The organism is Kitasatospora sp. NPDC043949 (assembly GCF_056435365.1).
Map to the genome: position 1 here is coordinate 155,921 of NZ_JBWKEQ010000003.1, position 55,753 is coordinate 211,673.

A 55,753-nucleotide genomic window follows, 5' to 3' on the forward strand; every position below is an offset into this window, starting at 1 on the left:
GCCCCGCGCCGGCTGCGCAGCCCCGACATGGGCGCGGCGCCCACGTTGACGGCGCGTGAGATCCAGGTGCTGGAGGGCATGAGCCACGGCCGCAGCAACGCCGAGATCGGCCGCGAGCTGTTCCTGTCCGAGGACACCGTCAAGACCCACGCCCGACGGCTGTTCAAGAAGCTCGGGGCCTCCGACCGCGCGCACGCGGTGGCGCTGGGTTTCCGCTGGGGCCTGGTCCGCTGACCGCCGGTGGCGCCGCCGGCTGCGGCGCGCCGCCGGCGGTTCCCGGGACGGACGCCGTCCGGGCGTGTGACGTTACGGTCCCGAGGTTGCACCATGGAGGAGTGGAGCACCTCGGGGACCAGCGGACAGGCACTGCGGCGAACCACACGGCCGCGGGACATGCGGCGGACGGCGCGAAGGACGGGACCACCGACGGCGGCGGGGCGGGAGGCGGCACGGTGCAGGAGGGGCCGGTGGTGCGCGGCGGCACGCCGTACGGCGCCGCAGCGCATAACGTTCCGGTGCACAACTCCGGACGCGGTGCCGCGTTTTCCCGCTCGACCAGGCACCATGGACCGATGCGTGACGACGTCGCCGGTGCGGCCGGCCAGGCGGACCCGGTGGAGGCCGAGCCCTCCGGCCCGGGTGGCGATCCGTCGTACGCCGACCCCGGCGGCCCCGGCGCGGTGCCCGGCCCCGGTCGACCGCCGGTGCTCGGCGCGGGCGGCTCCCCGCTGGTGGGCGAGCTCGTCGCGGCCGCCGTCCGCGGTGAGGGCCCGGCCATCGACGCCCTGCTCGCCTACGTCCATCCGCTGGCGCTGCGCTACTGCCGCGGCCGGCTGGTCCGGCTGCCCGGCGGCGCCCGGCACCACGTGGACGACGTCGCGCAGGAGGTCTGCGTCGCGGTGCTGTGCGCGCTGCCCCGGTACAAGGACCAGGGGCGGCCGTTCGAGGCCTTCGTCTACGGCATCGCCGCGCACAAGATCGCCGATCTGCAGCGGGCCGCGATGCGCGGGCCCGGCTCGACGGTCGTTCCGCAGGACGACCTGCCGGAGGTGCCGGACGAGGCGCTCGGCCCGGAGGAGCAGGCGCTGCTGAGCAGCGACGCGGCCTGGGCCAAGGAACTGCTCTCCAACCTGCCGGCCCGTCAGCGCGAACTGGTGCTGCTGCGGGTGGCCGCCGGGCTGTCGGCGGAGGAGACCGGCGAGGTGCTGGGGATGTCCCCGGGCGCCGTCCGGGTGGCGCAGCACCGGGCGCTCAGCCGGCTGCGGGCGCTGGCGGAGGAGTCCTCCTGAAGCCCTGACCGGCCGGAATGAGCCACGGGGGGCCGGTGTTGTCAAGGGCACACGAGGACACATTCGCGGTGCCAGTACCATGGGGTATCGGCGCCTGGGCGGGTTGCCAAAGTTTCGCGGGTGCGCGCGGGGTTCCCCTGGAGGTTCCTCCAAAACCACCCGGCTTCGGCGGTCTGCTGCGAGTGAGCGATGAACGCGCCCCACCCTCAGGGCGTGAGCGGAATAGGCCGGCCACGGAAGGTACCCCCCAAATGTCTTACAACGCCGCAGGCGTACCCGAGAAGTTCGCCATGCTCGGGCTCACGTTCGATGACGTCCTGCTGCTGCCCGGGGCCTCCGCGGTGCTGCCGAACCAGGTCGACACCTCCTCGCGGGTCTCCCGGAACGTGCGCGTCAACATCCCGCTGCTCTCCGCCGCGATGGACAAGGTCACCGAGGCGCGGATGGCGATCTCGATGGCCCGCCAGGGCGGCGTCGGCGTGCTGCACCGCAACCTGTCGGTCGAGGACCAGGCCAACCAGGTCGACCTGGTGAAGCGCTCCGAGTCCGGCATGGTCACCGACCCGATCACGGTCGGCCCGAACACCACGCTGGCCGAGGCCGACGCGCTGTGCGCCAAGTTCCGCATCTCCGGCGTGCCGATCGCGGACGAGGCCGGCAAGCTGCTCGGCATCGTCACCAACCGTGACATGGCCTTCGAGTCGGACCGCAGCCGCCAGGTCCGCGAGATCATGACCCCGATGCCGCTGATCACCGGCAAGGTCGGCATCTCCGGGGTGGACGCGATGGCGCTGCTGCGCCGCCACAAGATCGAGAAGCTGCCGCTGGTCGACGACGAGGGCCGGATCAAGGGCCTGATCACCGTCAAGGACTTCGTCAAGGCCGAGCAGTACCCGAACGCCGCCAAGGACGCCGAGGGCCGTCTGCTGGTCGGTGCCGCCGTCGGTGCCAGCGCCGAGGCGTTCGACCGGGCCCAGGCCCTGGTCGAGGCCGGTGCGGACTTCCTGGTCGTGGACACCTCGCACGGCCACAGCCACAACGCGCTGGCCTGGATCGGCAAGATCAAGTCGGCCGTCGGGATCGACGTGGTCGGCGGCAACGTGGCCACCCGTGACGGCGCCCAGGCGCTGATCGACGCCGGCGTGGACGGCGTCAAGGTCGGCGTCGGCCCCGGCTCCATCTGCACCACCCGCGTGGTCGCCGGCATCGGCGTCCCGCAGATCACCGCCATCTACGAGGCCGCGGTGGCCTGTCAGGCGGCCGGCGTGCCGGTCATCGGCGACGGCGGTCTCCAGTACTCCGGCGACATCGGCAAGGCGCTGGCCGCCGGCGCCGACACCGTGATGCTGGGCTCGCTGCTGGCCGGCTGCGAGGAGTCCCCGGGTGAGCTGATGTTCATCAACGGCAAGCAGTTCAAGTCCTACCGCGGCATGGGCTCGCTGGGCGCGATGCAGTCCCGCGGCCAGGGGCGCTCGTACTCCAAGGACCGCTACTTCCAGGCCGAGGTGGCCTCGGACGACAAGCTCGTCCCCGAGGGCATCGAGGGCCAGGTGCCCTACCGCGGCCCGCTGTCGGCCGTGCTGCACCAGCTGGTCGGCGGCCTGCGCCAGACCATGGGCTACGTCGGCGCCGCCACCATCGCCGAGATGGAGAGCAAGGGCCGCTTCGTCCGGATCACCTCGGCGGGCCTCAAGGAGAGCCACCCGCACGACATCCAGATGACCGTCGAGGCGCCGAACTACTCCAACCGCTGAGTCCGCGGACATCGAGGGCCCGTCGCCGCACCCCGGCGCCGGGCCCTTCGGCGCGCCCGGGAGCGGGGGCGGGCCGCCGGGGTGGGCCCCGCGCCCCGGAGGCGAGCGCGCGAGGCAACCGGGGTGCGGGATACTGGGGGCGGCCGGGGTGACCCGGCGGGCATGAGCAACAAACCAGAAGGGCTCGAAGTGACTGAGATCGAGATCGGGCGAGGCAAGCGCGGCCGACGGGCGTACTCCTTCGACGACATCGCCGTCGTCCCCAGCCGCCGTACCCGGGACCCGAAGGAGGTCTCGATCGCCTGGCAGATCGACGCCTACCGCTTCGAGCTGCCGTTCCTGGCCGCCCCGATGGACAGCGTGGTCTCGCCGCAGCAGGCCATCGCCATCGGCCGCCTCGGCGGCCTCGGCGTGCTGAACCTGGAAGGCCTCTGGACCCGCTACGAGGACCCGCAGCCGCTGCTCGACGAGATCGCCACGATCACCGACGAGGCCGCCGCGACCCGCCGCCTCCAGGAGATCTACGCCGCGCCGATCCGCGCCGAGCTGATCAAGCAGCGGATCCAGGAGGTCCGCGACTCCGGTGTGGTCACCGCCGCCGCGCTCTCGCCGCAGCGCACCGCCGAGTTCTCCAAGGCCGTCGTGGACGCCGGCGTCGACGTCTTCGTCATCCGCGGCACCACCGTCTCGGCCGAGCACGTGTCCAGCGGCGCGGAGCCGCTCAACCTCAAGCAGTTCATCTACGAGCTGGACGTCCCGGTGATCGTCGGCGGCTGCGCCACGTACACCGCGGCCCTGCACCTGATGCGCACCGGCGCGGCCGGCGTGCTGGTCGGCTTCGGCGGCGGCGCCGCCCACACCACCCGGGGCGTCCTCGGCATCCAGGTGCCGATGGCCACCGCCGTCGCCGACGTGGCCGCCGCCCGCCGGGACTACATGGACGAGTCCGGCGGCCGCTACGTGCACGTGATCGCGGACGGCGGCGTCGGCTACAGCGGCGACATCCCGAAGGCCGTCGCCTGCGGCGCCGACGCGGTGATGATCGGTGCCGCGCTGGCCCGCGCCACCGACGCGCCCGGCAAGGGCTTCCACTGGGGCATGGAGGCCGTCCACGAGGAGCTGCCGCGCGGCAAGCGGGTGGACCTCGGCACGGTCGGCACCACCGAGGAGATCCTGACCGGTCCCTCGCACACCCCCGACGGCACCATGAACCTGTTCGGCGCGCTGCGCCGCGCGATGGCCACCACCGGCTACACCGAGCTCAAGGAGTTCCAGCGGGTCGAGGTGACCGTCAACCCGGCGCTCAACCACCGCTGAGACGCGTCGTGGTGAAGGCCCCCGTCGGTTCGGCCGGCGGGGGCCTCGGGCTGTCCGGATCGGAGTCAGCCGCGGTTGGCGGTGCGGCGGGTGAGGAGGAAGCCGCCGACCAGGGCGATGCCGTAGAAGGCGAGGTCGAGCGCGCGCAGCTCGGCGCGCCAGTGCGCCAGGGCGTCGTGCGGCAGGCCGCGCGGGCCGGGGCCGGCCGCGTGCACCCGGCGGAGCTGGCCGGTCAGCTGGCCGAGCAGCAGCGCGCAGGCCGCGAGCAGCGCGCCGAGCAGCGGCAGCACCCGGCTGCGGCCGCCGAGTCGGCCGAGCGGTAAGGCGACCAGGGCGGCGAGGGCGATGGCCAGCCAGCCGAGGCTGTCCGCGGCCCGGGCCGGCGCGCAGCCGTAGGCCAGGCCGCCGAGCAGCATGGCGAGGAGGGCGAGGGCGACCGCCAGGGCGGTGCGGCGGTGCGGGCCCGTCCGGTGGGAGCGGACGGCGGGGAGGTATCCGGCCACCGGGACACCGGGCATACCGGGCGCGACGTAGCCCTCGGGGGAATCCAGGGTGGGTGTGACCGAGTAGTGCTGGGCGGTGCGCGGCCGGCCCGACTGGCCGTCAGCGCCCGGTGCGGGTGCGGTCATGGGCGTCGGATCCCCCCGGAAAGACGATGAGCTGCCGAACGGTAGCAGCGCCCCGGCCAGATCTTGGCGAGTTTTCGATCACAGATCGGGCACGGAGCGCCGAGCCCGATCCGGCACGCCCCGGATCGGGTGCGGGGGCCGGGTGGTCCCGGCCCCCGGGGACAGGGGATGATGGAGACTTGGGCGTTCGGGCCTGAGGCCGGGCCGACACGCCGTCACCACGACCGCCAGCAGCACATGGGGGAACGTTCCGAATGACCCAGGCGCAGGGTTCCACCGGCCGCCTCCTGGCCGGCCGCTACCGGCTGAACGGCGTGCTCGGGCGCGGCGGCATGGGCACCGTCTGGCGCGCCGAGGACGAGATGCTGGGGCGGACCGTCGCGGTCAAGGAACTGCGGATGAACGCCAGCGTCGAGGAGGAGGAGAAGCACCGGCTGATCGTCCGGACGCTGCGCGAGGCCAAGGCCACCGCCCGGATCCGGCACAACTCGGCGGTCACCGTCTTCGACGTGGTCGACGAGGACGACCGGCCGTGGATCGTCATGGAGCTGGTCGAGTCCCGCTCGCTGGCCGACGTCATCCGGGAGGACGGGCCGCTGGCCCCCGCCCGGGCCGCCGAGATCGCGCTCGACGTGCTCGGCGTGCTGAGCGCCGCGCACGCGCTGGGCATCCTGCACCGGGACGTCAAGCCGTCCAACGTGCTGATCGGCGACGACGGCCGGGTCGTGCTCACCGACTTCGGCATCGCCAGCGTGGAGGGCGACGCCTCGGTCACCTCCACCGGCATGCTGGTCGGCGCGCCCTCGTACATATCCCCGGAACGGGCCCGCGGGCAGAAGCCCGGGCCGCCGGCCGACCTGTGGTCGCTGGGCGGCACGCTGTACGCGATGGTCGAGGGCCGGCCGCCGTACGACCGGGGCTCGGCGCTGGCCACCCTGACGGCGGTGATGACGGAGGAGCTGACCGCTCCGGTGAACGCCGGGGCGCTGCAGCCGGTGATCGAGGGGCTGCTCGCCAAGGACCCGGCCGAGCGGCTGGACGCCTCGCAGACCCGGTCGATGCTGAAGCGGGTCGTCGCGGAGGCCACCTCGAAGGCCGAGTCGACCACCGTGCACGCGCTGCCGGTCGAGCGGCCGACCGCCGCGGTGGAGCCGGAGGAGGCCCCGGCGGAGGCCGAGGAGGGCCGCAAGCGGTCCATCGGCGGGCTGCTGGGGACGGTCCGGGTGGGCAGCCGGGCCAAGGACGAGGAGCCCGCCGCCGCGGCGGAGCCCGTCGTGGAGCCGGCGCCCGAGCCCGCTTCGCCGTCCTCGGAGGTGGCGTCGGGCTCGGCGTCGGGTCCGGCTCCGGGGGCCGAGCCGATCCGGCCGGTGACCAGCGAGTGGACCCTGGGCGCCACGCAGGCGGCCGGTGCCGACCCGCGCAACGGACGGCGGCGGCTGGCCGTCGTCACCGTGGTGCTGGTTTTGCTGCTGATCGCCGGGGTGGTCGCGGTGCTCCAGGCCGTCGGGAACGGGGACGACTCGTCGGCGAACGGTGCGGGCGCCACCTCGTCGGTCTCGACCGGCCCCGAGACCGGGCCGAGCGGGACCCCGGCCGCGTCCGTTCCGCCCGCGGAGCCGGAGCCGGGCACCGACAAGCCCGCCCCGGAGAAGCCGGCCACCGACACGCCGGCCCCCGACAAACCGGCCGACACGCCCGGCCCCTCCGCGGCGAACCCGCCGGCCGCCGGCTCGCCCGCCACCACCCCCGCGCAGAGCCCGACCCCTCCGGGGACCGCCGTGCCGGCCGGTTACCACGAGTACAAGGACCCGACCGGCTTCTCGGTCGTCCTGCCGGACTGGCTCCAGCCGGCCGGTTCGGAGGGCGTCCGCCGGATCTTCAAGGGCAACGGCAGTACCCTGACCATCGAGTGGACCACCAGCCCCGGTCCCAGCGCCGTCGCCGACTGGCAGGAGTCCGAGCCGGGCCTGCGTTCGAAGGTCACCAACTACCAGCGGGTCAACCTGGCCGCGATCAACTACCGGCAGTGGAGCAACGCGGCCGACTGGGAGTGGATCAGCGGCACGCCGCGCACGCACTCGCTCAACCGGGGCTTCGTCACCGGGAACCCGGCCAAGTACGGCTACGCGATCTACTGGATCACCCCGGACGCGGACTGGGGTGCCCCGGCCAACTCCCAGGCCCGGGACACGGCCTTCGCCAGCTTCCAGCCCGCGCCGTAGGCCATGGCCCCGGCCGGGCAGGGCCTAGCCGATCAGGCGGGCCTTGGCCCGGGTGAACTCCTCGTCGGTGAGCGCGCCGGAGGCGTGCAGGGCGGCCAACCGCTCCAGCTGGCCGAGGAGTTGGTCGCCCGCACTGAGGTCGGCGGGGGCGGTGTCGGCCGCCGGGCGGGCGGCCGACGCGGCTTTGCGGGCGAGCCGGGCGGCCTCCCGGAGCTGCTCGGCGAAGACGTCGGCCTTGGCCACGTCCTCGAACCGGTGCGAGCCGGTCAGCGCGACGACGGTGAGCACGTCGCCGTTGAGCTTGGTCCTGGCCACGGCCGCGTCCGTGACCGCCGTAAGCGGAACCGGGACCGGCGGTTTACCGTCCTTGAGAAAGAGCAGTCGGTGGGTCGTGAGGACGAGCACGCCCTTGCGGAAGTGGTCGGGATGGCGCCCGGCCGTCGAGGCGACCGGATTCTCGCCGTCGATGACGGCCGCCTCCACGGTGCGCACGGCCTCGGCCTGATGGGCTTGGCTGTTGTTTCCCGCCACCTTGAAGGCGGTGTCGATCAGATCGGTCCAGTCCATGGGACCGAGCGTAAAGGAGCCGCTCAGTAGGCTGCTCGGTGAGCGAGAGGAACTGGCATGCGAGGCGGCCCGGGGCAATTGCTGGCGGGACGGTACCGGCTGACGGACCGTCCCGAACTCCTGCGGGCCCTGGCGGTGGACGACCGCACCGGGGAGTCCGTGCTGCTGCGCGCCCTGGAGCTGCCCGCGCTGCTGACCACCGGTCAGGACCTGGACGGCGAGGTGCCCGCGCACGCCGACCGGCTGGTCCGCCGGGTGGCGGCGGTCGGCTCGTCCGCGCCGACCGGGCACCCCCGGCTGCTGCGCGGGCTCGGTGCCTTCGTCGAGGGCGAACTGCTGTGGACGGTGGAGGAGCGGCCGGGCGCCATGACGCTGGCGGACCTGGTGGCGGCCGGACCGGTGCCGCCCTACCGGGCGGCCGAGCTGGCGGCGGACCTGGCCGGTGCGCTGCGGGCGCTGCACGAGGACGGACTCGTCCACGGGAACCTGACCCCCGAGTCCGTGCTGGTCTGCGAGGACGGCGCGGCGATGCTCGGCGGGCTGCTGTCCGGGGTGGCGCAGGAGGCGCTGGCCGAGGACCTCGGCGGCCCGGGGGGGCGCCGCCGGTACGACGTGCGGGCCACCCTGGTCGGCCCGGTGGCGGAGCGCTGGCCGCTGGACGGCGGCCCGGCGGGCGACTGCTGGGCGCTCGGGGTGCTGGTGCAGCGGCTGGTCACCGGCCGCTCGCCGTTCCCGGACGGCGGCGTGCCGGAGCTGGTGTCGGCGGTCCGGGACGGGCGGCGGGAGCCCGCCGCGGCCTGCGGGCCGCTGGCGCCGCTGGTCGAGCGGCTGCTGCAGCCCGACCCCTCGCTGCGGCCGACCGCCGAGGAGGCCCGCTGGGAGCTGGCGGCGCTGCTCGCGGGCGCGCCGGAGCCGGTCGACGAGGAGTGGGCGGCGCGGGCGCTGGTGCTGAGACCGGAGGCCCCGCTGGTGCGGCGTCGGCGCGGGCGGGGTGGTGGACGGGGGCGGCCGGAGGTCGTCGTGGGTACGAACGTCGGGGTGGGCGCCGGGGCGGGCGCCGGGCGGCCGGACGAGGTGCGGCCGCCGCGGATACCTCCGGCGCTGCTCGGCCCGCTGCTGGTCGGGGGCGTGTTCCTGCTGCTGGTGCTGGGAGTGACCGCGGTGGTGCTGTTCGCAGGCTGACGGCCCCGGAGTGTCCCGGGCCGTCGGTCCGACGGGTGAGCGTGATTACCGGGGCTGGCAAGGTGCGCCTAATGTGTGCGTGGGATTTGTTCGAACAGTGGTCTGCACCAGGCCCTCCGTCGCTGTGACGGCAGACGGATGTGAGGGGGAGTGGTCGCCGATGGGCGTGCAGGACCGGCCGGAGACGGCCGAGACGGAGCGGCTGCTGGCCGGGCGGTACGAGCTGGGCGACCGGCTCGGCCGCGGCGGGATGGGGACCGTCTGGCGGGCCTGGGACCGGATGCTGAACCGCGAGGTCGCGGTCAAGGAACTGACCGTCAACCACCTGCCTGAGGACGAGCTGCAGATCCTGCACGCCCGGATGAAGCGGGAGGCCAGCGCGGCCGCCCGGATCAAGCACCCCGGCGTGATCACGGTGCACGACGTGCTGGAGCAGGACGGCCGGCCGTGGATCGTCATGGAGCTGGTGGACGGCCGCTCGCTGGCCGACGTGATCAGCCAGGACGGCACCCTGCAGCCGCGCGCCGTCGCCGAGGTCGGCAGCCAGGTGCTCGCCGCACTGCACCGCGGCCACCAGCTCGGCGTCCTGCACCGCGACGTGAAGCCGGCCAACGTGCTGCTGGAGCGCGGTACCGGGCGGGTGGTGCTGCTGGACTTCGGCATCGCGACGTACGAGGGCTCGGCCGAGTTGACCCGGCCGGGCGATCTGGTCGGCTCGCCGGACTACCTGGCGCCGGAGCTCGCCCAGGGCGAGCGGCCCGGGCCGGCCTCCGACCTGTGGGGCCTCGGGGCGACGCTGTACGCCGCGGTGGAGGGCCAGTCGCCGTTCCGCCGGACCTCGCCGATCACCACACTGGCCGCCGTGGTGGGTGAGCCGCTGCCGGAGCCGCTCCGGGCCGGGCCGCTGGGCCCGGTGCTGGCCGCGCTGATGGCCAAGGACCCGGCCGAGCGGCCGAACGCGGACGAGGCCGCCCGGATGCTGGCCGAGGTGAAGGCCGGGCACACGATCGGCCTGAAGTCGGTCGCGCCGCTGCGCGCGCCCACCCAGTCGGTGCCCGTGGTGGACCGCAGCGAGCGCCCGGCGGCGGCGGAGGACCACGCGGAGGAGGCCGCGCCGGGGACGACGGTGGAGGAGGCCGAGGAGCCGACCGGGGTGCGCTCGGGGGCCGTTCCGGACACCACCGGGGGCGCGGCCGACGGGGCGGCGGCGCTCACCGCAGCGGTCGCGCCGGTGGCGCACCCCGTCACGCCCGCGCGCGGGCCGGCCAAGCGCCGCAGCACCCTGAAGATCGTCGTGATCGCGGTGGCCGTCGGCCTGCTGGCGGCCGGCGCGACCTTCCTCGCCACCCGGAACACCACCACCGGGCACGTCGCCGCCTCCACGGCCGACGAGCCCGTCCCGACCGCCTCCGTCAACCCGGACCCCACCAGTGGCGCCAGCCCGGGGCCGGCGGCGCCCAACGGCTACCACTGGGTCGACGACCCGGCCGGCTTCCGCTTCCCGCTGCCCTCGGTCAGCCCGGCCTGGCAGCGCAGTGCCACACCCGACAACCAGGTCTACTACAGCCCCGACAACAAGGTGCACTACCTGCAGTTCGCGGTCACCGTCGGCCAGTCGGTCAAGCCGCTGGACCACCTGCGGCAGATGGAGGCCACCGTCTCCAAGAACCTGAAGGAGTACAAGCAGCACAAGATGACCGGCGTCGCGGTGAACGGCCACGAGGCGGCCGTCTGGGAGTTCAGCTACCTCGCCAAGGAGGGCGGCCGGCGCCGGGCGGTCGAGGCCGAGTTCATCGACGACGACGGCACCAGCTACGCGATCTACTCGTCCAGCCCGGACCGGGGCAACGAGTGGAACGAGGCGGAGCAGCGCTTCAACGCGGTGCTGCACTACTTCGCGCCGACCCGCTGACCGGGGGGAGCCCGCTCCACCCGGCCGCGGCAGATTCTTGTTACCGACGGGTACCGGACCGGCCGCCGAGCGCCTAGGCTGCGCCGTATGTCGGACCTCACAGCAGGCGCAGCGGCCACCGAACACCCCGCGACCGGGAACCCGCCCGCCCCCGGCGGGGGCCGGACCGTCGCGGCGGCCGTCCCGCCGTCCCTGGTCGCCCGGCTGGCCGCCGGCGTCACCGCCACCGGCGAGCCCAGCCTGGTGGAGACCGTCGCCCCGCTGACCGGCGAGCGGCTGGCGAGCCTGCCGCGGTCCACCCCGGCCGACGTCGAGGTCGCCTTCGAACTGGCCCGCCGCGCCCAGACGGCCTGGGCCGCGCTGCCGGTGCGCCGCCGGGCGGCCGTCCTGCTGCGCTTCCACGACCTGCTGCTCAAGCGGCAGGACGAGGTGCTGGACCTCGTCCAGGCCGAGACCGGCAAGGCCCGGCTGCACGCCTTCGAGGAGGTGCTGGCCGTCGCCATGGCCGCCCGGCACTACGGGCGGGCCGCGCACGGCTACCTCCGGGACAAGCGGCGCGGCGGGGCGCTGCCGGTGCTCACCCACGCGGTCGAGGCCCGCCGGCCCAAGGGCGTGGTCGGCCACATCTCGCCCTGGAACTACCCGCTGGAGCTGTCCGTCGGCGACGTCCTGCCCGCCTTCGCGGCAGGCAACGCCGTGGTCAACAAGCCGGACACGCAGACCGCGCTGACCGCGCTGTGGGCCCGCGAGCTGCTGATCGAGGCCGGGCTGCCGGCCGACCTGTGGCAGGTCGTGATCGGCGACGGCCCGGTGATCGGTCCCGCCGTGGTGGAGCACGCCGACTACGTCTCGTTCACCGGCTCCACCCGCACCGGCCGGGAGGTCGCCCAGCGCGCCGCCGCCCGGCTGGTCGGCGCCTCGCTCGAACTCGGCGGCAAGAACGCCATGCTGGTCCTCTCCGACGCCGACCTCGACCGGGCCGCCGCGGGCGCCGTGCGGGCCTGCTTCTCCTCCGCCGGGCAGCTGTGCATCTCGATCGAGCGGCTGCTGGTGCACCGCTCGGTGGCCGACGACTTCCTGGAGCGCTTCGCCGCCCGCACCCGGGCGCTGCGCCTCGGCGGCGGCCTGGCCTACGGCGCCGACATGGGCTCGCTGGTCTCCGTCCGCCAGCTGGAGACCACCACCCGACACGTGGAGGAGGCGGTCAAGGCGGGCGCCACCGTGCTGGCCGGCGGCCGGGCCCGGCCCGACCTCGGCCCGTACTTCTTCGAGCCGACCATCCTCGACGGGGTCACCCCGGACATGGCGGTCTGCGGCGAGGAGACCTTCGGCCCGGTCGTCTCCGTCTACCGCTTCGACACCGACGACGAGGCGGTGGCCGCCGCGAACTCCACGCCGTACGGCCTGAACTCCAGCGTCTGGACCAGGGACACCCGGCGCGGCCGGGCGGTCGGGGCCCGGCTGCGCACCGGCACGGTCAACGTCAACGAGGCCTACGCGGCCGCGTACGGCTCGATCGGCTCGCCGATGGGCGGCATGGGCGACTCCGGGCTCGGCCGCCGCCACGGCGCCGAGGGCATCCTGCGCTTCACCGAGGCACAGACCGTCGCGACCCAGCGGCTGATGCCGATCGCGCCCTCGTTCGGGCTGGACGACCGGCAGTTCGCCGCGGTGATGACCGGCGGGCTGCGGGTGCTGAAGGCGCTGCGGTTCAAGTAGCCGTCCCGGGCCGAAGGTTCAAGTAGCCGTCCCGGGCCGAAGGTTCAAGTAGCCGTCCCGGGCCGGCGGTTCGTCCCCGTGGGTCGGAGTCGGCCCGGCCGGTGGTCCGATCCGACCGTCCCGCAGCCAGGTTCCGTCCCGCAGTCAGGTTCGCCCGTCTCGCAGTCAGGTCCGCCCGTCCCGTAGTCAGGTTCGTGTCCCGAAGGAGCAGTGGCAGATGGTGGAGTCCGGCGGTGCGGCGGAGTTCGACTACGACGTGGTCGTGGTCGGCTCCGGCTTCGGTGGTTCGGTCGCCGCGCTGAGGCTGACCGAGAAGGGCTACCGGGTCGCCGTCCTGGAGGCCGGTCGGCGCTTCGAGCGGGACGAACTGCCCAGGAACTCCTGGGACCTGCCGAACTACCTGTGGGCGCCGAAGCTCGGCCTCTACGGCATCCAGCGGATCCACCTGCTGGCCAACGTGCTGATCCTGGCCGGCGCCGGGGTCGGCGGCGGCTCGCTGAACTACGCCAACACCCTGTACGTGCCGCCGAAGGCCTTCTTCGAGGACCGCCAGTGGCGCCACATCACCGACTGGCAGGAGGAGTTGGCGCCGTTCTACGACCAGGCGCAGCGGATGCTCGGGGTCCGGCTCAACCCGACCGTCACCCCCTCCGACGTGCACCTCAAGGCCGCCGCCGAGCAGATGGGGGTGGGCGACACCTTCCACATGGCGCCGGTCGGGGTCTTCTTCGGGGACGGCCGGGACGCCGGCGGCAGGGCCAAGGCGGCGCCCGGGGACGAGGTCGCCGACCCGTACTTCGGCGGTGCCGGGCCGGCCCGCAAGGCCTGCGTGGAGTGCGGCGAGTGCATGACGGGCTGCCGGCACGGGGCCAAGAACATGCTCACCGAGAACTACCTGCACCTGGCCGAGCGGGGCGGCGCCGAGATCCACCCGCTCACCACGGTGGCCCGGATCCGGGAGCTCCCCGGAGCCGACGGGAGCCACGGCTACGCGGTGGACGTGCGCCGGACCGACTCCCGCTCCCGCACCGACCGGGTGAAGGCGGGCGCGCGGACCATCACCGCCGCCCGGGTGGTGGTCGCGGCCGGGACGTACGGCACCCAGTCGCTGCTGCACCGGATGCGTGACGGGGGGCACCTGCCCCGGATCTCCGCCCGGCTCGGCGAGCTGACCCGCACCAACTCCGAGGCGCTGGTGGGCGCGCAGACCACCGACCGGCGCTACGGCAGCCGGGTGGACTTCACCAAGGGCGTGGCGATCACCTCCTCGATCCACCCGGACGCCAGCACCCACATCGAGCCGGTCCGCTACGGCAAGGGCTCCAACGCGATGGGCGCGCTGTCGATAGCCCAGGTCAAGGGCGGCGGACGGGCCCCGCGCTGGCTGCGCTACCTGGGCGGGTCGGTGCGCCACCCGGTGACCTTCGCCCGCTCGATGAACCAGCACCGCTGGTCCGAGAAGACGATCATCGGCCTGGTGATGCAGTCGCTGGACAACTCGATCACCGTCTCGCTGAAGAAGGACCTGCTCGGCAAGAGCCGGCTCACCTCCGCCCAGGGCCACGGCGCCCCCAACCCGACCTGGATCCCGGCCGCCGAACAGGGCGCCCAGGCGCTGGCCGAGCAGATCAACGGCTTCGCGGGCAGCAGCGCCGGCGAGATCTTCGACATCCCGATGACCGCCCACTTCCTCGGCGGCTGCCCGATCGGCGACGCCCCCGAGACCGGCGTGGTCGACCCCTACCACCGGCTGTACGGCCACCCCGGGATCAGCGTGGTCGACGGCGCGGCCGTCTCCGCCAACCTCGGGGTGAACCCCTCGCTGACCATCACCGCGCAGGCCGAGCGCGCCATGTCGATGTGGCCCAACAAGGGCGAGGCGGACCGCCGCCCGGCCCAGGGCGAGGCCTACCGGCGGGTCGCCCCGGTGGCGCCGGCCCGGCCGGCCGTCCCGGAGGACGCGTTCGGCGCGCTCCGACTGCCGCTGCTGCCCGTCCCGGAGGTCCCGAAGAAGCGCGGCTGAGCAGGCCTCGACGGGCCAACCCGCCCGGCTCGGTACCCGGTTGACATTCGTTCGGATCCGATGGGATAAACGGGCTTTCTGGGGGACCAGGAACTCGTCGAGCGGGGGGAAACCGGTCCATGGCCATCTGCGCATCGTGCGGCGCGGCATCGGTGGAAGGGGCGTCCGCGTGCGTCTCGTGCGGGCGGCCGCTGACGCCGCCCCCGCCGACGGCCGCCATGCCCGCGGTACCTCCCGTCGTTCCGCCGGCCGTACCGCCGGCCGTACCGCCTCCCGTACCGCCTGCCGTACCGCCCCCGCCGGCGTACGGTCCGCCGTCCGCCGCTCCCGGGTACCCGCCGCCGCCTCCGCCGCCCGGCTACGGCCCGCCGCCCGGCTACGGCCCGGGCCACCCGCAGCCCGCCGGGCCGCCCACGCTGGGCAGTTGGGGCGCCGGGCAGCCGTACGACCCGCGGGCCGGGCGGCCGACCGTGCTGAGCCAGCTGCTCGGCGCGGACTGGCGCCCGGCGCTCCTGGTCGCCGCCGCCCCGACCGCCGTGCTGCTGCTGGCGGCGCTGATCGTGGCGATCCCGAGCGACTACCAGTACGCCTACCTGGTCCGGGCGCCCGGGTTCGGCGAGCGCTTCGGCGCCGCCCTGTCGATGGCGCTGAGCGCGCTCGGCGCGCCGTTCAAGCTCGGGTACACCAGCGCGTTGCGGCGCGGCGACGCGGAGGGCATGGACGCGCTGTTCCGGGCGGTGCCGCTGACGGTCACCGTGCTGTGGGCGCTGGCGCTCTGGCTCGGCCTGCGGACCGGGGCGCGCCGCCGCCGGGCCGCCGGCCTCCAGCTGACCCGGGCCCAGGCCGTGGGCGAGGCGCTGCGTACCGCGGTGGTCCTGGCGGCGGTGACCGCGCTGCTCGGGCTGGCCGGCGGGACGTCCTGGCAGCCGCAGCGCACCGGCCTCGTCGGCCGCGCCCTCGGGGTGACGTACACCGTGGACTCCGGCTGGCTGGAGGCGACCGGCTGGACCGCCCTGCTCGCCGCGCTGACGGCCTTCGCCGTCCACGGCACCGACGCGCTGCGCTGGGCCGCCTGGCGCAGCCGGGCGGTGCGCGGCTGGGCGGTCGCCGCGCTCACGGGCGGCCGGGCGCTGGCACTGTCGCTGGGCCTGGCCTCGGTGACGGGTTTCGTGCTGGTCGCGGTCAACAGCGAGGAGGGCTGGCAGACACCGGTCTCGGCGGCCTTCCTGCCCAACCTCGGCCTGGGCCTGCTCGGCCTGGGCTCGGGGGCGACTTTGCAGGCGTTCAGCGGGGCGAGCGGCGGGGCGAGCGGCGGGGCGAGCGACGCGGCGGCCGCGATCGGCGGCGACTGGCAGGACACCCCCGACAGCATGGAGGTCTCCTTCTTCGACCTGCACGACCAGACCGCCGACTGGCGCTGGACCGGCCTGCTGGCCCTCGCCACGGCGGGCGTCCTCGGCTGGTCGGCGTACCGGCGGCGGCTGGACGCGGCCGACCGGCTCCGGCTGGCGGCCGTCCACGCCGTGGCGCTCACCGCGCTGATGGCGGTGGGCGGTGCGCTGATGACGACCTCGACGTCCTCGGCGACCCCGGGGTGGAACACCTTCGCGAACCAGACGGTGCTGTCCCGGGAGACCTCGATCAGCCTGGGCTTCGCCAGCGTGCTGGTGGCCAACCTGGTCTGGGCGGCGATCGGCGCGCTGCTGGTGCCGCCGCTGCTGGCGGCCGTCCGCGGCCGGGGCGCGGTGGCCCGCGAGGACGCCTACGGCGCGCCCCCGTACGGCGCGCCCCCGTACGGCGCGCCCCCGTACGGCGCGGTGCCGTCGCCGGGGGCGCCGTACGAGGCCGGGCCTGAGCCGCAGCCGTACGCCTCCGGGGCGGCGGTGGGCGACGTGGTCGGCTCGGACGACGCGCCGCTGGTGCCGCCGCCCGGCTCGCCGGCCGAGGAGCCGGTCGATCCGAGCGTCTGGCGCAAGCAGCCCTGAGCCGGGCAGCCGCGAGCGGAGCAGCCCTGAGCGGAGCGTCCGTGGGCGGAGCGGCCCGGACAGGGCAAAGGGCCCCGCGGGGGAACGGGGCCCTTTGTCGCTCAGCACGCGGCGTCAGGGCTGCGCCGGTGCTGGGGGTGACGGCGCCGGGGGAGGGGCGCCGTCGGGTCGGTCGGCTCAGGGGTCGCGCCGTCGCGGGCCGGCGTGGGTGGCCGGTGGCGCGGGGCGCGCACGCTCGCGGTGCGGCGGGTCGGCGCGCAGGTCTGCGCCGGGCCTTCGCTCACGGAGCGTGAGGTGACGTACGGGGCTGTCGCCCAGTGCGGCGGCAGCGGTCGGGGTCTCCGCGGTGAGCCTGCCGGCCGCCGGGAGAACCGCTTCCACGCAGCATCGTGCTGGACGAAGGGCTTGCTCTGCAACCGATTCGGCACAGTTCGGCCCAGCGCATTTGGTGCGGGTGCCGACTCCCTGGTGTGGCCCGGGCACGGGTGCGGGCCTCGCCCCGCCCCGTCGGGCGGTTGCGGGCAGGTGCCGACGCGAGGCGTCGATGATCACGGTGCGTAGTGGTGTGGGTGGCTGCAGCGCACGGGGACGCGCGTAGCGGCGCGGGACGGGGAAGGGTGTGCGCCCGGGTGTGCCCGGCTCGCGGCGGGGGGTGCGACGACCGGCCCGGGCGTCCCCGGGGACCGGCCGTCCCACCTCTCGGTCCAGTCGCGGCCGGGGTCGCTGTCCCCTGCTGTCCGGCCGCGGCACCCGCGCACGGTCCCACGGCACCGCGCTCCCGGCGGGGCCGGGGCGGCGGTGCCACATGCGCCGGTGGACTGGGATGAAGCTCCACGCGTGGTCCTGCAGTCCGTACGGCGGCGCCCCTGGCCGGGGCGAAGGCGGCGCGTCTGGCGGGCGCGGCGCGGTCGTACGGTCGTCTGAAGCAACGAAAGGCGGCCCCGCCCGGTCACGGTCGTTTGGACGGGCAGACGAGTGAAACCGGACAGCCCGGTAGAATCGGTGTCCAGACACCCCCACCCGTCGCCGCCGCGGCCCCCGCCGGGGAAGCGGTTCGGTGTGACACCTCTCGTACCGCTGCCGGAAGGCCGTCTGTGTCCTCTGCAATTCCCGTCCAGTCCGCGCCGGACAACGACACCGTCCTGGTGGTCGACTTCGGCGCCCAGTACGCCCAGCTCATCGCCCGTCGGGTGCGTGAGGCGCGGGTCTACAGCGAGATCGTGCCGAGCAGCATGCCGGTCGCCGAGATGCTCGCCAAGAACCCCAAGGCGATCATCCTCTCCGGCGGTCCGTCGTCGGTCTACGAAGAGGGCGCGCCGCAGCTCGACCGCGCGATCTTCGAGGCCGGGGTCCCGGTCTTCGGCATGTGCTACGGCTTCCAGCTGATGGCCAAGATCCTCGGCGGCACGGTCGACAACACCGGCGCCCGCGAGTACGGCCGCACCCCGCTGACCGTCAGCCGCACCGGCTCCACCCTGTTCGAGGGCGTTCCGGCGGAGCACTCGGTGTGGATGTCGCACGGCGACGCCTGCTCCGCCGCCCCGGAGGGCTTCACCGTCACCGCGTCCACCGCGGTGGTCCCGGTCGCGGCCTTCGAGAACGACGAGGCCCGCCTCTACGGCGTCCAGTACCACCCCGAGGTGCTGCACTCCGACCACGGCCAGCAGATCCTGGAGCACTTCCTCTACCGCGGCGCCGGCATCGCCCCGACCTGGACCACCGGCAGCGTGGTCGAGGAGCAGGTCGCGCTGATCCGCGCCCAGGTCGGCGAGAAGCGCGCGATCTGCGGCCTCTCCGGCGGCGTGGACTCCGCGGTCGCGGCGGCCCTGGTCAACAAGGCCATCGGCTCCAAGCTGACCTGCGTGTACGTCGACCACGGCCTGATGCGCAAGGGCGAGACCGAGCAGGTCGAGAAGGACTTCGTGGCGGCCACCGGCGTGCAGCTGAAGGTGGTCGACGCCGCGGAGCGCTTCCTGAACGCGCTGAAGGGGGTCACCGACCCCGAGGAGAAGCGCAAGATCATCGGCCGGGAGTTCATCCGGGTCTTCGAGCAGGCCCAGGCCGAGATCGTCGCCGAGGCCGGCGAGCACGGCGAGTCGGTCGACTTCCTGGTCCAGGGCACCCTGTACCCGGACGTGGTGGAGTCCGGCGGCGGCACCGGCACCGCCAACATCAAGTCCCACCACAACGTCGGCGGCCTGCCCGAGGACCTCCAGTTCCAGCTGGTCGAGCCGCTGCGCAAGCTGTTCAAGGACGAGGTCCGGATGGTCGGCCAGGAGCTGGGCCTGCCGGAGGAGATCGTCCAGCGCCAGCCGTTCCCGGGCCCGGGCCTGGGCATCCGGATCGTCGGCGAGGTCACCCAGGAGCGGCTGGACCTGCTCCGCGACGCCGACGCGATCGCCCGCGAGGAGCTGACCGCGGCCGGCCTGGACCGCGAGATCTGGCAGTGCCCGGTCGTGCTGCTCGCCGACGTGCGCAGCGTGGGCGTGCAGGGCGACGGCCGCACCTACGGTCACCCGATCGTGCTGCGCCCGGTCTCGTCCGAGGACGCCATGACCGCCGACTGGTCGCGCCTGCCGTACGACGTGCTGGCCAAGATCTCCACCCGGATCACCAACGAGGTCCGCGACGTGAACCGAGTCGTCGTCGACGTCACCAGCAAGCCGCCGGGCACCATCGAGTGGGAGTGAGCACTCCCGCCGGCCGCTGAGCCGCTGCTGAACGGCCGTGCCGTCGTTCCCGTACCAGGGAACGACGGCGCGGCCGTTCGCGGTGGGGCGGTCGCCGCCGGGGTGGGGACCTCCCACCGAAAGCGATCGGGAGCGGGCAGAATGCGGACCGGACCTGTCAGGGAGTGGCGGGCCGCGAGGGAAGGTGTGAGCGATGTCGGAGGCTGGCAACTCCGTGGCGGGTGACGGGGAAGCGGGCGACGGGGGAGCGGCCGGGCCGGCCGACCGGGCGGCGCAGTGGCGGGCGTCCGCGTCCCGGTACGCGCTGCTGCCGCTGCGGCTCTTCCTCGGCGTCACCTTCGTGTACGCCGCCCTCGATAAACTGTCCGACGCGCACTACCTGGCCGGGGCGGCCGACCCGGCGTCGTTCGTCTCGCAGACCCAGGCGGCCAGGGGCGGCAGCCCGATCTCCTTCCTGCTCGGCGCCGCCCTGGACGCGCCCACCCTGTTCGCGCTCGCCGTCGCCTTCGGTGAGCTGGCGGTCGGCCTCGGCACCCTGCTCGGCCTCTGGGGCCGGGTCGCGGCGCTCGGCGGCGCGCTGATCAACCTCAGCCTCTGGCTGTCCATCAGCTGGAGCGTCTCGCCCTACTACCTGGGCAACGACCTCGGCTACCTGATGGCCTGGACGCCGCTGCTGCTGGCCGGCACCCCGGACCTGTCGGTGGACGGCTACCTCGCCCGGCGGGCCGGCCGGGAGCGGGTGCGCGGGCTGGGCGAGGACCGCGTCAGGCGCCGGGCGCTGGTGGACGGCGGGATCGCCGCCGTCGCGATCGGCGGCGCCGGGCTGCTCACCGGCTCGCTCACCCGGACCTTCGGCCGGGCCAAGCACTCCGCGCCCAAGCAGTCCGCGGCCCCGGCCACCACCCCGGCGCAGTCCGGACCGGCCCCCTCGGTGGCCGCCGCGAGCGTGCCGGTCGGCGGCTCGGCCCAGGTCAAGGACCCGGCCACCGGGGACGCCGTCTACATCGTGCAGCCCAAGGCGGGCCAGTACTGCGGCCTGTCCGCGGTGTGCACCCACTCCGGCTGCGCGGTCGACGCCCCGAAGAACGGCCAGCTGTACTGCCCCTGCCACGGTTCCCGGTTCGACGCCGCGACCGGCGCGGTGGTCAACGGGCCGGCGGTCAAGCCGCTGCCGAAGTACACCGTCACCCAGGACGGCGACAAGCTGAACCTCGGGCCGCTGCAGGGCTGAGCCTGATCGGGCGGGTTCAGTCCCGGCGGTCGGTGCGACCGCGCCGGGCGACCGCCGCGACCGCGCCGGCCAGGCCGCCGAGGCCGAGCACGATGAAGGTGACCGGGATGACGATCCGGCCGTTCACCGCCTGGTCGTTGAGCGCCGCGACCAGGTAGACCACCGCGATCGTGCTGAACAGCGCCCCCGCGATCAGCGAGAACAGGTCGAGCCGGTGCTTCCTCACTGCTGGACCACCTTGATGTTGCCGATCCCGACCGCGAGTTCGAGGTCGAATGTGCCCTTGGACGGATGGCCGCTGCCGGGTGGCAGCAGGTAGGTGTGGCGGCCGGTGCCGTTGTTGCGCTCACCGGGGGTGGAGACGTCGCCGAGGCCCACCCGGGCCACCAGGTTCACCGTCACGTCCGGCGGCAGGACGACGGTCAGCTCGCCGGCGCCGAGTTCGACCTTGCTGGTGAGGGTGGCCCCGGCCGGGTCGAGCCCGCTCAGGTCCAGCTGGAGCCGGCCGGCCCCCAGGGAGTACCGGGGCTGGAGTTCGGCCGAGGCGACGACGGTGAAGTCGCGCCGGCCGACGGCGTTGCGCATGGAGTCCGGGGAGTGGCCGACGAAGACCAGCGCCAGGGTGAGCAGCAGGCCCGTCACCGCGAGCTTGCGGGCCCGGCCGAACTTCGCGCCGAGCAGCAGCGTCAGGCCGATCACCAGCAGCGCGGTGGCCAGCACGGTCGCGCTCAGCACGGTGACGTCGGTGTGGCCGGCCGAGGCGGACCAGACCGCGGCACCCGCGCCGATCGCCAGCAGCAGGCCGAAGAAGCCGAGTGCGGACCGCTCCCGGCGTTGCCGGACGGCGGCGGGCCGGGGCCGGCCGGGCGGGCCGTCCTTGCGCAGAGGGTCGCCCGCGGGCAGGTCGACGCGCTGCCACCAGGGCTGGGCCGGGCCGCCCGCCGGCGGCACCGGGGTGCCGAACGGCGGGGTGGGGCCGGCGCCGTACGGGTTGCGCTCGGGGTGGCGCGGGTCCCACAGGTAGCCGGTCGGGCCGGGGGCCGGGGAGTCGGCGGGCACCGTTCCGGCGGCGCGCTCGGCCGCGTGCCGGGCGCGGGCGGCCTCGTCGTCCTCCGGCCCGGACCACGGGTACGGGCCGTACTGGTCCCCGTCGGGGTAGTGGCGGTCGTACGGGCCGCCGCGGCGGCGCCGGCGCACCCGGCCGCGGCGGCGGTCCGGGTCGTAGCGCACCGCCAGGAAGACCAGGCCGGCGAGCAGCAGCAGCGGGAACAGCTGGTCGTCCTGGCCCATCGAGGAGAAGAACACCCCGGTACCGATCACGGCCAGCAGCACCGCGCCGACCGACTGGCCGTCCACCCGGCCGGTGAGCACCCGCTGGAGTTCGGTGCGCCCGTGCCGGGTGCCGCCCCGGCCGTCCGGCACCGGCTCGGTGGGGACGATCAGCCAGGCCAGGCCGTACAGGAACAGCCCGAGGCCGCCGGAGAGGCAGAGCACCACGGTGACCACCCGGAAGACCACCGGGTCGATGTCCAGGTGCCGCCCGAGGCCGCCGCAGACGCCGGCCACCACGCGGTGGTGCTCGGTCCTGGTCAGCGGGGGGCGGTCCGGTTCCGGCGGGGCGGCGGGCCCGGTCTCCTGGATGCGGTGGTCGTCGGTCATGGGCACCATCCTCCCGGCTGCCCCGGTCCGGCCCAACCGGTGCGAGCCCTGCCCGGACCCTGACTTGTCCCTGAGAAGGGGTCAGGGGCACACCCTGATGCGTCCGTGTGCGCGGGCGTGGAACCATCGGTGGCGTGGCAGCACCCGGTTCCGACCCCCGATCCCTCGCCCCCGACGCCGTGCCGGCGGGCGGCACCGACCCGACCGCGCCCGACGGCGGACGGCCGCCGTACCGCCGGCTCTACCGCAGCCCGCAGCGGCGGATGCTCGGCGGCGTCGCGCAGGGGCTCGCGGTGCACCTCGGGCTCCCGGTGCGGTGGGTGCGGCTCGCGTTCGTGCTGCTGTTCTTCGCGCAGGGGATCGGCACCCTGCTGTACGCGGCGTTCTGGTTCGTGGTGCCGATCGGCATCGGCGAGCCCGCGCAGCGCGGCGCCGCCCACTGGGTGTACGTCAACGGCGCCTTCGTCCCGACCGGTTCGGGGCAGCAGCCGGGCGGCGCGCTGAGCAAGGGCCGCGGCGGCTGGCTCGGCCGGCTGCGCGAACTGCTCCAGCACGCCCTCCAGGGCGAGCCGGCCGCGGCCCCCGCGGAGGGGGAGGACGGCGCGGGCGGCAAGACCGGGCAGGGCGGCCTCGGCCAGCTCGCGGCCCTGGTGATGATGGTGATCGGCATCACCGCCCTGCTCAACGCGCTCGGCCTGCAGACCGCCAAGCCGTACACCTGGCCGCTGCTGGCGATCGGCGTCGGCGTCGCGCTGGTCTGGCGGCAGGCCGACGACTCGCGCTGGCAGCGCTGGTTCGGCCTGGAGGAGGGCGACAAGCGGCGCGGCGCCTACACCCGGGTCGGTGCCGGCGTGCTGCTCGTGGTGGCCGGCACCATCGCCTTCCTCGCCATGCAGGGCAGCGGCTCGACGCTCGGCTCGGTGGTCGAGGCCTCGCTCGCGGTACTCGCGGGGGTGCTGGTGCTGCTCGGCCCGTACGGGCTGCGCCTGTGGCAGGACCTCGGTGCCGAGCGCACCGCGCGCATCCGCGCCCAGGAGCGCGCCGAGATCGCCGCGCACGTCCACGACTCGGTGCTGCACACCCTGACCCTGATCCAGCGCCGGGCCGAGGACCCCAAGGAGGTGCTGCGGCTGGCCCGTGCCCAGGAGCGCGAGCTGCGGCTGTGGCTGTACCGCCCGGAGGCCGCCGCCGAGGCCGCGCCCGACACCATGGCGGAGAGCCTGCGCGCCGTCGTCGCCGAGGTCGAGGACCGGCACGGCGTCCCGGTCGAGGTGGTGATCGTCGGCGACTGCCCGATGGACGAGCGGATCGCGGCCCAGATGCAGGCCGCGAGGGAGGCGACCGTCAACGCGGCCAAGTACGGTGGCGGGGGACCGGTCCAGGTCTACGCCGAGGTGGAGGGGAAGACGGTGTCGGTGTTCGTCCGCGACCACGGTCCCGGCTTCGACCCCGACACGGTGCCCGAGGACCGGATGGGCGTACGGGAGTCGATCATCGGCCGCATGAAGCGCAACGGCGGCACCGCACGGGTGCGGCCCGCGCCGGACGGCGGGACCGAGGTCGAGCTGGAGATGGAGAGAACGAATGACTGAGGCAGCGCCGGAGCGCACCGCGAGAGTCGTCCTGGTGGACGACCACCGGATGTTCCGCACCGGGGTTCGGGCCGAGATCGGCCGCACCGAGGCGACCGGCATCGACGTGGTCGGCGAGGCCGACGACGTCGAGTCGGCGGTCCGGGTCGTCGCCGAGACCCGGCCGGACGTGGTGCTGCTGGACGTCCACCTGCCCGGCGGCGGCGGTGTCGAGGTGCTGCGCCGCTCGGCCGGGGTGATGGGCGAGCAGGGCGGGGTCAAGTTCCTCGCCCTGTCGGTGTCGGACGCCGCCGACGACGTGATCGGCGTCATCCGCGGCGGCGCGCGCGGCTACGTCACCAAGACCATCACCGGCACCGACCTGGTCAACGCGATCTTCCGGATCGCCGACGGCGACGCGGTGTTCTCGCCCCGGCTGGCCGGCTTCGTCCTGGACGCCTTCGCCGCCACCGACACCCCGCCGGTCGACGAGGACCTGGACCGCCTCACCCAGCGCGAGCGCGAGGTGCTCCGCCTGATCGCGCGCGGCTACGCGTACAAGGAGATCGCCAAGCAGCTCTTCATCTCGGTGAAGACGGTCGAGAGCCACGTCTCCGCCGTCCTGCGCAAGCTCCAGCTGAGCAACCGGCACGAACTGACCCGCTGGGCCACCGCCCGCCGTCTGGTCTGAGCCCCGGCCTGGGCGGCCGAGCCGGTGCGCCGCTGAGCCGGTGCCTCGCTGAGCCCACGTGCCGCTGAGCCCCGGTCGCGAGCCCGCCCGGTCCGGTTCCTCCGGGCCGGGCGGGCTTGTCGGTGGGTGGCCATAGACTCGGAGTGCCATGAGTAGCCTCTTTGACGACCTCCCGCTCCCCGGTTTCGAGGCACCCGCCGCCGGGTCGAAGCAGCCCGCCGTGCCCCTCGACGAGGAGCCCCCGCCGTACGAGGACGACGCCCCGTACGAGGCCTACGAGGAGGCCATCCCGGAGGGGCTGTTCCAGACCGACCACGCCGCCGAGACCGCGCGGGACGCCTGGTACCGCAACGGCGCCGCCCGTACGGTGGTGGATCCGGTGCAGCTGCTGGAGGGCATGAACGACCCGCAGCGCGAGGCGGTGCTGCACGCGGGCTCGCCGCTGCTCATCGTGGCCGGCGCCGGTTCCGGCAAGACCCGGGTGCTGACCCACCGGATCGCCCACCTGCTGGGCGCCCGCGGCGTGCAGCCGGGCGAGATCCTGGCGATCACCTTCACCAACAAGGCCGCCGGCGAGATGCGCGAGCGCGTCGAGGCGCTGGTCGGCCCGCGGGCCCGGGCGATGTGGGTGTCCACTTTCCACAGCGCGTGCGTGCGGATCCTGCGCCGCGAGTCCAAGGTGCTGGGCTTCACCTCCAGCTTCTCGATCTACGACTCGGCCGACTCGCAGCGGCTGATGTCGCTGGTCTGCCGCGACCTCGACCTGGACCCGAAGCAGTTCCCGCCGAAGTCCTTCACCGCGAAGATCAGCAACCTGAAGAACGAGCTGATCGACGAGGAGACCTTCGCCGACCAGGCCGCCAACCCGATGGAGAAGAAGCTCGCCGAGGCGTACACGCTCTACCAGCGGCGCCTGCGCGAGGCCAACGCGCTGGACTTCGACGACATCATCATGACGACGGTGAACCTGCTCCAGGCCTTCCCCGACGTCGCGGAGCACTACCGGCGCCGGTTCCGGCACATCCTGGTCGACGAGTACCAGGACACCAACCACGCCCAGTACATGCTCGTCCGCGAGCTGAGCGGCGGATCCGTCGCGGCCGCGCCGAAGCGCACCGTGGACGGGGAGTTCGTGAACCCGGCCGCCGGGCGCCTGTCCGAGGTGCCGCCGGCCGAGCTGTGCGTCGTCGGTGACGCGGACCAGTCGATCTACGCCTTCCGCGGCGCGACGATCCGCAACATCCTCCAGTTCGAGGAGGACTACCCGAACGCGACCACGATCCTGCTGGAGCAGAACTACCGTTCCACGCAGACCATCCTGAGCGCCGCCAACGCCGTCATCGAGCGCAACGCCAACCGGCGCGAGAAGAAGCTCTGGACGGCCGGCGAGCACGGCGAGAAGGTCGTCGGCTACGTCGCGGACGACGAGCACGGCGAGGCCCAGTTCATCGCCGACGAGATCGACCGGCTCACCGACGCGGGCGACGCCAAGCCCGGCGACGTCGCGATCTTCTACCGGACGAACGCCCAGTCCCGCGTGTTCGAGGAGGTGTTCATCCGGGTCGGCCTGCCGTACAAGGTGGTCGGCGGGGTGCGCTTCTACGAGCGCAAGGAGGTCCGGGACGTCCTGGCGTACCTGCGGGTGCTCTCCAACCCGGAGGACACCGTGCCGCTGCGCCGGATCCTCAACGTGCCCAAGCGCGGCATCGGCGAGCGGGCCGAGGCGATGGTCGACGCGCTGGCCGCGCGGGAGCGGATCTCCTTCGCCCAGGCGCTGCTGCGCGTCGACGAGGCGTACGGGATGGCCGCGCGCTCGGCCAACGCGGTGAAGAAGTTCAACGTCCTGATGGCCGGGCTGCGGCAGGTCGTCGAGTCGGGCGCGGGCCCGGCCGCGGTGCTGGAGGCCGTCCTGGAGGAGACCGGCTACCTGGCCGAACTCCAGGCCTCCACCGACCCGCAGGACGAGACCCGGGTGGAGAACCTCCAGGAACTCGCCTCCGTCGCCCTGGAGTACGAGCAGGACCCGGGCGAACGGCCCGACGCCGACGAGGAGGGCACCCCGCCGGTCGGCTCGCTCCCCGACTTCCTGGAGCGGGTCGCGCTCGTCGCCGACTCCGACCAGATCCCGGACGACGAGGAGGGCCGGGGCGTCATCACGATGATGACCCTGCACACCGCCAAGGGCCTGGAGTTCCCGGTGGTCTTCCTGACCGGCATGGAGGACGGGATCTTCCCGCACATGCGGGCGCTCAACCAGGTCAAGGAGCTGGAGGAGGAGCGGCGGCTCGCCTACGTGGGGCTCACCCGGGCGCGGCAGCGGCTATACCTGACCCGCTCGGTGCTGCGCAGCGCCTGGGGGCAGCCCGCGTACAACCCGGCCTCGCGGTTCCTGGAGGAGATCCCGGAGAACCTGGTGGAGTGGAAGCGGACGGGGGCGGCGCAGGCGCCGGCCGCGCGCGGCTTCTCCTCGGGGTCGTCCTGGGGCAAGTCCTCGTCGGGGGGCGGCGGTTCGCGCTCCTCGTCGGGTTCTTCGGGCTCGTCGGCCTCGGCGAAGCCGAAGGCGGGCTGGGGGCAGTCGGCGCGGCGCGGCGGCCAGGTCGTCGAGCGGGACGCCGTCTCGCTCGCGGTCGGGGACCGGGTCACCCACGACACCTTCGGGCTGGGCACGGTGGTGGGCGTCACCGGCGTCGGCGACCGGGCGCAGGCCACGGTCGACTTCGGTTCGGAGGGCCGCAAGCAACTGCTGCTGCGCTACGCGCCGGTGGAGAAGCTCTAGCCTTCCCTAGCGGGGGTCGAGCCCGTTCGAGAGGAACCACGGCAGCGGGTCGACCGGCCCGCTGCCGGCCGGGCGGATCTCGAAGTGCAGGTGCGGCCCGGTGCTGTTGCCGCTGCTGCCGACGAAGGCGATGACGTCGCCCTGCTTCACCGGCCCCTTGCGGACCTTGTACGCCCGCAGGTGGCAGTACCAGGCCTCGGTGCCGTCGGACATCTTCAGCACCGTCATGTAGCCGTACGACGGGTTCCACTGCGTGCGGATCGTGCCGTCGGTGACGGCCATCACCTCGGAGCCGCCGTCCACCGGGAAGTCGATGCCGGTGTGGCGGTTGGCCCAGTGGGTGCCGGCCTCGCCGAACAGCTCGCCGAGGCCGTGCCGGGCGACCGGCATGACCACCTTGGGCTTGACGGGCTCGGCGCTCGGCTGCGCGTCCGGGGTGCCCTGGGCGTCGGCGGGCTGGGCGCCGGCCAGCGGCTGGCGGGCGTCACCGCGGGAGGCCTGGGCCGGGTCGCCGGCCGCGACCGCCTGCCGGGCGGCCGTCCTGGCGGCTTCGGCGCCGCCGTCGGCCGGGTTGTCCGGGCTCTTCGGGCTGTCCTGGGTGCCCGGGGCGTCGACCGCCGTCCGTGCCGTCCGTCCGGCCGCCTGGGCGTGCTGATCGGCCTCGTCCCGCACGGTGACGGCCGCCGCGGCGGCGACCCCGAGCGCGGCCACCGACGGCAGCGCGACCCGCAGCAGTGCGGTTCTGGTGGCGGCCTTGGCGGCGCCGCGGCGCTGGGCGCGGGACTGCTCGCGGGCGGCGAGGCGCAGCTCCGCACGGGTCGGGCGGGCGGCTGCGTCGGGAGCCATCGGGGGCTGCCTCCTCGGTGGGCCTGGGGCGCGTCGTCGGGCAGGGGAGCGGCGGGGAAAGCGACAGGGAGAAGCGGTACCGGGGAAGCGGTACCGGGGAAGCGGGGAGAAAACAGCCGAGACTGTATCCGCAAGGCCGACGCCCCGGAAAAACCTCCGGTTGTCAAGAGGTCGGCCGGGGGTCTGTGCGGTGGACGGGTGGACGGGCATACCCACTGGTAGCAAGGCCGGGGGCTGTGACTTTGCCCTCCTCTTGGGAGGTGGCGCGGCCAACCGGGCCGGGTGGCGCTAACCTCCCCTCAGGTTGGTTATCGACCGTTAACCGCACCCGTGGCCCGCGAGGTCCGGTCGGATGGTGGACGACGAGGTCCAGGAGGCAGTCATGAGTGTGTCGGGGCCGATCCGTGTGGTGGTCGCCAAGCCGGGGCTCGACGGTCACGACCGTGGCGCCAAGGTCATTGCGCGTGCCCTGCGCGACGCCGGTATGGAGGTCATCTACACCGGGTTGCACCAGACGCCCGAGCAGGTCGTCGACACCGCGATCCAGGAGGACGCGGACGGCATCGGGCTGTCGATCCTCTCCGGTGCCCACATGACGCTGTGCGCACGGGTGCTGGAGCTGTTGAAGGAGCGCGACGCGGCTGACATCAAGGTCTTCTGCGGCGGGATCATCCCGGACGACGACATCGCCGAGCTCAAGGCGATGGGCGTCGCGGACATCTTCACCCCGGGCACGTCCACCCGGGACGTCGTGGCCTGGGTCGCGGCCAACCTACGGGCGGCCGGCTGAGGTTGACGGTGCGGGACGGGCCGGCCCCAGGCTTCGGCGGGGCCGGCCCGTCCTGTCGTCCTGTCGTTCTGCCGCTTCGGGAGCGGGCGCCGGACACTCGCTAGGCATCAGGCATCAGGCATCAGGCATCAGGCGTCAGGCGTCAGGTGTCGAGTTCGGCGAGCATCGCGGCCCGGAAGCGCAGCGTCCCGGCCAGCCGGGCGAAGGTCTCCGACCAGGCGGAGTCGGGCGCGGCCCCGGCGGCCAGCTCCTCCACGGCGGACGCCGTCTCCGGGGCGAGCGCGCGTTCCGTCATCCCGAGCACCCCGCTGTGGCTCCACGGGTACGCGCCGGAGCCGGCGGCGCGGGCCAGGGCCGTCACCACGGCGGTGGACAGCGGCGGCGTCCACGGCGTGCCGCAGGCGCCGAGCAGCTGGAAGGCCTCGCCCAGGCCGTGCACCTCGATGAACGCGGCCGTCCAGGCGGCCCGCTCCTCGGGCGGGAGGACGGCCAGCAGCTTGGCGGGGGCGCCGGTGACACGGGGCGCGCGGGCCCGTCCGGCGCCGCGGGCGGGCGGTGCGGGTGCCGGGCCGAGCAGCGCCCGGGCCCAGTCGGCGTCGTGCTGGCGGACGGCGGCGCGCGCCCAGGCCTCGCGCAGGTCGTCGGCCCAGCTGCTGCTGGTCTCGTCGATGCTGTCGCCGACCCGCAGGGCGAGCAGCTGCTCGGGTGTCAGGCCGGTGCTCTCGGGCCAGAGCCGAAGCGGTGCGGCGGCGATCACCTCGCCGAACCACCAGGCCCGTTCGCCGCGCCCGGTGGGGGACTTGAGCGGTATGCCGTCGCGCTGCATGGCCGCGTCGCACTCGGCGGGCGGGGTGACCAGCAGGTGCGTCCCGGTCGCGGCGAGACGGACGGCGGCCCCCGCCCGCTCGGCCATCCGCCGGGCGAGGGCCGAGCCCGGCAGGGTGGAGAGCAGTTCGGCGGCGGTGGCGCGGACGTTCTTGCTGCGGTCGCCGAGGGCGGCCTCCAGGAAGGGCTCGTCGGCGGCGGAGAGGCCGTCCTGGAGGGAGTCCAGGAAGAGCAGGCGGTCCTCGGCGCGCTCGGTGGACCAGGTGCCGCTCAGCAGCTCCAGGCCGGCGGCCGGATCGCGGCGGCGCAGCAGGGTGAGGTGGGTGACCCGCTCGGCGAACAGGCCCTCGTGCCACAGCTGGTGGTCGACGGGGCCGCCGGGCTGCTCGGCCGGATCGGGGGCGGCGGTGCGCAGCACGAAGCGCCAGTCGGGGTTCTGTTCGGCCAGCCAGCGGCCCAGCGGTCCGGCCAGCGCGACGGCGTCGGAGCGCAGTTCGCTGCGGGCGCGGGCGGCGTCGAGCAGGCCGGGTATCAGTGCGCCGGGCGGGCGCAGGCCCCGGGCGCGGGCGGTGGCGAGCCACTGCGGGAGCAGTTCGGCGAGGTTGGCCAGGGTGGCGCCGCCGCCGCCGCTGCCGCCGGACCGGCCGGCCAGCAGGACGGCGAGCCGGCGGGCGGCCGCCGCGGGCAGCTCGGGGCGCCCGTCCTCGGGCGCGGGCGGGCCGGGCGGTCCGGCGGCCGGGACGGGCAGGGCGCCGGCCCGGCGGCGGACGGTGGCGAGGGCGGCCAGCTCCAGCAGCGCGGTGGCCGGGTCGGCCTGGTCGACGGTGTCGGCGAGCGGCAGGGTGGTGGCCGGGAGCGGGCGGCGGTCGGTGCCGAGCAGGGCGGTGGTGTGCAGGGTCTCCCACGGGTCCTGGGTGATCGTCATCTTCGATGCTCCTGAGGTGTGCTGGACGCTAGACGGTGGTGAGGCCGATCGGACGGTCGTGGCCGGCCCAGGCCGTGACCGGGGCGAAGCCCTGGTGGCCGTACTCGCCGAAGACCGTCAGCGGGCGGCCGGTGGAGACCGCGGCCAGCCGCCACAGGGCCGCCTCCGGGAGGGCCGAGGTGCGGACGGGCAGGGTGTGGTGGCCGTCCGTCAGGTACCAGCCGTCCGGGGTGCGGACGGGCATGGCGCCGGCGAGGACGGTCGGCCAGCTGTCCAGCCACGGGTCGTCGGCGACGGCGGTGCCGTAGCCGGCCACCGCCTCGGCGACGGTGAGGCCGTCGGGCGGGCCGGCCGGGCCGGGCCCGGGGGCGCCGTAGCGGGTGCCGAGGGCGGCGCGCAGCGGGCGGGCGCCGGGGTGGAAGGCCAGGTCGGCCTCCAGCAGGTGGCCGGTGGGCAGGGCGAGGTCGGGGGCCTGGCCGGGGCGGCCGAAGGCGAGCAGCAGGGCGGTGCGGCCGGTCTTGGCGCCGCGCAGCCAGACCCGGCGGGTGGTGAGCCGCTCGTCGGCGGAGTCGCGGCTGCCGAGCACCTGCCAGCGGTCGCGCACGGTGGGGCCGGCCAGGATCTCGGCGGTGTCGGTGGGGTAGCCGACCCGGGTGCGGACGGTGGCGGCCAGTTCGGCCGGCAGCTCGTCGACGCGGGTGGCGGCGGTGGCGAGCAGGTGCAGCATCGCGTACTCCTCCAGGAGCCGGTCCTGCGGGGCGGTGTCGAGTTCGCGGACCCGGGTGGCCAGGCCGGGGGCCTGGGCGTCGACCATCCGGGCGGCGACCTCCTCCCAGGGCCCGGCGGTGGACTGGTCGGCCAGGCCGTGCCGGATCCGGTCGGCCAGGCGCAGCCGCAGCTCGGCCGCGCCGGCCGCCACCCGGGCGCCGCGCCGCTCGGCCCGGCGGCGGGCGGCGACCGGGTCGGCCGGGGGCGCGGCGCGCTTCTCGGCGCGCTCCTCGCGGGACGTGAGCCAGTCGGCCGCCCACGCGGCGGGTTCGGCGGCGGGGACGGTCTCCGGGGCGCCGCTCCACAGCAGGAGGAGCCCGAGCGCGTGCTTGCACGGGAACTTCCGGCTGGGGCAGCTGCACTGGTAGGCGGGCGTGGCGAGTTCGATCACGGTGCGGTACGGCGTGCTGCCGCTGCCCTTGCACTCGCCCCAGAGCGCGGTGCCGTCGGTGCCCGCCCCGGACCAGGACGCGGGCGAGGAGAGCTTGCCGGCCGCCTTCCGCGACGCGGCGTCAGGTGCCAGGGACAGGACGTGTTCGGTGCTCCAGCGTTCCTCCATGCGACCGACGGTAGGCGGTGCCACTGACATCGGCTGACTGCCCGTCGGGAGCGCCCCGGGGTTTGTCAGTGCCGGGGTGCAGGGTGGTTCCCACAGGCCGGGACGCCGGCCCCAGCTCCCCCCGATCACCCTGCCGCCAGGGCACCCGTGTGCCCGGCGGCCGACCCGAAGGAGCCCCCGTGACCGACGTTCTGCGGCAGCATGCCGAGGACGCCTTCGCCGGTGAACTGGCCGCGCTGGCCGCGCAGGACGACCGTCCGCGCCCGGAGCGCTGGAAGCTCTCGCCGTGGGCCGTGGCGGCGTACCTGCTCGGCGGCGAACTGCCCGACGGCACCCCGATCACCCCCAAGTACATCGGCCCGCGCCGGGTGGTGGAGGTCGCCGTCACGACCCTGGCGACGGACCGCGCGCTGCTGCTGCTCGGCGTGCCCGGCACCGCGAAGACCTGGGTGTCCGAGCACCTGGCCGCCGCGATCAGCGGCGACTCCACTCTGCTGGTGCAGGGCACCGCCGGCACCCCGGAGGAGGCCGTCCGATACGGCTGGAACTACGCCCGGCTGCTCACCGACGGCCCGAGCCGGGACGCCCTGGTGCCCTCGCCGCTGATGCGGGCGATGGCGGACGGCAAGCTCGCCCGGATCGAGGAGCTGACCCGGATCCCGGCCGACGTGCAGGACAGCCTGATCACCATCCTGTCCGAGAAGACGCTGCCGGTGCCGGAGTTGGGCGGCGAGACGCAGGCGGTGCGCGGCTTCAACGTGATCGCCACCGCGAACGACCGCGACCGCGGCGTCAACGAGCTGTCCAGCGCGCTGCGCCGGCGGTTCAACACCGTCGTGCTGCCGCTGCCGGGCTCGCTGGAGGAGGAGGTCGACATCGTCACCCGCCGGGTGAACCAGCTCGGCCGCTCCCTGGAACTGCCCGAACTGCCCGGCGGCGCCGAGGAGATCAGGCGGGTGGTCACCGTGTTCCGCGAGCTGCGGGCCGGGATCACGACGGACGGGCGGACGAAGGTCAAGAGCCCGAGCGGCACCCTCTCCACGGCGGAGGCGATCTCGGTGGTGGCCAACGGCCTCGCCCTGGCCACCCACTTCGGGGACGGCGTGCTGCGCGCCGGGGACGTGACGGCCGGCATCCTCGGTGCCGTCGTCCGGGACCCGGTGGCGGACCACGCGGTGTGGCGCGAGTACGTCGAAGGGGTGGTGCGCGAGCGCGACGGTTGGAAGGACTTCTACCGGGCCGCCCGCGAGGAGGTGCGATGACCGAGGACGTCGCGCTGCTCGGCATCCGGCACCACGGCCCGGGCTCGGCCCGGGCGGTGGCCGCCGCGCTGGAGCGCTGGCGGCCGGACGCGGTGCTGATCGAGGGCCCGCCGGAGGCCGACGGCATCGTCCACCTCGCGGCCGGGAACGGCCTGGTGCCGCCGGTCGCGCTGCTGGCCCACGCGGTGGACGACCCGGCGAGGGCCGCGTTCTGGCCGTACGCCGAGTTCTCCCCGGAGTGGGTGGCGATCCGCTACGGCGTCGAGCGGGAGCTGCCGGTCCGCTTCATCGACCTGCCCGCCGGGTACGGCCTCGGCCCCGCCCCGGAGGCCGGGGAGCCGGGGGAGCCGGGGGAGCCCGCCGGGCCGGTCGCCGACCCGCTGGCGCTGCTCGCCGAGGCGGCCGGGTACGACGACCCGGAGCGCTGGTGGGAGGACGTGGTCGAGCACCGCGCGCCCGCCGCGCCCGGTACGGACGGCGGCGGGGACGACCCGGACGGACTGGCGCCGTTCGCCGCCGTGGCGGAGGCGATGGCGGCGCTGCGCGCGGAGGGCCTCGGCGAGTCCCGGCGGGACGACCTGCGCGAGGCGTACATGCGCCAGCAGATCCGGGCCGCCCGCCGCGCCGGGCACCGCCGGATCGCCGTGGTCTGCGGGGCCTTCCACGTGCCCGCGCTGGCGGTGCTGCCGACGGTCGCGCACGACCGGGCGCTGCTCGCCGGACTGCCGCGGAAGGTGAGGACGGACATCACCTGGGTGCCGTGGACGCACCGCCGGCTCTCCCAGGCCACCGGCTACGGCGCGGGCGTGCGGTCACCGGGCTGGTACCACCACCTGTTCAGCACCGAGGGCGATCCGGTGCCGCGCTGGCTCACCCGGGCCGCCGAACTGCTGCGCGCCGAGGACCACCCGGTCTCCTCCGCCCACGTCATCGAGGCGGTCCGGCTCGCCCGCACGCTGGCGGTGCTGCGCGGCCGCCCGCTGGCCGGGCTGACCGAGACCCTGGACGCCGTCCGCGCGGTGCTCTGCGAGGGTTCGGACATCGCCCTGGAGCTCGTCCGGGACCGTCTGGTGGTCGGCGACGCGCTCGGCGAAGTCCCGGACGCGGCACCGGCGGTGCCGCTCCAGCGGGACCTCACCCGCTGGCAGCGCACGCTGCGGCTCAAGCCCGAGGCCGCGCCGAAGGACCTCGACCTCGACCTGCGCAAGGACACCGACGCGGCCCGCTCGCGGCTGCTGCACCGGCTGCGGCTGCTGGGCGTCGACTGGGGCGTGCCGGCCCGCTCGGCGGTCAACTCGACCGGGACGTTCCGGGAGAGCTGGCGGCTGTGCTGGCAGCCCGAGTTCGCGGTCCGGATCGCCGAGGCCGCCCAGTGGGGCACCACGGTGGAGGAGGCGGCGACCGGCAAGGCCGTCGGCACCGCCCGCGCCGCCGTCGAACTCGCCGAGCTGACCGGGCTGGTGGAGACCTGCCTGCTGGCCGGGCTGGCCGGCGCGCTGCCCGCCGTGATGCGGGTGCTCGCCGACTGCGCTGCCCTGGACACCGACGTCGCGCACCTGGCCGGGGCGCTGCCCGCGCTGGTCCGGGCGCTGCGCTACGGCGATGTGCGCGGCACCGACCACGGCGCGCTCGGCGAGGTCGCCACCGGCCTGGCCGACCGGATCTGCGTCGGGCTGCCGCCCGCCTGCGTCGGGTTGGACGCCGAGGGGGCGGCGGCGATGCGCGGCCGGCTCGACGAGGTGCACGGCGCGATCGGCCTGCTCGGCCCGGCCGCTCGTCCGGAGCCGGAAGGCCCGGAAGGCCCGGACGCCCCGGACGAATCAGCGGGCCCGGGCACCCCGGCAGCCTCCCCGGGCCCGGACGGTTCAGAGGGCCTGGCCGGTTCCGAGGGCCTGGCCGACCGCTGGGCCGCCGCCCTGCGTTCGCTGGCCCGCCGCGAGCCGGCCGGCGGCCCGGCCACCGGAGCCCCCGGCCTGCTGCGCGGGCGCGCCGTCCGGCTGCTGCTGGACGACGGCCGGCTCGACTCCGAGGAGGCCGCCGGCCGGCTGCGGCTGGTCCTGTCCACCGCCAACGCTCCGGCGGACGCGGCCGGCTGGATCGAGGGCTTCCTCACCGGCGGCGGCGCCCTGCTGCTGCACGACCCGCGTCTGCTCGCCCTGCTCGACGAGTGGCTGACCGGCGTGCCCGGCGAGGTCTTCACCGACGTCCTGCCGCTGCTGCGCCGCACCTTCGCCGGGCTGGAGGCGGGCGTCCGCAGCACCATCGGCGGCCGGGTCGCGGCCGGCCCGCTCGGCGAGGCCCCGGCGGCCCGGACCCCGGGCGGCACCCTCGACCGGGCCCGGGCCGACGCCGCCGTCCCGGTGGTGGCCCTGCTGCTCGGCGCCCGCCCCCGGATCCCCCGGCAGGCCGCCGGCCGCAACACCTGACACCCGTGAAGGAGGACCTGATGGCGACCACGACCGACGAACGGCTGCGCCGCTGGCGGCTGGTGCTCGGCGGCGAGGCCGACGGCACCGGCTGCGCCCTGCGCGGCCGGGACGCCGCGATGGACGGCGCCCTGGCCGCGCTCTACCGCGGCGCGCCCGAGGAGGGCGGCCGGGCGGCCCGCGGCGGCCGGCGCGGCGCCGGGCTGGGCGGCTCGGCCCCGCAGGTGGCGCGCTGGCTGGGCGACATCCGCGAGTACTTCCCGTCCACCGTCGTCCAGCTGATGCAGCAGGACGCGATCGCCCGGCTCGGTCTGGAGCGGCTGCTGCTGGAGCCCGAGATGCTGGAGGCCGTCGAACCGGACGTGCACCTGGTCGGCACCCTGCTGTCGCTCAAGCACGCGCTGCCCGAGACCACCCGGGAGACCGCCCGGGCCGTGGTCGGCAAGGTGGTCGCCGATCTGGAACGCCGGCTCGCCGACCGCACCAGGGCCACCCTGGGCGGCGCCCTCGACCGCAGCGCCAAGGTCAACCGGCCCCGCCACCGCGACATCGACTGGGACCGCACCATCCGGGCCAACCTGAAGAACTACCTGCCCGAGCACGGCACCGTCGTGCCCGAGCGGCTGGTCGGCTACGCCCGCGCCCAGCGCGCGGTGAAGAAGGACGTCATCCTCTGCATCGACCAGTCCGGCTCGATGGCCCCGTCGGTGGTGCACTCGGCGGTGTTCGGCGCGGTGCTCGCCTCGATGCGCACGCTGGACACCCGGCTGGTCGTCTTCGACACCTCGGTGGTCGACCTCACCGAACAGCTCACCGACCCGGTCGACGTCCTGTTCGCCACCCAGCTCGGCGGCGGCACCGACATCAACCGCGCGCTCGCCTACTGCCAGTCGAGGATCACCCGGCCGTCCGAGACCGTGGTCGTGCTGATCAGCGACCTCTACGAGGGCGGCATCCGGGACGGCATGCTCAAGCGCGTCGCCGCGATGAAGGCGGCCGGCGTCCAGTTCATCACCCTGCTGGCGCTCTCCGACGAAGGTGCGCCCGCCTACGACCACGCCCACGCCGCCGCCCTGGCCGCCCTGGGGGCCCCGGCTTTCGCCTGCACCCCGGACGCCTTTCCGGAGATCATGGCCGCGGCGATCGAGAAGCGCCCGCTGCCGGTGCCTGACCAGGGAGTGTGAGGATTCACCCGGACGTGCGAACCGGCCGACCGGCGGACGGGGGGTGCGCCGACCGCCCCCGTAGGCTGTCTGTGACGGTTCTCACCACGGACGGGCAGGCCCCGGGCGAAACAGTCCCGTCGTACGGGGATAACCTGCCAGACGGACGTGACGCGCGTGTTGATTGACGTGTGCGCCCGTGGCTGTGTGGGCCGCAAGGCCGTACCTCTGCGTACCCGCACCGCCCCGACGACCCGCAGCGAAGATCCTGCCGTGGCACGCTCGTAGAGACACAATCCGCGACCACGAACAAGGACAAACACGTGGACCTGTTCGAGTACCAGGCGAGGGACCTCTTCGCCAAGCACGGTGTGCCCGTGCTTGACGGTGATGTGATCGAGACCGCCGCAGACGCTGCCGCCATCGCGGAGCGCTTCGGCGGCCGCGCCGTCGTCAAGGCTCAGGTGAAGGTGGGTGGCCGAGGCAAGGCCGGTGGCGTGAAGCTCGCCTCCGACCCGGCTGACGCCGTCGCCAAGGCCGAGGCGATCCTCGGCATGGACATCAAGGGCCACACCGTCCACAAGGTGATGCTGGCCCAGACCGCGGACATCAAGGACGAGTACTACGTCTCGTTCCTGCTGGACCGCACCAACCGCACCTTCCTGGCGATGGCCAGCGTCGAGGGCGGCGTGGAGATCGAGGTCGTCGCCGAGGAGAACCCCGACGCGCTCGCCAAGATCCCGGTCGACGCCAACGAGGGCTGCACCCCGGAGAAGGCCGCCGAGATCGTCGCCGCGGCGAAGTTCCCGGCCGAGATCGCCGACCAGGTCGCCGACGTCCTGCAGAAGCTGTGGAAGGTCTTCATCGCCGAGGACGCCCTCCTCGTCGAGGTCAACCCGCTGATCAAGTCCGGCGAGGGCAAGATCATCGCGCTTGACGGCAAGGTCTCGCTGGACGAGAACGCCGAGTTCCGCCAGCCCGAGCACGAGGCCCTGGAGGACAAGGCCGCGGCCAACCCGCTGGAGGCCGCCGCCAAGGCCAAGGGCCTGAACTACGTCAAGCTCGACGGCCAGGTCGGCATCATCGGCAACGGCGCGGGCCTCGTGATGAGCACCCTCGACGTGGTCGCCTACGCCGGTGAGAAGCACGGCGGCGTCAAGCCCGCCAACTTCCTCGACATCGGCGGCGGCGCCTCCGCCGAGGTCATGGCGAACGGCCTGGAGATCATCCTGGGTGACCCCGACGTCAAGTCGGTGTTCGTCAACGTCTTCGGCGGCATCACCGCCTGCGACGCGGTCGCCAACGGCATCGTGCAGGCCCTGGAGCTCCTGAAGAGCAAGGGCGAGAACGTCACCAAGCCGCTGGTCGTCCGTCTGGACGGCAACAACGCGGAGCTGGGTCGCAAGATCCTCGACGACGCCAACCACCCGCTGGTCCAGCGCGTGGACACCATGGACGGCGCCGCTGACCGCGCCGCCGAGCTGGCCAACAAGTAAGGAAGGGGACTTTCACACCATGGCTATCTTCCTTACCAAGGACAGCAAGGTCATCGTCCAGGGCATGACCGGCTCCGAGGGCATGAAGCACACCCGCCGCATGCTCGCCTCCGGCACCCAGATCGTCGGCGGTGTCAACCCGCGCAAGGCCGGCACCACGGTCGACGTCGACGGCACCGAGGTGCCCGTCTTCGGCGGCGTCGCCGAGGCCATGGAGAAGACCGGTGCCGACGTCACCGTCATCTTCGTGCCGCCGAAGTTCACCAAGGACGCCGTCGTCGAGGCCATCGACGCCGAGATCGGCCTGGCCGTCGTCATCACCGAGGGCGTCCCGGTGCACGACACCGCCGCCTTCTGGGCGTACGCCGGTTCGAAGGGCAACAAGACCCGGATCATCGGCCCGAACTGCCCCGGCCTGATCAGCCCCGGACAGTCGAACGCCGGCATCATCCCGGCCGACATCACCACCTCCGGCAAGATCGGCCTGGTCTCGAAGTCCGGCACCCTGACCTACCAGCTCATGTACGAGCTGCGGGACATCGGCTTCTCCTCGGCCGTGGGCATCGGCGGTGACCCGGTCATCGGCACCACCCACATCGACGCCCTCAAGGCGTTCCAGGAGGACCCGGAGACCGAGCTCATCGTCATGATCGGTGAGATCGGCGGCGACGCCGAGGAGCGTGCCGCGGCCTACATCGCCGAGCACGTCACCAAGCCGGTCGTCGGCTACGTCGCGGGCTTCACCGCCCCCGAGGGCAAGACCATGGGCCACGCCGGCGCCATCGTCTCCGGCTCCTCGGGCACCGCCCAGGCGAAGAAGGAGGCCCTCGAGGCCGCCGGTGTCAAGGTCGGCAAGACGCCGTCCGAGACCGCCCGCCTGGCGCGCGAGATCATCGCCGGCTGACGTCGGTCGACCGCGCAGCGAGCGCCCCTGCCCTTCACGGGCAGGGGCGCTCGCGCGTCCGCGGACGCCGTCAGTACGGCGTGGGCCCGGTCGTGCACGGCAGCGGTGACCACAGCGGGCAGACCTCCGGACCCTGCGGCGGCGGGGCGCCCGCCCCCCGGGCGACCGCCGGCAGCTCCCACCGCGCGGCGGCCTGCGGCGCCGACTCCATCACGACCGCCTCCACCCCCGGCGTCGGGCTGCACCACAGGCTGCGGACGACGTTCGGCGGCCCGCCCGGCAGCGCCGGCACACCCGGCTCGCCCGCGCCCGCCGCCGACAGGCACATCGCCGGCTCCGGCGGCTCCGGGGACCGGAACAGCGTCACCGGCCGGATCCCCACCAGCGTCGCCAGCGCCGCCCCGCCCACCGCCGCCGTCAGCAGCGCCGCCGCCCCCGTCCGGCTCGCGGTCCACAGGCGGTGCCGGGCCCGCAGCACCGGCACCGGCGGCCGGTGCGGTTCCGGGCAGCCCCGGACCGCCGCCCGGTGCAGCAGCCCGCTCAGGCCGTCCGCGAACCCCGGCGCCGCCGGATCCGGCCCCAGCAGCTCCGGTACCCACCGGGCCAGTGCCACCCGGGCCGCCCACACCCGCCCCTCGGCCGCCGCCAGCGTCGACTCCACCTCCACCGCGACCGCCGCCGCCGGTAGGCCCAGCCCGTCGTGCAGCACCAGCGCCCGGCGCTGCGGCCGGGACAGCCGCCGCAGTGCCTTCAGCAGCGCCCGGTCCCGGTCGGTCAGCCGGTCGTGATCGGGCAGCACCGCCTGCGACTCGTCCGCCGGCCGCACCCGGATCCGCCGGTGCGGCAGCTTCCAGGCGTGCATCCGCCGGGGCCCGCCCCGGTGCCACGGGGACAGTGCCAGCTCGCACGCCCGTACCCGCACCCACCCTTCCGGATCCCCCGTCGCGGCCACCTCCGCCCAGCCCCGGCGCGCCGCCCCGAACGCCAGCCGGACGCAGTGCGCCGCCCGGTGCCGGCAGGCGGTCAGCAGGAACACCTGCTGCACCAGCCGGGTGTGCGCCTGCTCGTACAACTCCTCGAAGCTCCCGGCCGGCCCGGCCCGCTCGCCGTCGGCCGGCGTGGCCACGTGGGCGGGCCGCCCGGGGTCGGCGGCCGGGCCGTCGGGTCGGTCCTGCGCCGCGGGCGGGGTGTCGCGGGTGCCAGGCGGTGTCGTGGTGACGGCGGGTGTGCTGATGCTCCCTCCCGGGGCGTTCGGGGCGTTCGGGGCGTTCGGGGCGGTCTGGGCGTGGGCGTGGGCGGCCTGGCCGGGGTGCGCGAGGGCGGGCCCGGCGTGCTCTCCTCCGGTGCCGAGGACGGGCGGGCGCTGCGGCGCGGGGTCGGGGGTACGGGGGTCGGCGGCAGGGCCCGCCTGGACGTCGCCCGGTGCGTCGGGGCGGGGCGGTGCGTCGGGGCGGGGCGGTGCGGGGTCGGGGCTCTTCGGGCGGGCGGTGGTGAGGGCGACGGCCTCGGCCTCGGTGGCCGCGCCGAGTTTGCGCATGGCCCGCTGGACGTAGCTGCGGGCGGTGGCCGGGGTGACGCCGAGGGCGGCGGCCGACTGCTGGAGGTCGCGGCCGGCGGCGAGGTGGGCGAGCACCTGGGCCTCACGGGGTGTCAGTTTCCGTAGGAGGCGGGCCGCGTCCTGGTCGGGGTGGGTGGTCCGGGGCTTGCGGGCGCGGTTCCCGGGGGTGGGGGAGTCGGCGCCGGCGGGGTGTTCGGCGGTGGGTGGCGTGGTCATCAGACGCTCCGGGCCGGTCCGCCGGCGGCTTGGGGATCGGGTCTGAAAATGCGCATAAGCCAATAATCTGGGACACGGCGGCGGTTTGCCGCTTCACGAGGCATGGCGAGTCGCCTTGGCACCATGAGGCGCATGACGCAGCTGATGGGCCGTCCGATCCTGGAACTGCCGGGCGAACTGGGCGGACGCCCGTTGCCGGCCGACCTGTTGGCGGGGGTGCGGACGGCGCTGGTCGGCCTGGCGGTCGTCGGGGTACCGGTGCTCGGGCTCTGGGTGGCGACGCCGTACGCGGACAACGGGGCGACCGGCGCCACCCGGTTGGCGGGGGCGTTGTGGCTGCTCGGGCACGGCGCGCCGGTGCTGCGGGGGGACGCGGGCGCGCCGCTGACCGTCACCCCGCTGCTGCTGGGCGTGCTGGCGGTGGCTCAGCTGTACCGGGCCGCCGCCGGGGTGGCGTCGCGGCGCGGGCCCCGGCCGCGCTGGGGCGGTCCGGTTGCGGTGTGGGCGGGCTACTGCGCAGTCGCGGTGGCGGTGGTGCTGCACTGCACGGGCGCCGGGCTGTTCCGGGCCAGGGTGCTGCCGGACGTGCTGGTGGTGGGGTTGCTGGCCGGGCTGGCGACGGCGGCGGGCGCGCGTTCGGCCCGGGCCGCCGGCCCCGACGCCCCGCCCCGCCGCCCGGCGTGGCAACTGCTGGACCGGCTGCCCGCGCCGCTCCGACCGGTCGGCGGCGCGGCGGCGGTGCGCGGCGCGGTGCTGGCGGCCGGGGCGGGCCTGGTGGCGGCGGGCGGGGTGCTGGTGGCGGTGGCGGCGGCGCTGGACGCGGCGTCCGGGGGCGGGCACGGGATGGCGGTGCTCGGGCGCGGACCGGCGGCCCTGGTCGGGCTGCTGCTGCTCGGGGTGGTGCTGCTGCCGAACGCGGTGCTCTGGGGGACGGCGTACGCCCTGGGCCCGGGGTTCGCGGTGGGTTCCGGGACGGTGGTGGCGCCGGGCGGCACCGTGCTGGGCCCCGTCCCGGAGTTCCCGATGTTCGCCCTGCTGCCGGCGGAGGGCCCGGGCGGCTGGCGGCTGGCGGCACTGCTGCTGCCGGTGCTGGCGGGGGTGGTGCCGGCGGTGCTGCTGGGCCGGGCGGCGGCCGGCCCGTGCGCGGCGGCCGGGGCCGACGACAGCGATGGCGTCGACGACGGTGACGGGGGCGGCGACGGACCGTGGCCGCTCGCGGCGACGGTGGTGGCGGTGCTGGCGGCGGCGCTGCTGACGGGCGTCGCGGTGGCGGCGGCGGGCTGGCTGTCGGGTGGCGCGCTGGCGGGCGGCCGGATGGCCCGGCTGGGACCGGCACCCTGGTGGACGGGACCGGCGGCGGCGGGCTGGTTCGCGCTGGTGGCCGTGCCGGGCGCGCTGCTGGTCCGCCATCGGGCGCTGTGCCCCGCAACGGTCCCGGAGGCCGACGAAGAGGTCGACGAAGAGGTCGACGGGCAGACCGCCGAGAAGCTCGACGCGTACGCCGACGAGGAGGTCCCGCCTGCGGCCCGCGCCCGGTCGGCCGAGCGGCTGCGCCGGGGGGTGCTGCTGCTGCGGGCCCGCGGGTACGCCGCGGTGCTGCGCCTGGGCGGGCGGGCCCCCGGGAACGACTAGCCCTGTCCGTCCTGGGCCTTGTCCGGCAAGACCGGACGGACAGGATCTAGCCCGCGTTCCCGGTGAAGTCGACGTACCACTTGGGCGCGAACCGGTCGCAGTTCTCGGCGCCGACGGAGGTCAGCGAGTCCCGGACGCAGGTGACGTAGTCGTTGTAGTACATCCCGAGGCCGATCACCGAGGTCGCGACCACGACGGTCATCGCGCCGGTGAGGATTCCGGCGAGCGCGGCCGGGGTGAGCGGGTTCGGGGCGGCGGGCTGGTGGGCGGTGCCGGTGACGGCGGCGGCCGGGGCGGGCTTGGGGGTCCGCAGTGCGCTGATGCCCCACACGATGCCGAGCGCGCCGACGAACAGGGCGGCCCAGTGGAAGCCGACGAACAGGCAGACCAGCGCGAGCGGCCCGGCCAGCGCGGCGTTGCGGGCCCGGCGCTGGGCGGGGTCGGCGGGGTCGAGCTTGGGCGGCTGCGGGGCCGGGGGGTTGGGGCGGCCGTCCTCGGGCCGGCCGAGGCCCCAGGGATGCGGCGGCGGGAGCTGCGGGCGTTCGCCGGCGCCCTGGCCGCCGGTGTCGTCCCGGCCCTCGCCGGGCCAGGGGTTGCGCGGCTGCCACGGCTGGTCCGGGGCATCCGCCGGCGGCGGCGCGAAGGGGTTGCGCTCGCCGGTGTCGTCACCGCTGCTCATGGTTCAGCCATTCCTTCTCGGTCGGAGGGGCGGTCTCCCGCCTCCCCTATGATCCCGCAGCCGTTCGCCGGTCCTCCGGCGGCCTGCCCGCTGCGCGGGTGCCGGGCGGGCCCGTGCCCGGGGCAACTCCGCCGCGCGGGACGGAGGAGATCCCCGTCTCAACTACGCGCGTAGCGCCGCCAGGAGGGTGCGGAGGCCGTCCGACCAGCCGTTATCGTGGTGACGGTCAGCAGCTCGCAGAGGTTCCCGGGTGCCCGCGTCGCGGTGGGTTCTCCTGGTGTTCCCCCTCGCTCGACCTGCCGTTCGTAGTGGCCCCACCACCGGTGGACGTACCAGCGGGCGGCGCCCGACCTACGGAGAATCGCGCAGTGGCCGCCGCCCCCGCCCAGCTCTTCCCGCCCCGTACGCCCGGACCGGCCCGCCTGGTGGTGCTCGTCTCCGGTTCCGGCACCAATCTGCAGGCGCTGCTCGACGCCGCCGCCGATCCGGCGTACGGCGCCGAGATCCTCGCCGTGGGTGCGGACCGTGACGGCATCGCGGGCCTGGAGCGGGCCGAGAAGGCGGGCCTGCCGGTCTTCGTCCACCGGGTGAAGGACTTCGCCGACCGGGCCGACTGGGACCGCGCGCTGACCGCCGCCGTCGCCGCCCACGAGCCGGACCTGGTGGTCACGGCCGGTTTCATGAAGATCCTCGGGCCCGAGTTCATCGCGGCCTTCGCCGGGCGGATCGTCAACACCCATCCCGCGCTGCTGCCCTCCTTCCCCGGCGCCCACGGCGTCACCGACGCGCTCGCGTACGGGGTGAGGGTCACCGGTTGCACCGTCCACCTGGTCGACGCCGGGGTGGACACCGGGCCGATCATCGCGCAGGGCGTCGTCGAGGTCGTCGACGCCGACCACGCCGATGGCGGCGAAGCGCTGCACGAGCGCATCAAGACTGTCGAGCGCAAGCTGCTCGTCGACGTCGTGGGCCGGCTGGCCCGCGAGGGCCACCGCATCGAGGACCGAAAGGTATGGATTCCGGCACATGAGTGAGCGGAGCGAGCGAATCATCGAGAATGGTGCCTGGCGCGCAGCGCCCGCCGAGCGCAGCGAGGTGGGAGCATGAGTGCCAGCTCCACCACGCCCCCCGTTTCGGAGAACATCCGTCCGATCCGTCGCGCGCTGATCAGCGTGTACGACAAGACCGGTCTGGAGGAGCTGGCCCAGGGCCTGCACGCCGCCGGGGTCGCGATCGTCTCCACCGGCTCCACCGCCGGCCGGATCGCCGCCGCCGGCGTCCCGGTGACCGAGGTCTCCGAGCTGACCGGCTTCCCGGAGTGCCTGGACGGGCGCGTGAAGACGCTGCACCCCCGCGTGCACGCCGGCGTGCTCGCCGACCTGCGGCTGGAGTCGCACCGCGCGCAGCTGGCCGAGCTGGGCGTCGAGCCCTTCGACCTGGTCGTGGTGAACCTCTACCCGTTCAAGGCCACCGTCGCCTCGGGCGCCACCCCGGACGAGTGCGTCGAGCAGATCGACATCGGCGGCCCGAGCATGGTCCGCGCCGCGGCCAAGAACCACCCGTCGGTGGCCGTGGTGGTCGACCCGGCCCGTTACGACGACGTGCTGCGCGCCGTCCAGGAGGGCGGCTTCGACCTGGCCACCCGCAAGCGCCTGGCCGGTGCGGCGTTCGCGCACACCGCCGCGTACGACGTCGCGGTCGCCTCCTGGTTCGAGGCCGGCTACGCGCCGAGCGACGAGCGGTTCCCGGAGTTCCTGGGCGCCACCTGGGAGCGGCAGAACGTGCTGCGCTACGGCGAGAACCCGCACCAGGGCGCCGCGCTGTACAGCGACGGCAGCGGCGGCCTGGCCGGCGCGGAGCAGCTGCACGGCAAGGAGATGTCGTACAACAACTACGTCGACACCGACGCCGCCCGCCGCGCCGCGTACGACCACGCCGAGCCGGCCGTCGCGATCATCAAGCACGCCAACCCGTGCGGCATTGCGACCGGCGCGGACGTCGCCGAGGCGCACCGCAAGGCGCACGAGTGCGACCCGGTCTCGGCGTACGGCGGCGTGATCGCGGTCAACCGCCCGGTCACCGTCGAGCTGGCCGAGCAGATCGCCCCGATCTTCACCGAGGTCGTGGTGGCCCCCGGCTACGAGGACGGCGCCGTCGAGGTGCTGGCCCGGAAGAAGAACCTGCGGGTGCTGCTGGCCCCCGAGGCGCCGGCCAACCGCCAGGAGCTGCGCCCGGTCTCCGGCGGCGTGCTGCTCCAGGACGCCGACCGGGTGCAGGCCGAGGGCGACGACCCGGCGAACTGGCGGCTGGCCACCGGCGAGGCGCTGGCCGAGGCCGAGCTGGCCGAGCTGGCCTTCGCCTGGCGGGCCTGTCGGGCCGTCAAGTCCAACGCGATCCTGCTGGCCAAGGGCGGCGCCTCGGTGGGCGTCGGCATGGGCCAGGTCAACCGGGTCGACTCCTGCAAGCTCGCGGTCGAGCGGGCCGGGGAGCGGGCCAAGGGCGCGTACGCGGCCTCGGACGCGTTCTTCCCGTTCGCGGACGGTCCGGCCATCCTGATCGCGGCCGGCGTCAAGGCGATCGTCCAGCCGGGCGGTTCGATCCGGGACGAGGAGGTCGTCGCGGCGGCCGCCGAGGCCGGGGTGACGATGTACTTCACCGGTGCCCGGCACTTCTTCCACTGATCGCGTTCCACCGCTCGCCCGGCGCACCGCCCGGGTGACGGCATGACAGAGCGGCCCGGCTCCTCCGGAAGGGGAGCCGGGCCGCTCGTCGTCCGATCGGCTCGGACGGGGCCGGTCAGTAGTGCGGCCGGTCAGTAGCGCGGCCGGGCGAACCAGGCGACGCCGTCCTTGACGCTCATCCCGACGATCATCGTGATCGAGACCGCGAGCCACATCAGCGTGAAGACGATGCCGACCGGGTTGGCGTTGTTGGCGAACGAGCCGGCCAGCCCCAGCAGGCCGAGCAGCGCGCCGAACGAGCCGTACACCAGGGTGGTGATGCGGACCGCGGGCCCGCCCTTGCCGAACTTCACGCCCAGCGTGATGGAGAAGGCCGCGAACAGCGCGCACACGATGCCGACGACCACCAGCACGCCGGCCGCCGCGTTGCCGAAGCCGTTGAACGGGTCGCTCCCGTCGATCTCCTGGGCCCGGTTGGTGACCTCCTTGGCCGCCGCGGCGGCTATCAGGTAGATGCCCCCGCCGATGATCTGCACGGCGCCGATGATGAACAGCAGCACCCGGGTGGTGACCACCAGGCCCGGCATGTTCTGAGGGACGGCCGGCGGGTAGCCGTAGCCCGGTCCGCCGTAGCCCGGCGCGGGCGGCGGGTAGCCGTACCCGGCCGGCGGGGCCTGCTGGGGGTAGCCGTAGCCGGGAGCCTGCGGGGGCTGGCCGTACGGGTTGTTCGGGTTGTTCGGGTCGGGCGGGTAACTCATCGATGCCTCCGGGCAGTTGCGGGGACGTGGGGACGGGACGGAGGGCCCGGTTCCGGTTGGCGAGTCGGGTCGCCGGTGGAACGGGACGCTAACGGAGGGGAGTGACAGCCCGGAGCGGAGCCGGGCGCGGCCGGCTCAGACGCGCGGTGAGAGCGCTGAGAACGGTGAGAGCGGAGTCGTCGACGGGCCCGCTGCGGGCAGGACGGCGCCGCAGTGGTCGGGCGGCTCGGTCTGAAGTGGTCGGCTCACGTGCTCTTTCCCCCGGGTACGCCCCCGCCGGGTGTCCGTCGGCCCGTGACCGGGCCGGGTCGCGGCAGGGAATGCCCGCATATCGTCAACCGGACGGCGGGGCCGTGTCCAGCCGGTTCCGCGCGCCGGACCGAGACTGTGGCGCAACCGCAACGTGGTCCAGGCCTTCCGTACCCGTCCGACCGGAAGCCGGAGGTGGGGCCCGCCTCCGGCTCCCGCCCGCCGAGCGCCCGCCGGACGCCCATCGAGCGCCCATAGAGCGCGCGCCGAACGCCCATCGAGCGCGCGCCGAACGCCCACCGAGCGGACGGCGGGAGCTCGAAGACGGGCCCTGGTACGGCGGCTTGCCCCGATCCGGGAGAATGGGGTCATGACTGCCCAGATTCTCGATGGCAAGGCCACCGCCGCCGCGATCAAGTCCGAACTCGCCGCCCGCGTGGCGGTCCTCAAGGCGAAGGGCGTCACGCCCGGCCTCGGCACCGTCCTGGTCGGCGACGACCCGGGCAGCCGCTGGTACGTCAACGGGAAGCACAAGGACTGCGCCGAGGTCGGCATCGCCTCGATCCAGCGCGAGCTGCCCGCCACCGCCACCCAGGAGGACGTCGAGAACGTCGTCCGCGAGCTCAACGCCGACCCCTCCTGCACCGGCTACATCGTCCAGCTGCCGCTGCCCAAGGGCCTGGACCAGAACCCGGTCCTGGAGCTCATGGACCCGGACAAGGACGCCGACGGCCTGCACCCGACCTCGCTCGGCCGGCTCGCCCTGGGCATCGAGGGGCCGCTGCCGTGCACCCCGCTGGGCATCGTCGAGCTGCTGCGCCGGCACGACGTCGAGATCGACGGTGCCGAGGTGGTCGTGATCGGCCGCGGCGTCACCGTCGGCCGCTCGATCGGCCTGCTGCTGACCCGCCGCAGCGAGAACGCCACCGTGACCCTGTGCCACACCGGCACCCGGGACCTCGGCTACCACCTGCGCAAGGCCGACATCATCGTGGCCGCCGCGGGCGTGCCGCACCTGGTCAAGCCGGAGGACGTCAAGCCGGGCGCGGCGGTGCTGGACGTGGGCGTCAGCCGCAGCGAGGGCAAGATCGTCGGCGACGTGCACCCGGGCGTGGCCGAGGTGGCCGCCTGGATCTCCCCGAACCCCGGCGGCGTGGGCCCGATGACCCGCGCGATGCTGCTCAACAACATCGTCGTGGCGGCCGAGCGCCGCGCCGGCGTCTGACCCCGCGACCGACACCACCACGAGGGACGGCGAGCATGACGGAACCGCGACCGGCGCGGACCCCGCGCAGGCCGGTCAAGACCACCGGCACCCTGCCGCCCGAGGGCGCGGCCGCAGCCCTCGGGCGCGACCACACCCTGCCGGTCCGGCAGTGGCCGATAACGCTGGTCCTGCTGGTGGTCGGGGCCGGCCTCGCGGTCACCTGGTTCGCCGACTTCAAGGACGGCTTCAAGTACGGGCTGCTGATCCTCGGCTGCGGGGTGCTGCTCGGGGCCGTCCTGCGGCTGGTGCTGCCCGAGGTCGGGATGCTGGCGGTGCGCAGCCGCTTCACCGACGTGATCGTGCTGACCTTCCTGGGAGCGTCGATCGTGTTGCTGACCCTGGTGGCGCAGCCGAACCCGTGGCTGGAGATCCCGCTGCTCGACAACATCGGCAAGTTGATCGGCCGGCCCAAGCACTGACGCCGGGGTGACCGTGACGGCCCCCGCCCTGCGAGCCAGGGCGGGGGCCGCCGTCCGTTGTGACGCATCAGCCAGGCCCGCACCCGCGGCGTACGCTTCCCTTTGCGATAACCTGACGCCGGTCTCTCGATGTCGAGAGATCATCCTCGGCTCCAGCGCGCCGGTGTGCCTGGGGCACCTGGCGATCTGCTGGAGAAGGTAGAAATGACCCGCACCCCCGTCAACGTCACCATCACCGGAGCGGCCGGCCAGATCGGCTACGCGCTGCTCTTCCGCATCGCCTCGGGCCACCTGCTCGGTGCCGACGTCCCGGTGAACCTGCGCCTCCTGGAGATTCCGCAGGGCCTCAAGGCCGCCGAGGGCACCGCCATGGAGCTCGTCGACTGCGCGTTCCCGCTGCTGCGTGACATCACGATCACCGACAACCCGAACGAGGCCTTCGACGGCGCCAACGTCGCGCTGCTGGTCGGCGCCCGTCCGCGCACCGCCGGCATGGAGCGCGGCGACCTGCTGCAGGCCAACGGCGGCATCTTCGGCCCGCAGGGCAAGGCGATCAACGACCACGCCGCGGACGACATCAAGGTCCTGGTCGTCGGCAACCCGGCCAACACCAACGCCCTGATCGCCCAGCGCAACGCCCCGGACGTCCCGGCCGAGCGCTTCACCGCGATGACCCGCCTGGACCACAACCGCGCGGTCGGCCAGCTCTCCATCAAGACCGGTGCGCCCGTCTCCGACATCAAGCGCGTCACCATCTGGGGCAACCACTCCGCCACCCAGTACCCGGACGTCTTCCAGGCCGAGATCGCCGGCAAGCCGGCCTTCGAGGCCATCGGCAGCGACCAGGCCTGGCTGGACGAGACCTTCATCCCGACCGTCGCCAAGCGCGGCGCGGCCATCATCGAGGCCCGTGGCGCCTCCTCGGCCGCCTCGGCCGCCAACGCCGCCATCGACCACGTGTACACCTGGGTCAACGGCACCGCCGAGGGCGACTGGACCTCCATGGGCGTCGTCTCGGACGGCTCCTACGGCGTCCCGCAGGGCCTGATCTCCTCCTTCCCGGTCACCACCAAGGCCGGCAAGTTCGAGATCGTCCAGGGCCTGGAGATCTCCGACTTCTCGCGCGCCCGCATCGACGCCTCGGTCAAGGAGCTGACCGAGGAGCGCGACGCGGTCCAGGAGCTGAGCCTCATCTGAGCCCCGCGGCACCGCTTTCCCGACGGCCCGCCGTCTCCTTCCCGGAGGCGGCGGGCCGTCGTGTGACCGGCCGTCGCTCGTTCTTCCACTCCCCGGGCGCCGGCCGGTCTTACACTGACCCGCTGTGAACGAAACCCTCGGGGACGCCCTGCTCGTCCTCGTCTTCATCCTGCTGGGCGGGCTGTTCAACGTCGCCGAGATCTCGCTGATCTCGCTGCGCGAGGGCCAGATCCGGACGCTGGAGGCGCTCGGCACCCGGCGGTCCGCCCGGGCCGCGCACCTGGCCGCCGACCCCAACCGCTTCCTGGCCGCCGTCCAGGTCGGCGTGACCTGCATGGGCTTCCTGTCCGCCGCCTTCGGCGCGGACACCCTGGCCGGCAAGGTCGCGCCGCTGTTCGTCCGGGCCGGGCTCACCGAGGGCGTCGCCGACGCGGTCGCCCTGGTCGGCCTCACCCTGGTGATCAGCTACGTCTCGCTGGTCCTCGGCGAACTCACCCCCAAGCGGATCGGCCTGCAGCGGGCCGAGTCGATCGCGGTGATCGCGGCCCCGGTGGTGGACGTGATGTCGGTGGCGCTGCGCCCGGTGATCTGGCTGCTCGGCCACTCCACCAACCTGATGGTCCGCCTGCTGGGCGGCGACCCGGCCGCCGGCCGTGGCTCGATGAGCTCCGAGGAACTGCGCGGCCTGGTCGCCGCCAACACCGAACTCGGCAGCGACGAACGGGCGTTGATCGCGGACGTGTTCTCCGCCGGGGAGCGGCAGCTGCGCGAGGTGATGGTCCCGCGCACCGAGGTGACCTTCCTGGACGCCGAGCGCCCGCTGGCCGCCGTCCGGCACCAGGCGGACACCTCGCCGCACTCGCGCTACCCGGTGGTCGAGGGCAGCGCCGACGCCGTGGTCGGCTTCGTGCACGTCCGTGACCTGTACGGCGCGCGCGGCGAGCAGGCCGCCAAGGTCCGCGACCTGGCCCGCCCGGTGAAGCTGCTGCCCGGTACCAAGCGGGTGCTGGAGGCGATGGGCGAGATGCGCCGCGAGGGCCACCACCTGGCCATCGTGGTGGACGAGTACGGCGGCACCGCCGGGATCGTCACCCTGGAGGACCTGGTCGAGGAGGTGATCGGCGAGATCCGGGACGAGTACGACCGGCCGGAGACCGCCGCCACCCGCCGGCTGGTCGGCGGCGGCATGGAGCTGGACGGCCTGCTCAACCTCGGCGACTTCACCGAGGAGACCGGCGCCACCCTGCCCGAGGGCCCGTACGAGACGGTGGCGGGCTGTCTGGTCGCCTCGCTCGGCCGGCTGCCCCGGGACGGCGACCAGGTGCGCGTCCCGGTCGAGGGCGGTGGCGGGGTGCTGCTGACGGTGGCCAAGCTGGAGGGCCGGCGGATCGCCCGGGTGAGGGTGAGTGCGGTCACACTGGCGGAACCTCCTGGGGCGGACGTTTCCTGAGCGCCCGGTGGAACTGGAACAATGGCCCGCATGGTCAACGCAGCGGTCACTGGTCCGGTCAAGGACCGTCCCCGGGTTCTCTCCGGCATCCAGCCCACCTCCGGCTCGTTCCACCTCGGCAACTACCTGGGCGCGGTGCGCCAGTGGGTGGACCTGCAGAAGGAGAACGACGCCTTCTACATGGTCGTCGACCTGCACGCGATCACCGTCTCGCAGGACCCGAAGGAGCTGCGCGAGAACACCCGGGTCTCCGCCGCCCAGCTGCTCGGCGCCGGCCTGGACCCGGAGCACTGCACCCTGTTCGTCCAGTCGCACGTGCCCGAGCACGCGCAGCTCGCCTGGGTGATGAACTGCCTCACCGGCTTCGGCGAGGCCTCCCGGATGACCCAGTTCAAGGACAAGTCCGTCCGACACGGCGCGGACAGCACCACGGTCGGCCTGTTCACCTACCCGGTGCTGATGGTCGCGGACGTCCTGCTCTACCAGGCGGACGCCGTCCCGGTCGGCGAGGACCAGCGCCAGCACCTGGAGCTCACCCGCGACCTCGCCGACCGCTTCAACACCCGCTACGGCCCGACCTTCACGGTGCCGAAGCCGTACATCCTCAAGGAGACGGCGAAGATCCAGGACCTCCAGGACCCGGGCGCCAAGATGAGCAAGTCCGCCTCCTCGGACAAGGGCCTGGTCAACCTGCTGGACGAGGCGAAGGTCAGCGCCAAGAAGTTCAAGAGCGCCGTCACCGACACCGGCACCGTCGTCTCCTACGACGAGGACGGCAAGCCCGGCGTCTCCAACCTGCTGCGCATCCACTCCGCGCTCAGCGGCCAGTCGATCGACCAGCTGGTCGCGCACTTCGAGGGCAAGATGTACGGCGCCCTGAAGACCGAGCTGGCCGAGCTGTTCACCGAGTGGGTCACCCCCTTCCAGGAGCGCACCCGCTCCTTCCTGGACGACCCGGCCGAGCTGGACCGGGTGCTGGCGATCGGCGCCGAGAAGGCCCGCGAGGTGGCCGCGCAGACGCTGGAGACGGTGTACGACCGGGTCGGCTTCCTCCCGGCCGCCAAGCGGTGACTCCCCTCACACGCCTGCCCGATGGTGACGGTCTCCCCGAGGCCGTCACCATCGGCGTGTCCGTGAGCGTTCCGGATCCGTACGGTGCGCAGATCCAGGACGCCCGGGCCGGGCACGGCGATCCGCTGGCCCGGTCGATACCGACGCACGTCACCCTGCTGCCGCCGACCGAGGTGCCGGCCGAGGCGCTGCCGAAGATCGAGGAGCACCTGGCGGCGGTGGCGGCCTCGCACCGGCCGTTCCGGATGCTGCTGCGCGGCGCCGGCACCTTCCGCCCGGTCTCCCCGGTGGTGTTCGTCCGGGTCGAGGAGGGCGCGCAGGAGTGCCGGCTGCTGGAGGCGGACGTCCGCTCCGGCCCGCTGGCCCGCGAGCTGGCGTTCCCGTACCACCCGCACGTGACGGTCGCGCACGGCCTGCCGGATGACGCGCTGGACCAGGCGTACGCGCAGGCGCGCGGCTTCCGGGCGGCCTTCCCGGTGCCGGGCTTCGGCCTCTCCCGCTTCGACGCGGACGAGGTCTGGCGGCCCTGGCGGAGCTACCTTTTCTCCTGAACTACCGGACTGACCTTCCGAGTTCGAGCATCCGGTCGACCACCCGGCGGGACGCGCCGCCGTCGTCCAGGACGCAGTGCTCGGCCCGGAAGCGCCGGTGGCGCTCCGCGTACCCGGGCGGCAGGTCCGCGCCGGAGTCGGCGAGTTCGCGCAGCGCGCCGAGCAGTCCGGCCGAGGTGGGGACGAGCGGGCCGGGGGCCTGCGGCTCGAAGTCGAAGTAGAAGCCGCGCAGGGTGTCGCGGTAGTGCTCCAGGTCGTAGGTGAAGAAGAGCACCGGGCGGCCGGTGACGGCGAAGTCGAACATGATCGACGAGTAGTCGGTCACCAGGACGTCCGCGACCAGCAGCAGCTCCTGCGGGTCGGGGTAGTCCCCGCAGTCGTACAGGAAGCCGTCCCCGGCGCCCGGTAGCGGCTCGCGGACGTGCGCGTGCGGGCGGATCAGCAGCACGTGGTCCCGGCCGAGCAGGCGCCGGGCGTGGTCGAGGTCCAGCCGCAGGCCGAGTCGGAAGCCGTCGCCGTCACCGCGCTGCTGGTCCTCGCGCCAGGTCGGCGCGTACAGCACGATCCGCTTGCCGTCCGGGATGCCGAGCCGGTGGCGGACGGCCGCGGCGGCGGCCTCGTCGGGGCGGGCGAGCACGTCGTTGCGCGGGTAGCCGGCCTCCAGGATCTCGCCATCGTAGCGGAACGCGCGGCGCAGGATCGGGGTGGCGAACGGGCTGGGGGAGAGCAGCAGGCTCCACTGCGGGGTCTCCCGGTCGAGCGCCTCCAGGTAGCCGTGGTCGGCCAGCCAGGGGTTGTCGACGTCGTGGGCGATCCGCTTCAGCAGCGAGCCGTGCCAGGTCTGGAGCACCACCTGGCCGGGGCGGCGCTCCAGGAAGTCCGGGAAGTGCGTGTTGCCGACCAGGTACCGGCAGGTGGCCAGCGCGCGGTACCACTCCGGGCTCCAGATCCGGACGGCCCGGACCCCGGGCGGCAGTTCGGCCTGGGCGTCGTCGACCACCCAGAGGTGCTCCAACGGCGCTCCGCGGCGGGCCAGTTCGGCGTGCACCGCGCGCGGGGAGTCGGCGTAGCCGCGGCCGCCGAACACGTCGTACAGCACGGCCTCGCGCAGCGGTTCGCGGCGGGCGGCGGGGTAGTGGACGGCGCGCTGGCGGCTCTGCGTCCAGGCGCTGCGCTCGGTGGGGGTGAGCACCGGGGTGGAGTCCACCAGCAGGGTGTCGTGCCAGCGGCGCTGGAGCAGGATCCGCTTGCCGCCGGCCGTGGTGGCGGCGGGCAGTGCGGGCAGGGCGGCCGGTGCGGCGAGCAGCGGGCGGCTCGGGCCGGGCCGCCCGGCGGGCGTCAGCGCGGCCTCCCAGATGCCCTTGCGCAGGGGCAGTGCGGTGCCGTCGGCGCCGGTGCGGGTGGCGGGCAGCAGGACCTTGAAGCGGCCGTCCTGGTCGGCCTCGACGGGGGAGCGGACCTCGCTCGCGGTGCCGGTGTGCCGCAGGACGAGCTCCAGCCGGTCCGCGGCGCGGTCCGGGCAGCGGCCGGTGAGCTCGAAGCCGCCGGCCCGGACCGCGATCCGCTCGACCAGGCCGGCCGCGGGCTGGACGCACACCTGGAGCCGGCCGTCGGCGAGGTGCTTGAGGTAGAGGGCGCGGTCCGGGGTGTCGGGCAGTCGGTGCTGGCCGGCCACCGGGCCGCCGCGCTCGTCCGGGCAGAGCTGCTCGGTGCTGCCGTCGGGGTGCAGGAACTCGGTGTCCCAGTGCTCCAGTTCGCCGCTGCCGCGGCCGTCGGCGGTGAACGGCCGGTACGGCAGGTGGACGGCGAAGGTGTTGCCGGTGCGGGCGACCGGCCGTTCGATCACGGCGTCGCTCTCCCGGTGGCGCAGCCGCAGCACGGTGCCGGACGGGCAGGTGTCCGCGCTGCCGCGCAGGTCGAGGCCGTCGGCGGTGGGGGTGGCGTGGGTGAGCCGGACACTCGGGCGTTCGAGCCGCAGGTGGAGCCGGCCGTCGGTGAAGTGCGGCTGGAGGCGGACGTCGTGGTCCACCCAGTGGGCGGGCGGGTACTCGCCGGAGCCGCACCAGTGCGGGGCGAGGGCGCCGTACCGGCGGCGCAGCCGGGTGGGGCGCGGGCGGGTGAACAGGGTGGTCTCGATCTGCCAGTCGCCGAGCAGCCAGTCGGTGCCGTGGCGCAGCCGGCCGGGCTCGATCAGGGCGGTGAAGCCGGACCAGTCGTGGTTGAACTCGGGCTGGGCGCTGTCGTCGGTGACCTCGGGCAGCCGGCGGGGCCGGGAGCGCAGGTGGACGGGCGGCCTGCTCCCGTCGGCGTGGCGCAGGGTCAGCCAGGTCCAGGCGGAGCCGGGGCGGCCGGTGTCGAGGTCGTCCGGGCGGGCGAAGCCGGTGAGCTCCAGGCCGCGGCCGGTCCAGCGGGCGCGCAGCAGGCCGAAGGTGACGTCCTCGTCGGCGGCGGGCTGGTCGGTGCTCACGCGGGGGTCGGCGTGCGGAAGGACGAACCGTGTGAGCGCAGGCATGGCAGGGGTCCTTCGGGACGGGGGCCGGGCCATGGGCGGTGGACCGGGGCCGCCGGACCGATGCCGAGAGGAAACCGGGGCCGAATTCATATCCCATACCGGGACGCCGTCCGGGGTCAACAGTGTGGACCAGAGAATTTCCCGTGAAATTCACCGACAAAACACTAGTTCGAGTGCAATGCGCAGGCAAAGGCCGGGGATATTGTCAGGGAATTCCCAGGAAAACGCGGAGGGGGGGGGGGGGGGGGGGGGGGGGGGGGGGGGGGGGGGGGGGGGGGGGGGGGGGGGGGGGGGGGGAGGTATCCTCGTTTGTTTCGGCGTTTGAGGTCTCC

41 protein-coding genes (1 of these 41 only partly in view) are annotated in these 55,753 nt (G+C 74.5%); 30 read left to right on the forward strand and 11 right to left on the reverse strand.

Annotated features, from left to right (window positions below; genetic code table 11):
- From AC07AL_RS04410 to AC07AL_RS04425, 4 genes are all read left to right on the forward strand, one after another.
- A protein-coding gene (locus tag AC07AL_RS04410; RefSeq protein ID WP_014136228.1) for a response regulator transcription factor crosses the window boundary here: on the forward strand, positions 1 to 234 show its final stretch. It extends 378 nt beyond the left edge of the window; only the last 234 of its 612 coding nucleotides appear in the window; the start codon falls outside the window, past its left edge; it ends in the stop codon at positions 232 to 234.
- A 338-nt stretch (positions 235 to 572) separates the two neighbouring features.
- Positions 573 to 1,289, forward strand: a complete 717-nt coding sequence (shbA, locus tag AC07AL_RS04415; RefSeq protein WP_079135824.1) for an RNA polymerase sigma factor ShbA — start codon at positions 573 to 575, stop codon at positions 1,287 to 1,289.
- 251 nt (positions 1,290 to 1,540) lie between these two features.
- Positions 1,541 to 3,043, forward strand: coding sequence for an IMP dehydrogenase (gene guaB / locus AC07AL_RS04420; RefSeq protein ID WP_063348998.1), 1,503 nt, complete (start codon positions 1,541 to 1,543; stop codon positions 3,041 to 3,043).
- A gap of 189 nt (positions 3,044 to 3,232) precedes the next feature.
- Entirely contained in the window at positions 3,233 to 4,360 is a 1,128-nt protein-coding gene (locus AC07AL_RS04425) for a GuaB3 family IMP dehydrogenase-related protein (RefSeq protein ID WP_063348999.1), read from the forward strand.
- A gap of 65 nt (positions 4,361 to 4,425) precedes the next feature.
- Here AC07AL_RS04425 and AC07AL_RS04430 read toward each other — a convergent pair whose 3' ends face one another.
- The gene (locus AC07AL_RS04430; RefSeq protein ID WP_363580150.1) at positions 4,426 to 4,989 is read right to left on the reverse strand and encodes a hypothetical protein; all 564 of its coding nucleotides are present in this window, start codon (positions 4,987 to 4,989) and stop codon (positions 4,426 to 4,428) included.
- A gap of 254 nt (positions 4,990 to 5,243) precedes the next feature.
- Between AC07AL_RS04430 and AC07AL_RS04435 the strand changes: the two genes are divergently transcribed.
- The gene (locus AC07AL_RS04435; protein ID WP_363580152.1) at positions 5,244 to 7,211 is read left to right on the forward strand and encodes a serine/threonine-protein kinase; all 1,968 of its coding nucleotides are present in this window, start codon (positions 5,244 to 5,246) and stop codon (positions 7,209 to 7,211) included.
- 24 nt (positions 7,212 to 7,235) lie between these two features.
- Here the strand turns inward: AC07AL_RS04435 and AC07AL_RS04440 are convergent, their stop codons facing one another.
- Complete coding sequence (locus AC07AL_RS04440; protein ID WP_363580154.1) at positions 7,236 to 7,778, reverse strand: SHOCT domain-containing protein; 543 nt, start codon at positions 7,776 to 7,778, stop codon at positions 7,236 to 7,238.
- A gap of 57 nt (positions 7,779 to 7,835) precedes the next feature.
- Between AC07AL_RS04440 and AC07AL_RS04445 the strand changes: the two genes are divergently transcribed.
- From AC07AL_RS04445 to AC07AL_RS04475, 7 genes are all read left to right on the forward strand, one after another.
- Positions 7,836 to 8,960: a protein kinase domain-containing protein gene (locus AC07AL_RS04445; RefSeq protein ID WP_363580156.1), complete on the forward strand. Its 1,125-nt coding sequence runs from the start codon at positions 7,836 to 7,838 to the stop codon at positions 8,958 to 8,960.
- Between the two features lie 160 nt (positions 8,961 to 9,120).
- Positions 9,121 to 10,872 (forward strand): serine/threonine-protein kinase, encoded by a 1,752-nt coding sequence (locus AC07AL_RS04450; RefSeq protein WP_363580158.1) that lies wholly within the window; start codon positions 9,121 to 9,123, stop codon positions 10,870 to 10,872.
- A gap of 87 nt (positions 10,873 to 10,959) precedes the next feature.
- Positions 10,960 to 12,591, forward strand: coding sequence for a succinic semialdehyde dehydrogenase (locus AC07AL_RS04455; protein ID WP_363580160.1), 1,632 nt, complete (start codon positions 10,960 to 10,962; stop codon positions 12,589 to 12,591).
- 217 nt (positions 12,592 to 12,808) lie between these two features.
- Positions 12,809 to 14,614: a GMC family oxidoreductase gene (locus AC07AL_RS04460; protein ID WP_363630708.1), complete on the forward strand. Its 1,806-nt coding sequence runs from the start codon at positions 12,809 to 12,811 to the stop codon at positions 14,612 to 14,614.
- Positions 14,615 to 14,832: 218 nt separating this feature from the next.
- Entirely contained in the window at positions 14,833 to 16,599 is a 1,767-nt protein-coding gene (locus tag AC07AL_RS04465) for a hypothetical protein (protein WP_478316793.1), read from the forward strand.
- A gap of 1,094 nt (positions 16,600 to 17,693) precedes the next feature.
- Positions 17,694 to 19,289: a glutamine-hydrolyzing GMP synthase gene (guaA, locus tag AC07AL_RS04470; RefSeq protein WP_363580166.1), complete on the forward strand. Its 1,596-nt coding sequence runs from the start codon at positions 17,694 to 17,696 to the stop codon at positions 19,287 to 19,289.
- Positions 19,290 to 19,482: 193 nt separating this feature from the next.
- Positions 19,483 to 20,520 carry a Rieske 2Fe-2S domain-containing protein gene (locus AC07AL_RS04475; protein WP_478316796.1) on the forward strand — a complete coding sequence of 346 codons (1,038 nt, stop codon included), beginning with the start codon at positions 19,483 to 19,485 and terminating at the stop codon, positions 20,518 to 20,520.
- A gap of 16 nt (positions 20,521 to 20,536) precedes the next feature.
- Here AC07AL_RS04475 and AC07AL_RS04480 read toward each other — a convergent pair whose 3' ends face one another.
- A complete protein-coding gene (locus tag AC07AL_RS04480; protein ID WP_363580170.1) occupies positions 20,537 to 20,746 on the reverse strand; it encodes a hypothetical protein in 210 nt (69 codons plus the stop codon).
- A complete protein-coding gene (locus AC07AL_RS04485) occupies positions 20,743 to 22,179 on the reverse strand; it encodes a PspC domain-containing protein (protein WP_363580172.1) in 1,437 nt (478 codons plus the stop codon). Before AC07AL_RS04485 ends, AC07AL_RS04480 begins: the two co-directional genes overlap by 4 nt.
- 134 nt (positions 22,180 to 22,313) lie before the next feature.
- On the opposite strand from AC07AL_RS04485, the gene AC07AL_RS04490 reads away from it, so the two are divergent.
- The 3 genes from AC07AL_RS04490 to pcrA all read left to right on the forward strand — a co-directional run bounded on the left by AC07AL_RS04490 (position 22,314) and on the right by pcrA (position 27,217).
- The gene (locus tag AC07AL_RS04490) at positions 22,314 to 23,771 is read left to right on the forward strand and encodes a PspC domain-containing protein (RefSeq protein WP_400809129.1); all 1,458 of its coding nucleotides are present in this window, start codon (positions 22,314 to 22,316) and stop codon (positions 23,769 to 23,771) included.
- The gene (locus AC07AL_RS04495; protein ID WP_350877187.1) at positions 23,764 to 24,441 is read left to right on the forward strand and encodes a response regulator transcription factor; all 678 of its coding nucleotides are present in this window, start codon (positions 23,764 to 23,766) and stop codon (positions 24,439 to 24,441) included. The genes AC07AL_RS04490 and AC07AL_RS04495 overlap by 8 nt, the downstream gene beginning before the upstream one ends.
- Before the next feature lie 148 nt (positions 24,442 to 24,589).
- Complete coding sequence (gene pcrA, locus AC07AL_RS04500; RefSeq protein WP_400809133.1) at positions 24,590 to 27,217, forward strand: DNA helicase PcrA; 2,628 nt, start codon at positions 24,590 to 24,592, stop codon at positions 27,215 to 27,217.
- Between the two features lie 6 nt (positions 27,218 to 27,223).
- Here pcrA and AC07AL_RS04505 read toward each other — a convergent pair whose 3' ends face one another.
- A complete protein-coding gene (locus AC07AL_RS04505) occupies positions 27,224 to 28,063 on the reverse strand; it encodes a M23 family metallopeptidase (RefSeq protein WP_363625918.1) in 840 nt (279 codons plus the stop codon).
- A gap of 382 nt (positions 28,064 to 28,445) precedes the next feature.
- On the opposite strand from AC07AL_RS04505, the gene AC07AL_RS04510 reads away from it, so the two are divergent.
- On the forward strand, positions 28,446 to 28,853 hold the full coding sequence (locus AC07AL_RS04510; protein ID WP_063351339.1) for a coenzyme B12-dependent isobutyryl CoA mutase small subunit: 408 nt from the start codon (positions 28,446 to 28,448) through the stop codon (positions 28,851 to 28,853).
- Between the two features lie 142 nt (positions 28,854 to 28,995).
- On the opposite strand, the gene AC07AL_RS04515 is transcribed toward AC07AL_RS04510, so the two are convergent.
- Positions 28,996 to 30,603: a DUF5691 domain-containing protein gene (locus AC07AL_RS04515; RefSeq protein WP_478316800.1), complete on the reverse strand. Its 1,608-nt coding sequence runs from the start codon at positions 30,601 to 30,603 to the stop codon at positions 28,996 to 28,998.
- Positions 30,604 to 30,631: 28 nt separating this feature from the next.
- A complete protein-coding gene (locus tag AC07AL_RS04520) occupies positions 30,632 to 31,930 on the reverse strand; it encodes an SWIM zinc finger family protein (protein ID WP_478316801.1) in 1,299 nt (432 codons plus the stop codon).
- A gap of 149 nt (positions 31,931 to 32,079) precedes the next feature.
- On the opposite strand from AC07AL_RS04520, the gene AC07AL_RS04525 reads away from it, so the two are divergent.
- From AC07AL_RS04525 to sucD, 5 genes are all read left to right on the forward strand, one after another.
- The gene (locus tag AC07AL_RS04525) at positions 32,080 to 33,192 is read left to right on the forward strand and encodes an ATP-binding protein (RefSeq protein ID WP_478316802.1); all 1,113 of its coding nucleotides are present in this window, start codon (positions 32,080 to 32,082) and stop codon (positions 33,190 to 33,192) included.
- Complete coding sequence (locus AC07AL_RS04530; protein WP_478316803.1) at positions 33,189 to 35,618, forward strand: DUF5682 family protein; 2,430 nt, start codon at positions 33,189 to 33,191, stop codon at positions 35,616 to 35,618. Before AC07AL_RS04525 ends, AC07AL_RS04530 begins: the two co-directional genes overlap by 4 nt.
- Positions 35,619 to 35,638: 20 nt before the next feature.
- A complete protein-coding gene (locus AC07AL_RS04535; protein ID WP_478316805.1) occupies positions 35,639 to 36,802 on the forward strand; it encodes a VWA domain-containing protein in 1,164 nt (387 codons plus the stop codon).
- Between the two features lie 302 nt (positions 36,803 to 37,104).
- A complete protein-coding gene (gene sucC / locus AC07AL_RS04540; RefSeq protein WP_363580186.1) occupies positions 37,105 to 38,277 on the forward strand; it encodes an ADP-forming succinate--CoA ligase subunit beta in 1,173 nt (390 codons plus the stop codon).
- A gap of 19 nt (positions 38,278 to 38,296) precedes the next feature.
- Positions 38,297 to 39,181 carry a succinate--CoA ligase subunit alpha gene (gene sucD, locus AC07AL_RS04545; RefSeq protein ID WP_063349021.1) on the forward strand — a complete coding sequence of 295 codons (885 nt, stop codon included), beginning with the start codon at positions 38,297 to 38,299 and terminating at the stop codon, positions 39,179 to 39,181.
- Between the two features lie 70 nt (positions 39,182 to 39,251).
- Here the strand turns inward: sucD and AC07AL_RS04550 are convergent, their stop codons facing one another.
- Positions 39,252 to 40,955 carry a sigma factor-like helix-turn-helix DNA-binding protein gene (locus AC07AL_RS04550; protein ID WP_478316807.1) on the reverse strand — a complete coding sequence of 568 codons (1,704 nt, stop codon included), beginning with the start codon at positions 40,953 to 40,955 and terminating at the stop codon, positions 39,252 to 39,254.
- A 132-nt stretch (positions 40,956 to 41,087) separates the two neighbouring features.
- Between AC07AL_RS04550 and AC07AL_RS04555 the strand changes: the two genes are divergently transcribed.
- Positions 41,088 to 42,587, forward strand: coding sequence for a cell division protein PerM (locus AC07AL_RS04555; RefSeq protein WP_400986061.1), 1,500 nt, complete (start codon positions 41,088 to 41,090; stop codon positions 42,585 to 42,587).
- A gap of 46 nt (positions 42,588 to 42,633) precedes the next feature.
- Here AC07AL_RS04555 and AC07AL_RS04560 read toward each other — a convergent pair whose 3' ends face one another.
- On the reverse strand, positions 42,634 to 43,266 hold the full coding sequence (locus tag AC07AL_RS04560; RefSeq protein WP_363580192.1) for a hypothetical protein: 633 nt from the start codon (positions 43,264 to 43,266) through the stop codon (positions 42,634 to 42,636).
- Between the two features lie 368 nt (positions 43,267 to 43,634).
- Between AC07AL_RS04560 and purN the strand changes: the two genes are divergently transcribed.
- On the forward strand, positions 43,635 to 44,300 hold the full coding sequence (purN, locus tag AC07AL_RS04565; protein ID WP_063349026.1) for a phosphoribosylglycinamide formyltransferase: 666 nt from the start codon (positions 43,635 to 43,637) through the stop codon (positions 44,298 to 44,300).
- A 69-nt stretch (positions 44,301 to 44,369) separates the two neighbouring features.
- Positions 44,370 to 45,947 carry a bifunctional phosphoribosylaminoimidazolecarboxamide formyltransferase/IMP cyclohydrolase gene (gene purH / locus AC07AL_RS04570; RefSeq protein ID WP_478316809.1) on the forward strand — a complete coding sequence of 526 codons (1,578 nt, stop codon included), beginning with the start codon at positions 44,370 to 44,372 and terminating at the stop codon, positions 45,945 to 45,947.
- A 131-nt stretch (positions 45,948 to 46,078) separates the two neighbouring features.
- Here purH and AC07AL_RS04575 read toward each other — a convergent pair whose 3' ends face one another.
- Positions 46,079 to 46,705, reverse strand: coding sequence for a hypothetical protein (locus AC07AL_RS04575; protein ID WP_363580196.1), 627 nt, complete (start codon positions 46,703 to 46,705; stop codon positions 46,079 to 46,081).
- A gap of 619 nt (positions 46,706 to 47,324) precedes the next feature.
- Between AC07AL_RS04575 and AC07AL_RS04580 the strand changes: the two genes are divergently transcribed.
- From AC07AL_RS04580 to AC07AL_RS04605, 6 genes are all read left to right on the forward strand, one after another.
- On the forward strand, positions 47,325 to 48,179 hold the full coding sequence (locus tag AC07AL_RS04580; RefSeq protein WP_363580198.1) for a bifunctional methylenetetrahydrofolate dehydrogenase/methenyltetrahydrofolate cyclohydrolase: 855 nt from the start codon (positions 47,325 to 47,327) through the stop codon (positions 48,177 to 48,179).
- Between the two features lie 35 nt (positions 48,180 to 48,214).
- Positions 48,215 to 48,640, forward strand: coding sequence for a DUF3017 domain-containing protein (locus AC07AL_RS04585; protein WP_063349030.1), 426 nt, complete (start codon positions 48,215 to 48,217; stop codon positions 48,638 to 48,640).
- A 204-nt stretch (positions 48,641 to 48,844) separates the two neighbouring features.
- Positions 48,845 to 49,837 (forward strand): malate dehydrogenase, encoded by a 993-nt coding sequence (locus tag AC07AL_RS04590; RefSeq protein ID WP_363630717.1) that lies wholly within the window; start codon positions 48,845 to 48,847, stop codon positions 49,835 to 49,837.
- Positions 49,838 to 49,961: 124 nt separating this feature from the next.
- Complete coding sequence (locus AC07AL_RS04595) at positions 49,962 to 51,287, forward strand: hemolysin family protein (RefSeq protein ID WP_363580202.1); 1,326 nt, start codon at positions 49,962 to 49,964, stop codon at positions 51,285 to 51,287.
- A 30-nt stretch (positions 51,288 to 51,317) separates the two neighbouring features.
- On the forward strand, positions 51,318 to 52,358 hold the full coding sequence (gene trpS, locus AC07AL_RS04600) for a tryptophan--tRNA ligase (protein ID WP_363625898.1): 1,041 nt from the start codon (positions 51,318 to 51,320) through the stop codon (positions 52,356 to 52,358).
- Positions 52,359 to 52,420: 62 nt separating this feature from the next.
- A complete protein-coding gene (locus AC07AL_RS04605; RefSeq protein ID WP_363630719.1) occupies positions 52,421 to 52,909 on the forward strand; it encodes a 2'-5' RNA ligase family protein in 489 nt (162 codons plus the stop codon).
- Position 52,910: 1 nt separating this feature from the next.
- Here AC07AL_RS04605 and AC07AL_RS04610 read toward each other — a convergent pair whose 3' ends face one another.
- A complete protein-coding gene (locus AC07AL_RS04610) occupies positions 52,911 to 55,421 on the reverse strand; it encodes a CDP-glycerol glycerophosphotransferase family protein (RefSeq protein ID WP_478316813.1) in 2,511 nt (836 codons plus the stop codon).
- Positions 55,422 to 55,753: the final 332 nt, after the last annotated feature.

Excerpts from the sequence above, each read along its gene's own strand:
- shbA (WP_079135824.1), top strand. The coding sequence starts at position 573 with ATGCGTGACGACGTCGCCGGTGCGGCCGGCCAGGCGGACCCGGTGGAG.
- guaB (WP_063348998.1), top strand. The coding sequence starts at position 1,541 with ATGTCTTACAACGCCGCAGGCGTACCCGAGAAGTTCGCCATGCTCGGG.
- AC07AL_RS04430 (WP_363580150.1), bottom strand. The coding sequence starts at position 4,989 with ATGACCGCACCCGCACCGGGCGCTGACGGCCAGTCGGGCCGGCCGCGC.
- AC07AL_RS04435 (WP_363580152.1), top strand. The coding sequence starts at position 5,244 with ATGACCCAGGCGCAGGGTTCCACCGGCCGCCTCCTGGCCGGCCGCTAC.
- AC07AL_RS04440 (WP_363580154.1), bottom strand. The coding sequence starts at position 7,778 with ATGGACTGGACCGATCTGATCGACACCGCCTTCAAGGTGGCGGGAAAC.
- AC07AL_RS04445 (WP_363580156.1), top strand. The coding sequence starts at position 7,836 with ATGCGAGGCGGCCCGGGGCAATTGCTGGCGGGACGGTACCGGCTGACG.
- AC07AL_RS04450 (WP_363580158.1), top strand. The coding sequence starts at position 9,121 with ATGGGCGTGCAGGACCGGCCGGAGACGGCCGAGACGGAGCGGCTGCTG.
- AC07AL_RS04455 (WP_363580160.1), top strand. The coding sequence starts at position 10,960 with ATGTCGGACCTCACAGCAGGCGCAGCGGCCACCGAACACCCCGCGACC.
- AC07AL_RS04460 (WP_363630708.1), top strand. The coding sequence starts at position 12,809 with ATGGTGGAGTCCGGCGGTGCGGCGGAGTTCGACTACGACGTGGTCGTG.
- AC07AL_RS04465 (WP_478316793.1), top strand. The coding sequence starts at position 14,833 with ATGCCCGCGGTACCTCCCGTCGTTCCGCCGGCCGTACCGCCGGCCGTA.
- AC07AL_RS04475 (WP_478316796.1), top strand. The coding sequence starts at position 19,483 with ATGTCGGAGGCTGGCAACTCCGTGGCGGGTGACGGGGAAGCGGGCGAC.
- AC07AL_RS04485 (WP_363580172.1), bottom strand. The coding sequence starts at position 22,179 with ATGACCGACGACCACCGCATCCAGGAGACCGGGCCCGCCGCCCCGCCG.
- AC07AL_RS04495 (WP_350877187.1), top strand. The coding sequence starts at position 23,764 with ATGACTGAGGCAGCGCCGGAGCGCACCGCGAGAGTCGTCCTGGTGGAC.
- pcrA (WP_400809133.1), top strand. The coding sequence starts at position 24,590 with ATGAGTAGCCTCTTTGACGACCTCCCGCTCCCCGGTTTCGAGGCACCC.
- AC07AL_RS04505 (WP_363625918.1), bottom strand. The coding sequence starts at position 28,063 with ATGGCTCCCGACGCAGCCGCCCGCCCGACCCGTGCGGAGCTGCGCCTC.
- AC07AL_RS04510 (WP_063351339.1), top strand. The coding sequence starts at position 28,446 with ATGAGTGTGTCGGGGCCGATCCGTGTGGTGGTCGCCAAGCCGGGGCTC.
- AC07AL_RS04515 (WP_478316800.1), bottom strand. The coding sequence starts at position 30,603 with ATGACGATCACCCAGGACCCGTGGGAGACCCTGCACACCACCGCCCTG.
- AC07AL_RS04520 (WP_478316801.1), bottom strand. The coding sequence starts at position 31,930 with ATGGAGGAACGCTGGAGCACCGAACACGTCCTGTCCCTGGCACCTGAC.
- AC07AL_RS04530 (WP_478316803.1), top strand. The coding sequence starts at position 33,189 with ATGACCGAGGACGTCGCGCTGCTCGGCATCCGGCACCACGGCCCGGGC.
- AC07AL_RS04535 (WP_478316805.1), top strand. The coding sequence starts at position 35,639 with ATGGCGACCACGACCGACGAACGGCTGCGCCGCTGGCGGCTGGTGCTC.
- sucD (WP_063349021.1), top strand. The coding sequence starts at position 38,297 with ATGGCTATCTTCCTTACCAAGGACAGCAAGGTCATCGTCCAGGGCATG.
- AC07AL_RS04550 (WP_478316807.1), bottom strand. The coding sequence starts at position 40,955 with ATGACCACGCCACCCACCGCCGAACACCCCGCCGGCGCCGACTCCCCC.
- AC07AL_RS04555 (WP_400986061.1), top strand. The coding sequence starts at position 41,088 with ATGACGCAGCTGATGGGCCGTCCGATCCTGGAACTGCCGGGCGAACTG.
- AC07AL_RS04560 (WP_363580192.1), bottom strand. The coding sequence starts at position 43,266 with ATGAGCAGCGGTGACGACACCGGCGAGCGCAACCCCTTCGCGCCGCCG.
- purH (WP_478316809.1), top strand. The coding sequence starts at position 44,370 with ATGAGTGCCAGCTCCACCACGCCCCCCGTTTCGGAGAACATCCGTCCG.
- AC07AL_RS04575 (WP_363580196.1), bottom strand. The coding sequence starts at position 46,705 with ATGAGTTACCCGCCCGACCCGAACAACCCGAACAACCCGTACGGCCAG.
- AC07AL_RS04580 (WP_363580198.1), top strand. The coding sequence starts at position 47,325 with ATGACTGCCCAGATTCTCGATGGCAAGGCCACCGCCGCCGCGATCAAG.
- AC07AL_RS04585 (WP_063349030.1), top strand. The coding sequence starts at position 48,215 with ATGACGGAACCGCGACCGGCGCGGACCCCGCGCAGGCCGGTCAAGACC.
- AC07AL_RS04590 (WP_363630717.1), top strand. The coding sequence starts at position 48,845 with ATGACCCGCACCCCCGTCAACGTCACCATCACCGGAGCGGCCGGCCAG.
- trpS (WP_363625898.1), top strand. The coding sequence starts at position 51,318 with ATGGTCAACGCAGCGGTCACTGGTCCGGTCAAGGACCGTCCCCGGGTT.
- AC07AL_RS04610 (WP_478316813.1), bottom strand. The coding sequence starts at position 55,421 with ATGCCTGCGCTCACACGGTTCGTCCTTCCGCACGCCGACCCCCGCGTG.